This window comes from Kitasatospora sp. NPDC032757 (assembly GCF_055579305.1).
In genome coordinates this window covers 1-56,440 of sequence record NZ_JBVINN010000042.1, presented here as the reverse complement: position 1 = coordinate 56,440, position 56,440 = coordinate 1, and the positions used below count along the sequence as shown (strand labels likewise).

Sequence of the window (56,440 nt, the reverse complement as noted above, 5' to 3'; positions counted from 1 at the left end):
CGCGGCACGCCGCCGACGTCCGCCGTCTCCGGCCGCCCCGCTCCCCCCAACGGCAACGGGAGCCGGAGCCGGCGCAACCGCGGCCGGCTGCGTCGGCGCCGCAGTCGGGATCGTCTCGGTGGGCCGATGGGCCCGCTCCCCACCGGCGGAGGCCGCCGGAACCGCGGTCGGCGGGTGGGACGCGGTCGCAGGAACGGTCGTGTCCGCCACCGCCCCGGCCGCCACCGCCGCCAGCAGACGCCGTGCCTGGTCGTCGGTCGGGCGCGCGTCCGGGTCCTTCCGCAGCAGAGCGTCGAGGACCGGTCCGAGCGGGCCTGCCAGGCGCGGCTCGGGCAACGGGTCGGCAACCACCGCGTGCAGGGTGCCTCCGGCCGTCGGGCGGCCGAACGGTGCCCGGCCCTCCACGGCCGTGTACAGCGTGGCGCCCAACGACCACAGATCGGATACGGGCCCCGGCTGCCGGTCACCGGTGATCTGCTCCGGAGCCAGGTAGTCGGGCGAGCCCACCACGTCGCCGACCCGGGTGACCCGCGTGGAGCCCTCGAACGCCGCGATGCCGAAGTCGGTGAGCACGACGCGGCCGCCCTGCTCCAGCAGCACATTGGCGGGCTTGACGTCCCGGTGGACCACCCCCGCCTCGTGCGCCCGTTCCAGGGCCGCGAGGACCTGCGCCCCGACCCGGGCGGCCTCACGCGGAGACAGCGGGCCGTCCACGGCGATCGCGTCGGCGAGCGACCGTCCGTCGACCAGCTCCATGACGATCCAGGGCCGGCCGTCCTCTTCCAGCACGTCGTGGACGGTGACGATGCCCGGATGCTTGACGCGGGCCGCCGCCCTCGCCTCCCGCTGCATCCGGGCGTGCAGAACGGTGACCTCCTCCCCCGGCAGGCCCGCGACGCTCACCTCCTTCACCGCCACCTCGCGGTCCAGCACCTGGTCGTGGGCCCGCCACACCGTGCCCATCCCGCCCCTGCCGAGCAGAGCGCCGAGTACGTACCGCCCGCCCAGAAGCCGTGACGCCTGCGGGCCCTCGCTGCCTGAAGCCGGTCCGGGGCCGTCCTGCGTGCTCACTGCGTACCCCTCACCTCGGGCGCGGACGCTGCGGTCGGGATCCCTTCCAGTCTCCCGCCTCCCGGCAAGGGTGACTACCGCCGAGATCGGACACGCCCGTGGCCCCCGACCGCGCCGTGACCCTGGCCGCGGCGATGCGCCACCTGATGCGCCTCGACACCTGGGCCCTCACCCGTGACACCACCCCGCTCGCCCACCACGGCGGCCGGGTCCACGCCTTCGAGCAGGCCGGGCAGGACCTCGCCCGCCTCGCCCGCGACGGCCGCCTCACCCGCGGGCAGCGCGCGGTCCTCGCGCACCACCTCCTCTTCCACGCCAACCGCGCCGGCCTGCCGGTCGACCACCAAGCCGCCATGGCCGCAAGGGCGTTGGATGCCGTCTTCCACTCCGACGAGGGCCCCGCGCCCTCGATGCCCACCATCCGCACCACTACTAGGGTCACCGACATGACTACTCTCAGCAGCGACAGCGCCACCCCGACCGCCGAGGAGCTGCGCGCCGCCCTCACCGACCGGCTGCTCGAACAGGGCGCCATCCGCACCACCGCGGTCGAGAACGCCTTCCGCACCGTCGCCCGCGAGCACTTCCTGCCCGGCCTCCCCCTGGAGACCGCGTACGCGGACAACCCCACCTACATCAAGGCCGACGGCTCCGGCACACAGATCAGCGCCGCCTCCCAGCCCGCGATCGTCGCCCTGATGCTGGAGCAGCTCGACCCGCAGCCCGGCGAAAGGATCTTCGAGCCGCGTCTTCACCACCCGCCTGGCGCTGTCCGCCCTCGACACGGCCGACCCCGACACCCCCGAGGCCCGAAACCTCCTCGGCCGGCTGACCAGCCGAACGGGTGAATCCGGCGACGGCTACGCGCTGCGCGACCTCCTCACTCACGAGGGCGTCCGACGCCGCCTCGACCAGGTCCAGGACGTGGCACTCGAACGGGCTCTCGCCGCCTGCGCACTGGGCTCCGCCACCCTGCCGGACGCCCTTCGCAGCCGCTTGGAGGAGGCGCTGGAGCACGCCCGTGAGGTGCTCGAAAAGTCCCCGTTCGACCCGGGCTCGCCCGGAGGGAATCCGCTTGAACGCCGCGCTCGAACAGCACCATCATCAGTCGCCTCCACTCCCGTCCATCCGCCCAACTCAGCTGTCTGAAAGCGTACTTGCCGCGCGCCGATGCCGATGTCCGGCTCCGCGCGCTCGAACACACCCGTGCTTGGAGGTCTTCGTGGAAAGTCCCATCGGCCCGGCCGCCGGCATCACGCCCCCCGGCCGACCGGCCGTGCCCGCCCGCGACACCGAGGAGCCCGCTCAGTGATCGACTTCGACCAGCTCACCGACCTCGCCGCGCGCGAAGGCATCGAACGGATCGGCGTCGGCGTCGTGGTGCGCGACGCCTCGGGCCGGATCCTGATGATCCGCAGGTCCCCGCACGACGTCCTGCCGGGCCTGTGGGAGTACCCCGGCGGCGCCGGGGAAGACGGCGAGACGGTGCCCGCCGGCGCGGCCCGCGAACTGACCGAGGAGACCGGGCTCACCGGCCTGCCGCTGGAGTACGCACGGCATCTCGACTTCACCAACCAGCGCGGGCGGCGCGTGCGCCAGTTCGTCTTCACCACCGTCGTGCCGGACGGCACAGAAGTCGGCCTCTCCTCGGACCACGACGGCCACCGGTGGGCGCCCCCGGACGCCCTGCCGCCGACCGGCGACGGGCAGCGCACCGTGATCGAGTGGCTCACCCGGCGCCTGGGCATCCCAGGATGGCGGCCGGTCGGCGGCTACGTCACCACCATCGCCCGCCCCAGCTCCTACGGCTGCCTCCTGGTCACCGACCCGCAGGGCCGCGTCCTCGGCATGCGCTCGACCATCAACCCGGACGTGTGGAACTTCCCCGGCGGCAACGTCGAGCACGGCGAGACACCGTTCACCACCGCCCTGCGCGAGGCAGAGGAGGAACTGGGCCTCGACCTCGCCGCCGAGAATCCCGAGGTGATCGCCCGGCGGCGCCTGGTCGCGGTCATCCACGAACGGGCCGGCACCGAGTACCCCGTGCCGGTCTGCGGCTACGTCTTCGACGGTGGCGTCCTGACATCCGAGCAGCAGGCTCGGATCCGCCTCGACCCCTCCGAGCACACCGAGTTCCGGTTCGAGAGCGCCCACAGGTGGCGGCAGCTCATGGAACCCGCCCGCTACCAGCGGCTCCGGCAGGTGCTGCGCGCCCACCGCTGCGGCGTCCCCCTCTACCTGGAGCGCCCCGCCCCGGCCGACGACGACTTCGAGGGCGTCCTCGTCTTCGTCACCGACCCCGCGGGCAGGCTGCTGATGCACCAGCGCGAAGACCGGCCGGACATGCCCTGGCCCGGCTACTGGACGCCGATCGGCGGCTGGCGCGAGGCCGACGAGAACCCGCGGGAGAGCGCGGTGCGCGAGGTCCGCGAGGAGGCCGGCATCGAGATCACCGGGCTGCTGCCCCTCCCCGACCCGCACGACGACCTCGGCCTCCCGCTCACCCGCGTCCTGCACGCGGTCTGGGACGGAGACGAGAGCGACCTGCGGCTCGGCGACGAGGGACTGGCCGTGCGCATGGTCCCCCTCGACGAACTGCTCGACCTCAAGGTCCCGCCCTACATGCGGCACTACCTGCCGATGCTCGCCGACACGGCCGGCCTGCCCTCCGGGAGGCCCGCGTGAATCCGCTCGACGGCACCCGCCCCCCGGCCACCATCGTGCCCCGCCCGGCCGGGACGGATCCGCTGGCCCTGGTCGTCGGCGTCCACCTCGTCCTGCTCGACGACAACGCCGTGCTCCTCGGCCGACGCCACAACACCGCCTACGCGAACGGCCTGTGGCACCTGCCCGCCGGCCACATGGAGCCCGGGGAGACGGTCACCCGCTCGATGACGCGCGAGGCCGAGGAGGAACTCGGCATCCTCATCGCCGAGGACGACCTCGCGCTCGTCCACACCCTGCACCACCTCGACGCCGACGACGGCCGCAGCCGCCTCCAGCTGTTCTTCCGCCCCACCCGCCACGACGGCCAGGTCCGCAACGCCGAACCGCACAAGTGCGACGCGCTGCGCTGGTGGCCGCTCCACGAACTCCCGACTGACACCGTGCCCTACACCGTCCACGCGCTCGGCGAGATCACCCGTGGCAGCGCCCTGTCCACCGTCGGCTGGCCGACGTGAGTGCCCCCACCGTCCCCAACGACGTGGACCGGCTGCTGCGCGAGACGGCAGGACGCTATGAGCTGCTGGGCGTGCGCTCCCACGACCGCGCCGGACACCCGAGCGTCTGGGAGGTCGTCGACGAAGGCGGGCGCCGCCTGTCCGCCAAGCGCCACAAGAACGCGCTCATGCACGAACGGGAAACCGCCGCGTACCAGTTGCTCGCACCGGCCCTCGGTGAAGGCCGGACGCCGTCCCTGCAGGCCGCCGACGCCTCCTCACTGCTCGTCGTCACCACCGCCCTGCCCGGAACGCCGTTCATCAGCACCGACCTCACCGCGGCCGAAGAGCAGGAGGTGTACCGGCAGGCCGGGCACCTCGCCGCCGCCATCCACGCGCAGTCGACGGCAGGCGCTCCCGTCGGCGAGTACCTGCCCTGGGCCCAGGAGCGCGAACGCGCGCTCGCCCGTGCCCGCGAGGCGCGCCTCTCGGAGGAGGACGTCGAGGTAGTGGCCGAGGCGACCCGCCACGAACCCCCGCGCACCGCGCTCGCCTACTGCCACGGCGACTTCGGCCCGCGGAACTGGCTCGTGCACCGTGAGGGCGACCGGCTGATGCTCGGGGTCATCGACTTCGAGCGCAGCCACGTCGAAGCCCCGGCGCGCCGCGACCTGATGCGCGTCACGCTCCAGCTCACGCCTCACCGACCCGATCTCCGGGCCGCGTTCACCGCCGGGTACGGGCGCGACCTCACCCCGCAGGAGCAGGCGGCGTGCCGGGCATGGGCCGCGATCGACTGCCCCGCCGCCCTGCGCTGGGCCCTGGACCACCACCGGGACGAGGAGGTCATCGGCTACGCCCGGACCGTCCTCGACGGGCTGCGCGACCCGAACCCCGTTTCGTGAACACCTCTTCTCCCTCTACCGGTTGGAGTATCCATGCAGTCCCTGCGTCAGGCTGTCTGCGTCATCGTCCACGACGAGAAGGCGGGCAAGGTCGCCTGCGTCCACTACGCCAACGACTCCTGGTCCACGGTCCCCGCCTGGACGATTCCCGGCGGCAAAGCCGAGGAGGGCGAGCGACTCGACGAGGCCGCCGCCCGCGAACTGCGCGAGGAGGCGGGCCTGGTCGTCGCCGCGGAGGAGCTGCGGCTGGTCCACACCATCCAGGTCAGGGCCGACTGGGACGGCAAGGGCCCGTTCCTGCTCTCGGTGTTCGCCGCGACGTCCTGGCAGGGCGAGTTGACGAACACCGAACCGGACAAGCACCTCGCCGTCCTGTGGGTCAACGCCGACGCGCTGCCCACCCCGATGTTCCCCACCTCCCACGCCGCGCTTACCGCCTACCTCTCCGGCGACGGCCGGGGCTTCTCCACCTACGGCTGGGACACCCCCGCGGACCTGCGCGCCTTCGTCGGAGCCTGAGATGGCCGGCCGCCACCACCGTCCGCCCACCGGCGAGCAGTTGGCCCTGCCCGCCGACGTCGACCTGCGGCTGCTCGCCATCACCCAGGGCCGTACCGTCACCGACGAAGGCGTCACCACGCTGCCCGGCGGACGGCACCCGTACGCCTACCGCACGCTCTATCGGCCCGACGGCACGGTGGACCGGCTGCTGGAGCGCCTGGCTCCCGGACCGCTGCACCCGCCTGGCCTGCCGCCCGGCGTCCCTCCCGCGGGCTGACTTGCCCGCCGAGCGCCCCCGACCGAGAGGAGCGGCCGTGTCCGCCGCCGACCACTGGAACGACCACTACCAGCAGGGAAAGGGCTTCCGGCCCGTCGCCGAAAAGGAGGTCGCGCTGCTCGCCGAGCGCCTCGGCCCGGGTGCCGGCCGCCGGGCGCTCGACCTGGGCTGCGGCACCGGCGAGTACGCCGCCGCCCTCCACGGCCTGGGCTTCACCACCATGGGGATCGACTTCTCCCAGGCCGCCGTCGCCACCGCCCAGGACCGCCACCGAGGCCGTGACGGCCTTGACTTCCGGCTCCTCGACACCGACCGCGGCGGCCTGGGCCTGCTCCCGCCCGGTGCCTTCGACCTCGTCACCTGCCGGCTCTTCCTCCCGTTCGTGGACCTCGTGCCGACCGTCGCCTGCGCACGCCGCCTCCTCGCCCCCGGCGGCCAACTCCTCGTCACCACCCCGCTCGCCGATCGCCAACGCGCCGGCGTGGAGTCGATCGGCCTCCGCTCGGCCACCCTCGCCCTGCTGCGCTACTTCGGCTGGGCCGCCGTGGCCGAGTACCCGCTCGACGACCTGCTCTGCCTCCTGCTGACCACCCACCCCGACCCGGAGAGGACCAGCCGATGACCCCCACCACCGCCGCCCGGCCCGCCGTCCCCGAGGACGCCGACGAACTCCTGCGCCTGCGCGTCGCCGTCCTGGACGGCGGCCCGCTCACCGGCGAATGGCGCACCACCTTCCGCGACGACATGCGTGAACGCCTGGGCACCGACCCGAACCTGCTCGCCCACGTCGTCCCCACCGAGGGCGGCCTCGCCGCGTGCGCCATCGGCATCGTCTACCGCGGCTACCTCGGCCCCGCCTTCCCCACCGGCCTGTGGGGGCGCATCCACACCGTGGTCACCGACCCGGCCCACCAGCGCCGCGGGCACGGCCGCGCCGTCACCACCGCGCTCGTCGAAGCCCTCCAGGACCGCGGCTGCGGATCGGTCGAACTGCGCGCCACCGCCGCCGGCGCACCCCTCTACAGCTCCCTCGGCTTCGAGCCCCTCAACGGCTTCATGACGCTGCGCCCGGGCCCCGGCGGGTGGGTGCGGTGACCGCCTTCGTCCCGCCCGAGCAGTTCGTCCCCACCCTGCCGCACGGCATCTCCTACGCCGGCGTGTTCTTCACCGACCACCACGACCGACCGCTGCTGCTCACCTCCGTCCACCACCCCGGGGAGCACCAGTACCCCGGCGGCCTCCTCGACCCGGGCGAGGACCCGTGGAGCTGCGCGCTGCGGGAGACCGCCGAGGAGACCGGCTTCGTCCCCGCCTGCCTCGACGACGCGCCGCGCCTGCTGCTGCTCTCCTTCACCCCGCCCGAACCGCCGTGGCCCTGGAAGATCGGCGTCACCTTCGACGGCGGCCGGCCCACCGACCGGGAGATCGAGAGGATCACCCTCGACCCCGCCGAACACAGCGGCCACGCCGTACGCACCGTCGAGGTGAACAGGTCGCGCAGTGGCTTGTCCATCGGCAGGCGCTCCGCGTTGAAGAGCCCGATCATCTCGCCGTCGTGCGACGCGGCGACGTCCGCGAGGCGGTGCGACCAGTCCTGTCCGATTCGCACGATCAGTCTGCGTCACGCGGCGGACGGCCTCGGGTTCGGGCTTCTGGGGGGAGCGCTGCGGCCGGTCAGTTGACAGTGGGCTGACATCAGGAATCCGTTCAGGAAGACGCGCAGGGCCAGCCGGCGGGACGGGCGCGACCGCCCCACCGAGCAGCATGCACACTACTTCTATATGAAAACGGATTTCATTTTGCTACAGCCTCCTCAGCACCGACCCAGGAGGACGTCACGGCCCGCAACGAGCTGCGCCCGATCATCAAGCTCCGCTCCACCGCCGGCACCGGCTACACGTACGTGACCCGCAAGAATCGCCGCAACGACCCCGACCGGCTGGTCCTGCGCAAGTACGACCCGGTCGCCGGGCAACGCGTCGACTTCCGCAAAGGGCGCTGACCACCACCGAAGGGACTCCGATCATGGTGGCCTGGCCCGGTACGCGCCGCCGCTGCCCCCACGACCGGCGACCCGCCCGGCCACCTCCCGCCGCCTGGGATCAGCACGCCGTGGTCAGCGTGGTGCACCGCTCAGCATGGCTCGCTTAACATGACTGTTCAAGTGATAAGCTCGCAGAATGACGAGCCAGGACGAGATACCCCAGGCACCGGCGGACGAGTATGCGGACCTATGGCTCACGTCGACCGAGCTGGCCTCCTGGATGTCGGTGGTCCGCCTGATCACCCGGCTCCCCTGGGCGATCGACGCCCAGCTCCAGCGCGACGCCGAGCTGAGCATGGTCGAGTACATGACCCTCGCCATGCTGTCCGAGGCCTCCGAGTGGACCTTGCGCATGAGCGTTCTGGCCGAGCACACGAGTACGTCACTGTCCCGCCTGTCGCACATGGTGAAGCGGCTGGAGAGCCGCGGCTACGTGCGGCGGGAGCCGGATCCGAGCGACGGGCGGTTCACCAATGCCATCCTCCTGCCGGCCGGCATGAGCAAACTGGAGGCGGCCGCCCCCGGGCATGTCGCCCATGTCCGCCGCCTCGTCGTGGACAACCTGTCCGGCGAGCGCCTGCGCAGGCTCGGGCAGGACGCGGAACGCATCCTGCAACGCATCGACTCCCCCGCACGCTGATTCCCGTCACTTGACGACGCAAGTCACCCGGATGCCGCAAGGCATTCCAGCCCGGCACGGAGGCCGAAACCGCGAGTCCTTCCCCGAGATTGACTTGAAAGTTAAAGTTAGTACATGAAGGTGCCAATCCTGGCGCCGCCTCGTCACCCACGCGTGGCACGGATCAGGGAGCTGAGATGTCACTGGAAAACGAGAAGATCATTCGCAACGCCTACCAGGTCGCCGAGGAGCAGGATGTCGCCGGCTGGGTCGCGGCGTTCACCGAGGACGGGACCTTCACGGACATGTCGATCCCGTTCACCTACCGCGGTGCGGACGAGCTGGGCGGGACGGTCGAGGTCTACGCGAAGGCGTTCCCCGACATGCACCGGGAACTCGAGCGGTTCTACGTCACCGGCGACGTGGTGATCGTGCAGCTGCGCCTGCAGGGCACCCACCTTGGCCCGCTGGAACTGCCCTCCGGCACCGTCCCGCCGACAGGCAAGCGCATGGACGCCCCGTGCTGCGACGTCTTCGAGCTGGTCGACGGCAAGATCAAGCGCTTCGACTGCTACGCGGAGGGCTCCGTCATCGCCGCCCAGCTCGGCCTGACCTGAGCCTCCATACAACTTGAGCCTTCAAGTCGACGGGTCTAGACTTCGACTTGAAGGTTCACGTCAGAGGAGGTCGCCATGACCACCGTCACACCGGAGCCGGGCCAGTACACGATCGACGTCCCACGCTCCCGGATCGCCTTCACCACCAAGCACCTCTTCGGCCTGGGCACGGTTCGCGGCAGCTTCAAGCTGCGCGGCGGAACCGTCTCCGTTGCCGAGCCGCTGACCGGTAGCCGTGTGGACGCCGTCGCGGACGCGGCCAGCTTCGATACGGGGAACCGTAACCGCGACCGCCAGGTCCTCTCCAGGCCCCTGCTGGACGTCGCCACCTACCCGGACATCGTCTTCACCTCGACCGGAGCCGAGCAGGACCAGGCCGGCAGCTGGGCTCTCCAGGGCCAGTTGACCGCCCACGGCGTCCGCGCGCCCGTCACCTTCACTGTCGCAGGCGCCCAGATCGACGGGGACGAGATCGCCGTGGAGGCCACCGCGACCGTCGACCGCTACGCCCACGGGGTCACCAGACTCAAGGGCATGGCCGGACGCCGGCTGCAGCTGACCGCGACCGTCCGGGCCCGTCGCGCGGACGACAGCCGCGCCTGACCGGGCAGTCGAGGAAGGAGTGAACGTCATGACCACTCTCAAGATCGCAGTGATCCTCGGCAGCACCCGCCCCGCCCGCAACGGCAAGGCGGTCGCCGACTGGATCGTCGACCGCGCGGGCGCCCGCACGGGCGCCGAGTACGAGCTCGTCGACCTCGCCGACTGGCCCCTGCCCTTCATGGACGAGCCCCTGCCACCCTCCATGGGCCAGTACCAGGGCGAGCACACCAAGGCCTGGGCCGCCAAGGTCGCCGAGTTCGACGGCTACGTATTCGTCACCCCCGAGTACAACCACTCCATCCCCGCCGTGCTCAAGAACGCGATCGACTTCGCCTACGCCGAGTGGAACAACAAAGCCGCCGCCTTCGTCTCCTACGGCACCGTCGGCGGCATCCGCGCCGCCGAACACCTGCGCACCATCGCCAGCGAGGTCCAACTCGCGCACGTCCGCCAGCAGCTGGCCTTCTCCCAGTTCACCGACTTCGAGAACCTCTCCCTCTTCAAACCCGCAGCGCACCACGACGGCGGCGTCACCAATCTGTTCGAGGAGCTGGAGGCCTGGTCGACGGCCATGAAGTCGCTGCGCAGCTGAACCTCCCCGCAACCGGCCTACGGCATTCCCCTGCTGGAGAGACCATGTCCGAGCCCAACAAGCCCCTCGCGTCCGCAGGGTCTTACGCACTCGGCCCTCGCCAGGTGCACCGCATCGGATACGGCGCGATGCAACTGGCCGGCGACAACGTCTTCGGCCCGCCCCGCGACCGCGACGAAGCCCTGTACGTGCTGCGCGCAGCGGTCGCGGGCGGCGTCAACCACATCGACACCGCCCAGTACTACGGCCCGGGCGTCGTCAACGAGCTCATCCGCGAGGCCCTGTACCCCTACCCGGACGACCTGGCCATCGTCAGCAAGGTCGCCGCCCGCCGCAACGACACCGGCGCGGTCCTCCCCTTCGACGAACCGCACCAGCTGCGCCAGGGCATCGAGGAGAACCTCACCACCCTCGGCATCGACCGGCTGGCCGCGGTGAACCTCCGTATGGTCGACCGGGCGGCCGCCCCCGGCAAACGGTTCGACGCCCAGCTGGCCGCTCTGATCCAAGCCCGCGACGAGGGCCTGATCGACGGCATCGGCCTCAGCAACATCTCGCGGGAACAACTGCTGCGGGCAGTCGGCCAGACCGAGATCGCCTGCGTGCAGAACCTCTTCAACCTCGCCGACCAGTCCTCCCACGACGTGCTCCAAGAGTGCACGCGCAGAGGGATCGCGTTCGCCCCCTTCTGCCCCCTCGGCTGGCCGCGCGGCGCCCAGAACCGGATCCTCTCCAACCCCGTCCTCGCCGACCTCGGCAAGCGCCTGGGGGCCACACCGGCGCAGCTCGCCCTCGCCTGGCTGCTCCACCTCGCGCCCAACATCCTGCTCATCCCCGGCACCCGCACCCGCACACACCTGGCTGAGAACCTCAACACCGCGTCGGTGCGGCTCGACGAGGCGTCACGACAGGAACTGGCCCGGGAGTTCCCGGCCCGGAACCGACCCGCCTGAACGCCTACCCCCGCCACGGCACGACCCGGAGGACCCTCATGAACAACACCGTCGCCGACCTGATGCGCCGCAACCTCCTCGACGTCTTCAACGAACCCGACCCCGACCGACGGGCCAAGGCCATCGCGGAGACCTACGCCGAGGACGTCGTCTGGCACGAACCCGACCGTGTCGTCCGCGGGCGCGAGGCTCTCGCGCTCCGCGCCGAGGAGCTGCGTGCGCGGGCCCCTGACTGGGTCTTTCACCCGGACGGGCCTGTCTCGGTCAACGACGACCTCGGCCACCTCGGCTTCCGCTACGGCCCCTCGGGCCAATCGCCCGTCGTGAGCGGAATGGACATCGCCCACTGCAAGGACGGCGTCATCGTCGAGCTCTACACCCTCGCCACCGAGGTCCCCCCACCGTCCTGACCGCCCGGCCGGTTCTCTGCCTCCCAGCCGGAGGGGTCGGCGCGCTCCACGGAGACCGTCCACCAAACAGGCGCGCACGCCGTGGCCGCGGCGACCAGATCGTCCTTCGAGACCGACGGATTCCCGAGCCAAGCCCTGATCGCCCCAGCGAAGCCGTGCGCAAGGAACTGCGCGACCACCCGGTGCTCCACGACGGGAAGCATCGTGTCGTCGGTCCGAGCGAGGACCGTACGGGCGTAGCCGTCGAAATGGCTGACCAGCGCGTCGTAGACGCCCTGGTCAGCCGGATCGCCCAGGGCTTGCCGGTAGACATCCGCGAACCGCTCGACGTGGTCGGCCACGTCGGCCGTGGCCAGCCGCAGTAGTTCCGGTCCGGGGCATCCCGCGGCACGACGCCTGTCCTCAAGCCGGTGCCCAGCCTCCAGGTCCGCGTGGAGCGCCTCGATGAGCGGGTCAAGCGGGCTGCTGTAGCGGTGGTAGAACGTCGCCCGGGTCACCCCGGCGCGTTCGGCCGGCTCGGCGACGGTTATCCGGGAGACCGGCCGTTGCGAGGCGAGCTCGACGACGGCCTCCCGCAGCGCACCGGTGGTCCGGGCCACGCGCGGGTCGATTCCCTTGGTCATCGTGCCGCCCTCCCGGTCGATCCGTGCGATTGCGGTGCTCCGGGACCAGTGTTGTTATGCAGATGTCAAATAGTTTCACGAGGGAGCTGCCATGTCCTCCCACACCTCGATCCCACCCCAGGAAGCCGCCGACCGGCTGGCCATCCGCGAGCTCATCGACGCCTACGCGCACTGCGCCGACCGGCGCGACGCCAAGGGCCAGATGGCGCTGTTCACCGAGGACACCCGCTTCCTCGTGTACATGGACGCCCTCGCCGCGGAGCCGACCCAGGAGCTGCACGGGCGCGAGGCCCTCGCGCCGGTCTTCGACAACCTGAACACGTACCGGGCCACTACCCACTTCAACGGCCAGAGCACCGTCTCCCTGGACGGCGACCGGGCGAGCGGCGAGAGCTACTGCCTGGCCCACCACATTTCGTTGGGCACCGATGCCGAGCGCACGATCATGGTCGCCTCCATCCGCTATCTCGACGAATTCGTCAAGCAGGGCGGCGATTGGTTCTTCGCCGAGCGCCGCCTGATGGTCGACTGGACCGAGACCCGACCCTGCGCGCCCTGAGCCTGCGAGGCGGTCGAGAAGTGGTCGCCGGCGGGAGTTGACAGCGGACGAAGGAATTCCGGAACAGGGGCCGAACTCTGTCATCAGAGGGGGATCTGGTCAGGATGCGCCCAGGGACGGCGTGCCGACCTGTTCGGCGATCCAGGATTCCGCGAACTTCGTCCACGTGGCGGTATCGCCGGCACCCTGGGCGAGACCGAGACTGTGCGGGCCGTGGGCGAAGACGTGCACGGCGTGCGGTACCTCGTGCGCGGCCAGTGCAGAGGCGAGCCGGTAGGTGTGCTCCGGCGGGACGTAGCTGTCTTCGGCGGTGTGCCAGAGAAAGAAGGGCGGAGACGCCGTGGTCACCAGCGCGTCGAGGGATGCCTGGCGGCGCAGGTGCGGTGAGGCGTTCTCCCCGAGCAGGATCAACCGCGCGGGTCGGTAGGTCTCGGTCTCCATCGATGTGATCGCGTAGCCGAGGACGGCGAACTGGACGGACTCACGTTGATCGTCGCCGGGTGCGAGTGCGGCCAGGCCTGCAAGATGCCCGCCGGCCGAGAAGCCGATCACCCCGATGCGATCCGCCCCCTGTGCGCGCCTGCGGAGGATCTCGGCCCTCAGAGCCAGGAGGGGTTCGGGATGCCGCATGTGGAGCGGGTACCGGAAGACGCTCGCCGACAGGCCCAGTACGGAGAGCCACGCAACGATCGGCTCCGCCTCGTGTGGGGCATGCGACGCGTAGCCCCCGCCCGGCAGGACGATCAGATGTGTCGTCGTCGGGTGCACCCGCTCGGCGCGTCCGCGAGACGCTGGTGCCGTCTCGAATCGATTGCTCATGCCAACCTCCGCACTTGCTCACGGAGCACGCCGTACGCGGCCCTCTCCACAAGGCTGTACCAACGTCATCGCCACACCGAGTCCATCACGCGAACAGGTGTGGGATGCAGTCGTGTGGCAGCTCCGGGCCCGGCACCCCGGATGGAACCGCCGACCTGCCGCGTGGTACGGGACGATCGCTGCTAGAACCAGCCGCCCACAGCGGCGGCGATGGGGTCGGCCCCGGGCTCGCGCAGGGCGTAGATCGTCTTCGCACCGACCCACAGGAGAGTCCTGCCGTAGGGGAGGTCGGAGTGGCGGTCGACCATCGTGTTGAAGAACTCGGTCGCGGAGGAGCACTCCTCCAGCGCCGCCTCGGCGTCGTCGAGATACCGGCGGGTCTCGGCGATGACGCGGGTGGCATCGTCGTCGAGGTCCTTGTTCTTGTGGCCGGCGACGATGTACCGAGGCGCGAGGGCCTCGACGGTCCTGATGGCGTTGCGCCAGGCGTCTAGGCCGCCTCCGGCCGACTCGCCGATGTACACGTGGGCGCCGTTGTAGAGCGCGTCGCCGGCGACCACGAGTCCGAGGTCGGGGACGTGCAGGACGCTGGTCTGCTCGGTGTCGGTGTGGCCGACCTCGACGAGGTTCAGATCGTGCCCTTCGAGGGTGAGGGTGTTGTCCGGGACGGTCACCGCGGTCACCGGGGCGTCGGGGATCTGCCCTGGCCAGAGCTTGTCCCAGGCGAACGGCCGGGCCTCCACGTTGCCGTGCATGACGGCGATGGTGCCTGCGGTGGCCACGACCGGCGCGACGAACCGCTTCGCGAACTCGTTGTCGCCGAACCAATGGTCGCCGTGACCGTGGGTGGCGATGACGGCGATGACGTTCTTCCCACTGGCAGCCACCCATGCGGCGACTTCCTCAATCTGTCCCCTGGTGAACGGCGGGTCAACGAGGACGGCGTCCCGCTCGCCGTGGACGAGGGTGGTCGAGATCGGCTGGAACGTGCGCGTTTCGCCGTTGGGCAGGGGCTCGGCGACGCTGATCGGGATCGGGTCGCAGACGTATACGGCGTAGCCGAGAGAATCCGTGGCCATGGGTGCTGACCCTTCTGATGGGTTGGAGCGGTGCGGGCGGACGGGCCCGGACTGTCACGGGGCCGTCGCGGGCGGGCGCCCAGTGGGTGCTCAGGCGAAGGTGGTGTCGCTGAGGTCGATGGTGACGAGCAGCGGCTCGGCCAACGCCTGACCTTCAGGTGTGCGCGGGAGGATGCGGTGCTCGGTGGGGAGGGTGATCCCGGCGACCTGCGTGTAGCCCGAGAAGTGGTGGGCTCCGCTGCTACCGGCCATGACGTCGATGTCGTAGTCCTCGCGCCGGATCAGGCCGTCGTCGCCAACGTAGACGGTCTGGACGCTGTTGTGGGTAGCGAGGCGGCTCGGCCAGACCATTCGTCGAACAGATCCGTCATCCTTCTTCTCTCTTCGGCGCCGGTCGCCGAATCTGGGGGCCCGGGCGCGGGAATCCTCTCGACCTCGACCGTGATCATCGGGCACGGCGTGACGGCCGACCCGCCAAACGCACCCGATTGCGCCGAAGGCGGGCTTGTGACACACCATCACAGCTACTGGCGCCCGAACTCACGGAAAGCCGCTGATGCCCGATCCCGCTGGAGTGGTACCCGACCAACCCGAAGAAGTCAATGGCCCTGACTTGTGCTGACGGGAACTTGAGAGACGGGGCCTGTCAAGGCGCGCAAGGAACATCACGCTGGTTCGGTGACGGCTCTATGCCTCGAGGGTCTTCGCGGCGTCGCGGATGACGTCGAGGACGAAGTCGGGGTGCGAGAGCATGGGCACGTGGCTGCTGTCCACGGCATAGGTCTTCGCGCCCATGCGCTCGGCGGCGGCCCGCTCCAGGTCCGGGTTCACGGTGCGGTCGTTGTTCGCGACGATGTACCAACTCGGCTTCGCGCGCCAGGCGGTGCCGGGAACCTGCTGGTTGAACAGGTCCGGGACCGGCACGGCGCCCGTCGCAAGGACGAGCTTCTGCTCGGCTGCCGGCAGATCGCCGCGGGCCACCCGCATGTGCAGGCGGCCGAGGTGCACGCCGCCCTCCACCTGATCACACCGGCTCTTTGGTCGGATGCCGCAGACTCCGACCTGCCGGAGGCGGTCCGCAGGATCGAGACCCAGTTCTGGGTGCGTGAGAAGCTGTTGTCGTACCGATCAAGCGGCTTGCCGATCGAACGGGGGTCTCGATCGAGTGATCGAGGGCTCAGGGACCGTCCAAGACCACACCGGCAAGCTCCGGCATCGCCCGGAGGAAGTCCGCAACACTTGCGAGTTCGTCCAGGCGCAGTTCATATGCCGAGATCCTGCACGCATAGTCGGCAGCCAGGTCATCGACCCGGTGCCGCAGATCGGCGCGCGACGCCACCATGACCGAGTCGTAGTAGTCGAAATCCGAACCGATCGTCAGGTCCACGAACACCCCTTCTTCCTCAAGGACGTCGGCCAGAGTAGGGGGAGTTGGGCCGCTCAACGCGCTCACCAGACGCTGGAGACGCTCCGGTCCGGGGGCGACTGCGAACACCGTGGTCTCCGACGATGCGTCGAAGATCACCGCGTGCAGCGCGGATACCAGGTCGCGAGGCGTGGACAACCGAAACAAGCCCGCACGACCGGAGTTGTCCAGCTCCGCGGCGGTCGGCTCCGTCCGAAGGGGCTTTGCCGTACGACTAGGTACGAAGCCCTTGTCCCGTGTGGTGGTGGTCGGCGCTTTGGCGTCGACCTCGTACTCCCAGCTCACCAGCATCGGCGTTTGCTTCAGGAAACGCTCGGCGTCGTCGCAGTAGTACGTCGGAATCACATAGCGTTCCAGGCCGGCCGTCAGACGCCACACCAGGCCCACATAGACGGCGACTTCCTCCATGTTGTTGTTGTTCACGGCCCACTCGGTGTACGGCGTCCCCTCCTCAGGCCATTCCTGCCGCAGGCCAGGCCAGTGCCGAGTCACCGCCAGGTCATTGCCGGGGAGGTAGTGGAAGAGATGGACGCCGTCTGTCGTGGCGGCCTCGAAACGGATCGGATGCACCGCGCCAACCTAGCCTTGGGCAGCTCGGCGACGCTCCACAATTTCGTGCCCGAGAGGCCAGGCGGCCGGAATCAGCGATCCCGTGACCACGTCACTCCCCACTTGTCTCGATCGGGTGATCGTGGTCGGTGCCAGGTATGGAAGCAGGACCTCTTGGTAGCTCGAAGGGTGTCGAAGCCAACGTGCGGTCCGGGTCTGGGCGCCCCCAACCCCGTGAACAGCTGACTTCAATACGCGTGAATAAAGCCAGGCGCCCAACACACGTACGGCAGCACCAGCTGCTCGTGCACCGCGCTCAGCCGGCCGGCGAACTCCTCGACCGTCAGCCCGAGGTAGGTGAACGACTCGGCGTACCGGTCCAGCTCCACCGTCCCGCTGCGCCACTGCGCCCGGTGCGGATCCCCCGCCAGGCACAGGCCCGGCACCACCCGACAGCACCCGGCACCACGCGGCGCCGGGCCGGCCGCCCGCCTGGTGGTCGGCTGGTAATCGGCTCCGGAAGTCCTTCGGGGGGCTCCGGGACCGGTGTTGTACCTGCCGGCCGGCCAGGCGCGGGCGTCCCCTGCCCGCTCCTTACGGAGGGCCTCAGCGCCGCTGGTGGTCGGTGTCCGCAGTCGTGCACAGGGCGTCGTCGACCAGCTTGTTCTCGGCCTGTGCCACGCGCAGGACGTCGTCCTCGGAATCGGCCCGGACGCCCGACAGCGAGACCGTGACGCTGCGCCGGCCGTCGGCGGTGACGCCGGTGGCGGTGATCCAGCCGGAGTCGCCGCCCTCGTGGCCCCAGTACTCCCCGCCGCAGGACAGCGGGCGTGAGAAGAGTCCCAGGCCGTCACGGGCGCCCGGCATGAAGCGCTCGAACTTCTCGCTGACCTGGACGGTCCGTGTCATCTGCGCCAGCTGCGCCGGTGGCAGGAGCCGGCCGCCGAGCAGGGCGCGGAAGAACCGGTTGAGGTCGGCGGTGGTGGAGACGAGCCCGGCCTCTCCGTTGGTGCCCGAGCCGACCTGCTCGGTGACGTCCACGAGAGGCTCGCCGGCCTTGAACCGCTGGTAGGTCTCGGCGTGTGGCTGGGGCAGCGTGGGTGAGGTACCCGGCCAGAAGGTGTGGTCAAGGCCGAGCGGCCGGACGATCCGGTCCCTCACCTCCTCGTGCCAGGGGTGTCCGGTGACCCGCTCGATGATCATGCCGAGCAGGACGTACCCGGTGTTGCCGTAACTCCAGTCCTCGTCGGGCCCGAAGTCCGGGCTGTGGCGCATCGCCCGGGCGACGGTCTGCTCGGCCGTGTAGCTGTCGTACCGGTGCTGGCGGAAGTCCTGCGCCGAGGTGTAGTCCGGGTAGTCGTCGTGGATGCCGTTGGTGTGCCGGAGCAGTTGGCGAATGGTGATCGTTCTCCCGTCGTTGCCGTTGCCGGACACCACGCCGGGCAGCCACCGCTCGACCGGGTCGTCCAGGGAGAGCCTGCGGTCGCCGGCGAGTTGCAGGGCCACGGTGGCCACGAACGTCTTGGTGACGCTGGCCATCCGGAAGTATCCGTCCCTGGGAACCGGCTGGCGGGACGTCAGGTCGGCGACGCCGCCGGCGGCGGTCAGGTTCCGGCCGTCGGAGGTGACCAGGCGGGCCTGCACTCCCGTCACACCGAGCGCGGTGATCGCATCGGCGTCGCGCTGGAGCCGGAGCCGGCTTCGGTCGTCGTGCTGCCCGGCGGCCGTCGCGCCGGGCACGCAGGTGGAGAGGGTGGCGGTCACGACGGCGGCCAGCGCCAGGTTCCGTCGGACGGACCGGCCGCGCCGCCGGGGCGGACGCATCGGTGAAGTCGTCATGGGCGTTGACACTAGGTCCGGCCGGCATGAGCAGTCGGTACCCCTCACTGGTAGGAAAAAGGGGTGGCTGGCTGTAGTGCCGGGCTCGGTCGCCATGGCCCAGACTTGTGCGGATGAACCACCTCGAGGACAGCCGGCTTTCGGCGACGTGGCGCGGTCTGGGTTACCTGACGGGGAGCCTGGTCACCGCTGCGGTCGCCCTGTTCGCGCTGCCCGTACTCGTCGTCCCGGCGACAGCCCGCGCCTGGGCGTCCTGGCATCGCCGCCGCGCCGGCCGGCTGCTGCGGTCTCCGTGTTCCGGTCCCGTCCGCGTCGGTACGCGGCGTGTTCTCGGGTGGCTGTGCGCAGACATCGTGACCGCTCTGGCGTTCGGGCTCGTCGTGGTGCTGTGCGCAGGCAACGCGGTGGCCACGGCCGTCACGGTGCCGTTGTGGTGGGCGTTGCCCGCCGGCACCCGCGCGGGCGGCTTCGCCGCCGGTGTCCCGCTGTCCGGGTGGGGCACGGCGCTGACCCTGGGGACCGCGCAGTTCGTCGTCTTCGCGGCCCTGACCTACTGGCTGGTTCCACCGCTGGCGCGCCTGCACGCCCGGGTCTGCGTGGCGCTGCTGTCCCCCTCGGCCGCCGAGAGGCTGGCGCAGCGGGTGGAGACGCTGACCGAGACGCGGGCCGGCGCGATGAACGCGCACGGCGCGGAACTGCGCCGGATCGAACGTGACCTGCACGACGGCACCCAGGCCCGGCTGGTGGCCGTCGCGATGCGGCTGGGCGTGGCCCGTGAGTTGCTGGGCGAGGACCCCGGGGCGGTGGCCGGGCTCCTGGAGGAGGCGCATGTGGGGACCGAGGAGGCCATGGCGGAGCTTCGTGCGGTGATCCGGACGATCTACCCGCCGATCCTCGCCGATCGCGGCCTCGCCGGAGCGCTGGCCGCTCTGGGGGCCCGGTCGGCGATCGACACCGCCCTCGACGTCGGCGGCCTCGGCACGGTCCCCGCCGCGGTCGAGGCCGTGGCGTACTTCACGATCGCCGAGGCACTCACCAACGCCGCCAAGCACAGCCGGGCCACCCGGGCCACCGTCCGCGTCGCACGCGCCGGTGACCGGCTGTCGATCGAGGTCGGCGACGACGGGGTCGGCGGCGCCGACGAGACGCGGGGTACCGGCATCGCCGGAATCCGCCACCGTGTCCTGGCGCTCGACGGCACCGTCCGCGTCCACAGCCCGGTCGGCGGCCCGACCACGATCGCTGTGAGCCTGGCATGCGGGTCGTGATCGCCGAGGACAACGTCCTGCTGTCCAGCGGGCTGGAACTCCTGCTGACCGCCAAGGGCTTTCACGTCGCCGCGATCACCCAGGACGCCCCGGGCTTCGCCGCCGCCGTCGCCGAACACCGGCCGGACATCACCATCGTCGACGTGCGGCTGCCGCCGACCTTCCGCGACGAGGGCATCCACGCCGCCATCGACGCCCGACGCCGGCACCCCGGCCTGCCCGTGCTCGTCCTCTCCCAGTACGTCGAGCAGCAGTACGCCGGAGAACTGGTTTCCGACGGGCGCGGCGGCGTCGGCTACCTCCTCAAGGACCGGGTGAGCCGGGTCAGCGAGTTCGTCGACGCGCTGCGGCGGGTCGCCGCCGGCGCCACCGTCATGGACCCCGAGGTGATCGGGCAGCTCCTCACCCGTCCCGCCCACGACCCGATCGCCGCTCTCACGCCACGCGAACGCGAGGTCATGGCGCTGATGGCCGAGGGAAAGGACAACGCCACGATCGCGGCCCGGCTCGTCATCACCGAGAACGCCGTTCACAAGCACATCGGCAACATCTTCGCCAAGCTCGGTCTCTCGCCGGCCGACAGCGGCCACCGCCGCGTCCTCGCGGTCCTCACCTATCTCAGCCGCCACCGACCGAGCGGTCCGCCGGGCGCGGAACCCGGCCCGGGGGTGCGCGGGACCTCGGCCGGCAGTGCCGGGGCGTAGCGGGCAGGCGCGGCGGGCCGGATGGCCTGACCTCGGCGGCCGGGATGCGGACCGTGTGCAGCGCGGCGATGGCCGGGCTTCCTTCCCTCTGTGGCGCACGCACGTGAAACCCGGCGCGACCCGACGCACTGGCCAGGCCGCCAGACGACCAACCGAAACGGCCCGCCGGATGAACCGGCAGGCCGTCATGAAGTCGAGGTTATCGGTCAGCCCTGGACTTGGCCGCTTGCATGACGGTAATCCGCCGGACGTAGAGAGCGGTGACGACCGCCGCCGGGATGACCAGTACGTGCAGGGCCAGGTTGATCCAGGTGTCCAGCTGGAACTCATACCTGTAGGCAACCCAAAGGGGGAAACGGTCGGGGTCCCATAGTCCGGCCTCCTTCTCCCTGAGGAATACGGTCCATGGAGTCAGCATGAACGGCCAGGTCATGAGGATGACAAGGCACGTGGCCCACCAGGCGTGAAGCAAGCGGGCCGGGTCTGTGCCGTTGCCCTGGCCGGGCGGGCTGGAGGCATGCCAGACATCGTTGGCGACCTGCTTGGGAAGAAAGAGGTTCCCGACCGGGATGAACCATCCCACCACCGCGATGAACGGGCGGTATCGCAGGCGGCCGGGAGTGAACTGCTCGGCTGCGGTGCGTGCGCGGGCGAACCAGATGAGCCAGCTCACTGCCAGCGCCGCGCCGAAGAGAAGCTGCCCACCCCACAGGAGACCGACGACGACGTTGTCCCAAACACCCCAATCCCTGAGGAAGTCCCGGAAGTCATCCCAGTCCGGGTAGAAGCCCCGTTCGTACCGATGGCCTGCGTCGGTGGCGACGGTGTACTGATGGACAACGGTGAGTGCGGAGACCAGGGCAGAAAGGGCGAGGAACCAGTAGACAGCGGCCCGGTAGCCGTCGGCCGGGCCCGTGCGGCCGCGTGCGCGGCGGCGTTCGTCGACCAGCCGGGACGGCGGCTCCTGCGCCTGCCCGGCCTGGTCGCCCTGGGATGCCCGGTGCACCCGGTCGACGGCCGTGGGCGAGTACGGCGGTTCGGCCGCGCCTGCAGCCATCGCCTCGGCCGCCGGGTCCCCGTCGACCGGAGTCATCCGGGTGTGCGGGTCCTCCTGGCCGAGGAGCTGGACGGCGTCCTGGCCGAGCCGGGCCAGCACCTCCAGCGGCAGCCAGGGGCCCAGCGACCGGTACTGGATGTCCTGCCGTTCCCGCAGTTCGGTCAGAGTGGGCCGGTCGGCCGGATCCTTGGCGAGGCAGGTCTCGGTCAGTTCCCGCAGCGGCTCGGGAACGCCGGTGAGGTCCGGCGGCTCGTGCACCACCTTGTACATCAGGGCGTGTGCCTGTCCTCCCGCCGCCTCGAACGGGAGCCGACCGGAGGCGGCGAAGGCGAGCACCGCGCCGAGCGAGAAGATGTCGCTCGCCTCGGTCAGGCTCTCACCCCGGATCTGCTCCGGTGACATGAAGCCGGGCGAGCCGACCACCACCCCGGTGCTGGTCAGGCCGCCGGTGGTGGAGTCCAGAGCGCGGGCGATGCCGAAGTCGATCACCTTCGGGCCGTCGATGGTCACCATGACGTTCGACGGCTTGAGGTCACGGTGGACCAGCCCGGCGGCGTGGATGTCACCCAGCGCCCGGCACAAGCCGGAGGCCAGAGCGCGCACCGAGTGCTCCGGCAGCGGCCCGTACTGCTCGGCCACCACCTGCTGCAGCGTCGGCCCGGCGACGTACGCCGTCGCCACCCAGGGCAGTGCCGCGTCCGGGTCCGCGGCCAGCACGGCGGCCGTCCACTCCCCGCCGACCTGCCGGGCCACCGCGGTCTCCTTGGCGAACCGGCGCCGGAAATCCGGGGCCGCCGCCAGCTCGGCACGGATGGTCTTCACCGCCACCATCCGCCCCCGCGGGGACCGGGCCAGGTAGACCACCCCCATGCCGCCCTCCCCCAGCCGGCCAAGAAGCCGGTAGTCAGCGACCCGCTCGGGGTCATGCTCTCGCAAAGGCTGCACGGTAGGTGGCTCCCCCCTGGAACATCACTGCGGCGCACCAAGACTAGTGCCGCATGGCGACACTCGAGCCGTCATCGACGTCACCGCAGCTCCGACACCATCCAGTGCCGGGCAGCGCGCGGTAGCGGTGGGTGCGCAGGCCGGGGTGACGCGGGTCGGCGGCGAGTCGGTCGAGCGCGAGGACACCGGCCGCCACGCCGGGGGCCGGCGCCTTCGTGTCCGGTCGGGTCAGCCGTGGAGACCGGCCCCGAGTCCGACCGGCTGCCGGCCGACACCGGGAAGCCGCGGAGCCGATATGCACTCAGGTATTCACACCAGAAAATACATTGAATGCGACCTATCCGGCACGTTCGACGACCGAGCAGAACACCCGAGGAGTGATCATGACGGAAGACCTGAGCGCGCTGCCGCCCGGTGTGACCATGACCCTGGCCGCGATCGCGGCGACCGGGGCGGCCCCGCGTCCGTCCGGGGAGACCCTGGCGGTGCAGAAGCAGCGCATCTCCAACGGCATCATCCAGCAGCTCTCCGACAAGACTCTGGCGACGCAGGGCAACTGGGAGCTGGCCTGGCTCGGGCTGAGCCCGGACAACGCCAACATGGCGTACATCGCGCAGGGTCCGTCGAGCCAGTTCGCCGTGGTCGTCCGCGGGACGGTCGGCAACGCGATCGACACGATCGAGGACCTCGACGTCGGCACGGTGGTCCCGTTCACAGTCGGCGGGCCGTCGCCGGTCTCCGTCTCGAAGGGGGCCATGACGGCGTTCACCCAGGTCGTCGCCATGACCGACGAGTCCTCGGCGGCCGGTGCCGGCCTCGTGGAGGCGCTCACCTCCCTGCTCAAGCCCGCCCCGGGGGCGACGGTCTACGTGGTCGGTCACAGCCTGGGCGGCTGCATCGCGACCATGCTCGCGCTGTACCTGCAGGCCCAGACCTGGAACGACTCACCGCAGTTCGCCGTGAGCACCTTCGCCGCCCCCACCGCCGGTCTGAAGGACTTCGCCGACCACTTCAACTCCGTGAAGTGGGCCCTGTACCAGGGCTACGTCAACAAGTACGACCTCGTGCCGCTGGCCTGGGCCAGTCTCGACACCGCCAAACAGTGGTACCCCTCCCCCGGTCCGGTCGCGCCCCCGGCCGTCAAGGATCTCCTCACGGTGGTCAAGGGCCTCAGCGGGACCAACGCGTACATCCAGCCGGCCACCACCTCCTCCCCGCTGAACGCGGACTACAAGGCCTACGACCCCAAGGTGCTCAAGAGCACGACCCAGGACTTCCTGGCCCAGGTCGCCTTCCAGCACTCCAACCCGACCTACCTGAAGCTGCTGAATTCCCCCGTACCGGCTCCCGCGCCGGTGGTGGACAGCATCAGCCCCCGCGTCGGTGCCCCGGGCACCCTGATCACCATCACCGGCAGCGGCTTCGACTCGGAGAGCATGGTCGACTTCGGCACCGTCCCGTGCGTGCCGCCCAACGTCGTCAGTGACACCCAGATCACCGCGATCGCGCCCGACGGGGTCGGTGTCGTCGATGTCCGGGTCACCAACGACCTGGGCACCTCCCCTGCCGTGCCGTTCGGGCAGTTCGCCTACGGCGGCCCGGAGCCCGTGGTGGTCACCGGCATCGTCCCGGACAGCGGGAAGCTCGGAAACACCGTCACCATCAACGGCGTGGGTTTCGGCACCACGCCCACCGTGTACTTCGGCAGCCGCACCGCAACCGTCACGGGGGTCTCGCCGACCCAGATCAGGGCGACGGTGCCGGTGCCGGATCCCCTCCAGCCCAAGACCATCGACGTCCGGGTACGGGTGAACGGCTACCTGTCTCCCGCCGTTCCGGTCGACGAGTTCACCCACACCGGCTGACCCGGAAATCGATCCGAGGTCCGGTGCCGGGCGGCATGGACCGTCGAGCAGCGGCCGACGGCCCCGACCCGGAACCGGACCTCGGACCAATGCCTCAAGCCCGCCACTTCGGGCACCGTTCCACCGGCTCACAGTGGTCGCCGTCACCGCCCGCTCGAACAGGCAGAAATCCGATAAGGACATCGCCGAATGGCGCCGTCGAGGACGGCGCACCGGCAGCCGGTCAGGACATCCGTCGGTCTCCGGACATCCGTGCGGGGTCGACCTCGGCCGCGGCCGTCGCGCGATCCAGCCCCCAGCCTTCTTCGTACGCCGCGGCGAAGGAGTCCGCGCCCAGCGCGTCCCGCCCGTTGCGGGTGAGGTCGCGCACCTGCGGGTCGGTGCGGTCGTGCGTGCCGCGCAGCCGGGAGGCGGCGCCGAGGCGGACCGCGGCTTGGTGGTGCAGTGCCCCCGCGTCGGCGAGCACGGCCGTGTGCACCGCCACCACGGCCAGGATGGGCAGGTCCCGGGTCCGCAGCGCCGCCGTGTAGGCCGTCGCCAGCGCCTTCCGCGCACCGGGCTGGTCGCCGGTCCGTAGACAGAACGAGGCGCGTGCGGTGCCGATCAGCGTCCGCGCGTGGTCCCCGGGGAAGGGGATGCCGTCGGGCAGATCCCGTTCGGCCGTGTCGAGGAGTTCCCGCGCCCGGTCCAGGTCGCCGAGCCCCACCCGGAAGCCGGCTTCCCACGCGTCGACCAGCAACAGGATCTCCGGGGATTGCGAGCGCAGCGCCCGCTCCCTCGCGGAGTCCATCATCCCGATCACCAGGTCGGTGTCGCCGCTGCGCATGTGCAGATCGATCCAGCGCAGGTCGCCGAAGACTTCGTCCGCGAGGCTGAGCGAGCCGAACCCGGCTGCCAGCGACCGGGCTTCACGCAGGTCGGCCAGCGCGCCGTCGAGGTCACCGTCGTACTGCCGCAACCGGGCGCGCATCGGCAGCGCCTCGGCCTGGCCCCAGCGGTCGCCGACCTGCCGGAAACAGGCCAGCGCGGCCTCCACGTCGGCGCGCGTCCGGTCGAGTTCGCCCGCGTTCTCGGCGAACTGGGCGCCGAACATACGGGCCAGCCCGGCGAGCCACACGTCGTCGCCGTCGGCCAGCCGCTCGGTGATCGCGGGCGTGGTCTTCTCACCCTGCGTCCTTTCCGCCTGCAGGAAGGCGAGCGGGAGCGCGGCGAGCGCGCCGTAGGGGCCGGGCAGCTCCGGATAGGCGATCAGCCGGTCGGCCAGTTCGAGGATGCCGGCCCGGTCGTCCGCGGCCTCCACGGCCGCCGTGACCGGCCGGGTGGCGCCCCGGTTGAGCAGGTAGATCGCGTGGGCGCACTCGCGCTCGGGCGTAGGTCCGCCGCCGGGCACCGCAAGCGCCTCGCCGAGCCAGTGGGCCGCCTCGGAAGTGCGGCCCAGCATCTGCCAGTACCAGGTGAGGTCCAGGGCGAGCGCGAGGGCGCCGGGCGCGTCGCCGGTGTCGCAGCGTCGGCGCAGGGCGACGAGCGTGTTGTCGTACTCGGCGCTGATCACGCGCAGGGCCGCCGGCTGGCCGGGGCCGCGCAGCTGTGGATCGTGGCGGGCCATCAGTGCGGCGAAGTGGTCGGCGGCCAGGTCGCGGACGGTGCCGAGAGCGTCCGCGCCGGCCAGCCGGTCGGTGCCGTACTCCCGGAGCGTCTCCAGCATCCGGTAGCGGCCAGGGGCGGGCGCGAGCTGGAGCAGCGACCGGTCGACCAGGCCGGCGAGCAGCTCGGGGACGTCCGCGGCCGGCACCGCGGTACCGGCACAGAGGGCGGTGGCCGAGGCGGCCGTGACACCACCGGGCAGGACCGAGACACGTTCGGCGACCGTGCGCTCGTGCTCGCCGAGCAGGTCCCAGCTCCAGGCGATGACCGCGCGCAGTGTGCGATGGCGGGGCAGCGCGGTCCGGCTGCCGGTGGTGAGCAGCCGGAACCGGTCGGACAAGCCGTCGGCGAGCTCGGGCAGGGACAGCGTCCGCAGCCGCGCCGCGGCCAGTTCGAGAGCCAGCGGCATCCCGTCCAGGGCGCGCACCACCCGTCGGACCTCGGGCAGCGTCGCCTCATCGACTTCGAAGCCGGGGCGCACGGCAGCGGCCCGCCCGGTGAACAGGCGTACGGCCTCTGTCCGCCGGGCCTGCTCGACGTCGTCGTCCGGGCCGGGCAGTGTGAGGGGGCCGAGCGGCACCAGCGCCTCGCCGTCGACCGCGAGTGGTTCGCGGCTGGTGGCGAGCACGCTCAGCCCGGGGCAGCGGGGCAGCAGCGCCGCGACCAGGTGGGCCACGGCGTCGATCAGGTGCTCGCAGTTGTCGACGAGCAGCAGGCTCTCCCGTCCACGGAGCCGGTCGACGAGTACGTGCAGTTCGTTGCTCTCGCCCCGGGGCCGGGCCTCGGATACCGCGCCGCCGCGCAGCCCGGTTGCGGCGAGCAGGGCTGCGCCCACCTTGGCCGGCTCGGTGACCGAGGCGAGATCGACCAGCCAGGTGCCGTCGCGGTATACCTGGTGCCGGCGGCGGGCCGCCTCGACGGCGAGCCGGGTCTTGCCGGCGCCACCGGGACCGAGCACGGTGACCAGGCGGCCCGAGGTGAGCAGGGTGTCGATCCGGGCGAGGTCGTCGTCGCGCCCGACGAAGCCGGTCAGCGGCGTGGGCAGATTGCTCGCCGCGGTCCCCGCGGGGTCGGCGGCCGGGGCGCTCTGTTCGGCGCGCAGCAGGCGCAGATGGCGTTCGCGCAGGGCGGCGCCCGGTTCGGTGCCGAGTTCGGCGGCCAGGGTTTCGCGGACCTGCGCGTACCGGGCCAAGGCCTCGGACTGGCGGCCCTGGGCAGCGAGCGCGTCCAACAGCACCCCGGCCGCCCGCTCGTGGACCGGCTGCCCGGCGAGCAGCGCGGTCAGCCGGGCGGCGGAGGTGTCGGCACGGCCCAGGGACAGCTCGGCGTCGGCGAGGTCGACCACCGCCTCGACCGAAGCATGGGCCAGCCGGACCGCGGCGGCGGGCGCCACCGCGGCGACGGCCGCCGGCTCGGCGCCCGGGCGGTCGCCCCAGAGCGTCAGGGCCTCGCCGAGCACGGCCGCCGCGGCAGCACTGTCGCCGGTGTGCAAGCGGTCCCGGCCGGTGGCGGTGAGCTGCTCGAACCGCAGCGCGTCCACGCCGGCCGCATCCACGTCCAGCCGGTAGCCGCCCGTGCTCTGCCCGACCGCGCCGGCCGAGCCGAGGGTCCGGCGCAGTCGTGAGACGAGGGCATGCAGGGCGTGGGCGGGGTCGGACGGCGGCGCCTGCGCCCAGATCGCGTCGACCAGGGCGCCCGGTGCCACCGGGCGACCGCCGGCCAGAGCCAGCCGTACGAGAAGTGCCTGCAACCGCGCACCCGGCACGGGCAGGGCGGCACCCCCGCGAGAGGCGTCGAAACCGCCGAGCAGCGTGATGCGAAGCCGCGTATCGCCGTCCATCCTCCGATCCTCCCGTGCGTCGCCCTGAGTTCCCAAATCGGTGCGCTGCCACGACATCTGGCCGGTCACGCGGCCGTGTGAGCGCTGCGGGAGCCGCTGTCGGCGCTGTGTGAGCCCCGTGTGAGCGGCCCGCGTCAGTCTTCGGATGCCTGCCTGTCCGCAGGCGGCCGACCGGGGGTTCGCCGGGCGGCCCGACCCATGGGAGTCACCATCATGAACAGCCCTGTCACGATCATCGGCGCCGGACTCGGCGGACTCGTTCTGGCCCCGGTACTGCGCCCGCACTACACCCTGCCGACCGGGCTCCGGTGGGACAGGGTGGCGGGGGTGACCCTGCTCGGCGACGCCGCCCACCTCACGGCCCCGAACGGCGAGGGCGCCAACTCGGCCATGCTCGACGGCGCCGAACTCGGCAAGGCCCTCGCCGCGCACCCCGATGACGTCGAGGCCGCACTCGCCGAGTACGAGGAGGCGATGTTCCTGCGCCCCACCGGGGAGGTCATGTTCGAAGGCGGCGAGGTCCAGGCGACGGACTCCGAGGGCAACACGGCCCGGGGTCTGGTCGACATGATCAACGAGCAGGGCCGGTGAGCCCCGTGCACGACGTCGTGATCGTGGGCGCCGGCCCGGTCGGCATGTTCCTCGCCTGCGAACTCGGCCTGGCGGGCTGCTCCGTCCTGGTCTTGGAGCGGGAGCCGGTGCTCCGCTCCGCATGGAAAGCGGACCCGCTCGGGATGCGGGGGCTGTCCGCCGCATCCCTGGCCGCGTTCCACCGCCGTGGGATGCTGTACCGGCTGCTGACAGCCTCGGGCATCGACGACCGACCCGGTGCGGACCGCGGCACGGACGAGCCGTCACCCCCTCGGAGCGCGGGCCATTTCGCCGGTGTGGTGCTCGATCCGGCCGACATCGACGTCACCGCCCTGCCGTTGCGGCTCCCCGGTCCGGCGTCCGAGGGCGTGATGACGACCCTCGAAGCGATCGAGACGACGCTGTCCGAGCGGGCGGCCGAGCTCGGCGTGGAGGTCAGACACGGTGTCACGGTCTCCGGCGTTGTCCAGGGCGAGGAGAGCGTGGTCGTGCAGGGCGGCGGGCACGCGTACACGGCGCGCTGGCTTGTCGGCTGTGACGGCGGACGCAGCACCGTACGAGGGCTCGCGGGCTTCGACTTCGTCGGCAGCGAACCGCAGTTCACCGGCTACGTCATGCTCGCCACCGTCACCGACCCCGACACGCTCCGCCCCGGGTTCAACCTGACGCCCACCGGCATGTACCTGCGCATGCCGGCGAAGGACTACATCGGCGTGCTGGACTGCGACGGCGGCACGTTCGACCGCTCACAGCGGCCGACCCGCGAACATCTCCAGACGGTTCTGCGCCGGGTGTCCGGAACCGACGTGACGCTGAGCGACGTCCGGCTCGTGTCGACCTTCACCGACCGGGCGATGCAGACGACCACCTACCGGCAAGGGCGGGTCCTGCTCGCGGGAGACGCCGCGCACATCCACTCCCCTCTCGGAGCGCAGGGCCTCAACCTCGGCATCGGCGACGCGATGAACCTCGGCTGGAAACTCGCGGCGACCGTGCACGGCCACGCCCCGGACGGGCTGCTCGACACCTACACCCGTGAACGCCATCCGGTCGGCGCGTCGGCCCTCGACTGGACACGAGCACAGGCCGCGGCCATGAAGCCGGACCCGCACGGCCAGGCCGTCCAACAAGTGATCCGCGACCTGATCGGGACACGTGACGGAACGACCTACGTGTTCACGAGGACATCGGGAGCGACGAACCGCTACGACCTGGGCGGCGCACACCCGCTGGTCGGCAGCGACGCGCCCGACCTCCGCCTCGAGGACGGCACCCGCCTCTCGGACCTGATGCACGACGGACGGGGCGTCGTCCTCGACTTCACCGCCGACCAAAGCCTGCACGGTCCGGCCACACGCCGGGACAGCCGGCTCCGGTATGAGGCCGGGCCGGCGCACAACGACCTCGGACTGGAGGCCGCACTCATCCGGCCCGACGGCACGCTCGCCTGGGCAACCACCGGCCGCCCCGACCACACAGACTTCGAGCAGACCGCCGACCGCTGGTTCGGTACCGCCGACCACGGAAAACACACATGACCACCACCCCCAGGCCCGACAGCACCCTCACGCCCACCGACGATCCGAGAGCCGCTCGGGCACCACACCGTCCGCCACCCGACGGATTCGACCGATCAGCCTTCGCCCGCACCCGCGGCCGACCAACATCACATCAGGCAGTGAGCACCCGCTGACCGGTTCTCAACACCGGCTGGCTACACGGTGGATCCCAACTCTGCGGGTGAAGGCGATGGGGGACGTCACCTCGGTGTTCAACGGTCCGCCCGGCGAGCACCTCAACCGACTCCCGCCGGCGATCGAGCCTCCGGCCACAGCGGAGAGCGATCCCGAACGGCGGGAGTTCCTGGAAGCATTCCCCTACGACTGCGGGCCGGTCAAGGAGGCACGAAGCCCAAGCCACGTGGCCCCTTCCAAGGAAAGGGGCCACGGCCTGGGGTCCGGGGCGAGCAGCACCACCCGGCCCCGAGCGAACCACCCAGATCTTGAAGCAGGCGGCCTGACGACAGCGGTGAGGGGTGCCGCCCGGCGGCCTGGCCCGGTGGATGGCTGAGGGCACTGCGGCCTGGCGGCACGGGAGGCCGGCGGGACGTGCTCCGGGGCCGGGGGCGGCAGTGGTAGCGGCCAGGGGCGCGACCGGACGAGCCGGAGCTGGGGCGGGGCGATGGTGGTGGCCTGCGGCCCCCAGAGAGCCCCGCAGACAGGAAGGCGCGGAGGAGCGGGGATCGAAAGCGGCAGCAGGGCGGAGACGGGCACGGAGGCCGGCGGGCGGGGTTGTTGCCGACTAATCGTCAGGATACTGGTTCTTCCAGGAAACACAGGTCGGACGCTGTCCTCCCGCTGTCAGGAATTCCTTCACGGCGGCCCGGACGAGGTCGATGGAGATCTCCGTCCGGTCAGGAAATTGCGTCCGGTGTCCGGCCAGGTAGTACTCGGGGGCACTCCTGGATTCGGCCGGGCCAGCCGTTACGAAGTTCCCGCTGCGGTCTATGAAGAGCAGAACCCCGACCTGCAGTTTCTTGTCCACTCCGACCTGGAAATCATGATCCGGAATTTCCGCCTCAAGAGTTTCACAACCTCGAATTTGAGGCTTTATCCGTTCCCGGTCCAGATGGATGATCTGGGCCATATTCTCATTCGCCGACCCCTCGAGGAGTTCGTCGATCAGGGTGTCGACTTCCTCAAGGGAGTTGAGATAGTCGGGCCTGCGGATCCGGTCCCGCCTGTATCGGAGTTCAGCACGTAGCGTCATTCCCGTCACCATAGAGCAGACCGCGACAACGGCCACCGCCGGGCGGGAGCACAACACGGGCCAGGCCACGGCGCAGGAGGCGGGACGCAGCAGGCCACGGCGCAGGAGGCGGGACGCAGCAGGCCACGGCGCAGGAGGCGGGACGCAGCAGGCCCCGGCGGTGTGGTACGGACACCTCAGCCCCGCGTCCGGGCAGGAGCTGGCGGCCTGACGGCCGTGGTGCCTCAGACCAAACCGGTGATCAGTCGCGTTGCGGCCATAGCGACCAGGAGGACCGCGCCGCCAAGCAGTCATTGCGTCGCACGCTGCATCCTTCTCGCCCTGAGCTGATGAACACTGATGCACCGCCATAGTTCGAGAACGGCGGCATCGGCCGCCGCCTCGACGAGAGGGAACCTTCACGAGGAGTGCGGCCATGAAACGTATGGCAGCTGCCATGGGAGTACTGCTGGCAGTGTCTGCGGCGGCGTACTCCGGCACGACCTCGGCGCCGAGTCCCAGTATTGACACGTCATCTGTCCCGGCGAGTCGGACGCCCAGCAGTTCTGCGGCTGGCGACAGTTCCGGCGCCCCAACAGGGGCCCGAGTGCTGGGGCAGCCTCGCGTCGGCGAGCCGTTCACGCTGACCATCCCCCAAAGCGACGGCGCCCCGCCCACTCTGCTGCGGGTGACTGTCGACAGTGTCACGTGCAACGGTCTCGACCCACAGGTACTGGCTTACGCCGCCAACTCCACCGGCGCCTCCACCACCCCCACACCGACGCCCGAGTCCGGCAAGAAGTACTGCGTCCTCGCCATGACCGCCACCAATGTCGGCACCGAGAAGGCAACCTGGAGCGCGAACGACACCGTCGCCCTCGACGTCGACGGTGTCCACTACCAACAGACCCAGGACGACGCCACGCACGCCCTGGACTACGAGCAGTACTGGTACAGCAAGGGCCACACCGGCCCGACGTTCGGCATCAACCCCAACAGCACCGGCCCCGTCCACGGCGTCTTCCAGATCCCCACCAGCGACACCCCGACCAGCATCTGGATCTTCTCCGGCAGCGCCATTCGCAACATCAACGGCGTCCACCCCGGATACCTCGTCAACCTGGCCTCCAATTGATAGACCGACCTCACCGAGGTCATTGCCGCGCCCACCTGTCGCGCCCCGCAGGGAAACCGGGGTATCCGCCCATGTCACAGGGCAGGACGGCGTTCCCGGACAGCACCCGCCCGGGCGACGGCCACCACGAACGCGACCAGCCACAGGCCGGCCCGACACCCGGGCCCAGGCGGCCACCAGAAAGCAGGCCCTCACCCACCGCCCCGGCCCCGGCCACCAGGGCGTAGCGGACCGGGACCAGGGCGGGGCGTCTTGGGCCGGCGGGGCCCGAACGGCGACAGGGCTGGGACAGCGACCAGGCGGGTGGAGGGGCGGGCGCGGAGCGCGAGGCGAATCGGATCGTCGTTGAGGAGGACGTCGAGCACGTCGGGCAGAAGGCCCTCGGCCATGCCCGGACCGTGCCTGACCTGCGACGTCAAAGTCCGATGAGACGAATCCCGGACGGTCAGACTCCGCTGAGACGGGTCACGGGCGGCCAGCGGGGCCATCCGGCTGTCCCAGCCCGTACGGCGCAGCACCGCACCACCCCCTTTCGGGTGCCGGCGGCGCCTGGCGTCCAAAATGGGGGTGGTGCCGGCCCGACGGCCGAACCTGGACTCCCGAGCCCCTTGTCTCCGGCGCGGTCGAGTCCCCGCCGATCCGGACGATCGGGCGCCGCGTCGAAGCGGCGGGGGCCTGGAAGCCGGGGATCCGCCGCCCCCGCTACTGCGGCCGGGCCGCACCAAGCGGCCTCCGCGAGGAGCCGGAGCTATGCCGCGAGCGGGCGCAGCACCACTTCCCAGGCACGGAACTTCAGCCGGAGCGTGGAGGCAACGACCTCGAACACCGGCGGCAGGTCGGCTCCGTACTCGTAGTACGTGATCGTGTCGATCCCGTCCGGCTCGTCGTCGGGGACACCGTGCCACCCGTCCGAGCTCACCGCGCTCTGGTGCACGACCAGCTCGCCGACGTCGTGGAACTCAAGCGCGAGGCGTCCACGGCGCGGGTGTCCGAACTCCAGCCGCAACGTCGCCTTCGGATGGCCCGCCAGGGCGACTCCCAGCAGTCCGAAGTCGTTGTGGAGGTCGAGGAAGCCCCCGCCCGGCAGATCGACGTCGGAGTAGTCGCCCGGGGCGTCCCACGCCCTCAGGCCGTCGAATCGCGCCTTCATTTCTTCCCCGTTCTTCGGGATTCCTGCCGTCCGGTACCTCGGAGTGAGGCTAGCTCGTGATCTTCTGCGCCCGTAGTCCGGGCTCCGGACCACAGCCGGGCCAGAACCGGCAGACCGTCGAGGAGAGCGGCCTGCTGAAAGGTGAGCCCACCATCGGTGCGCGCCCTGTGACAACAGCCGGCCAGACTTCCCGGTCGACGGCCAGTCATGACGCCCCACCCGCAGCCCTGGGCCGTTCCCCACGCGTGGCCGGTTGTGCATTGCGTCACCAGCGACAGGCTTTCGACTTGGCGGACGACGCGGCGGGACATGAGAGCACTGCCGCCAGGTGGTGCGGCTGTCGGCTCCCATGCCGACCACGGAAGCGGCCGACAGCACCGACGGTCAGAACCAATTGGCCAACTTGGTACTGCCCACGCTGTTCCAGCCGTCGAGCCGATCGGGCTTCACCGCCTCACCATCTGCGCCCGCCCGGGAGGAATCCGGCGCAGAACCTGTCGGCGAACCCGACCACACAGCGGGCAACCAAACGACGTCGCCGGGGACCCCTCCCATCAGCTGATGCGGTCAACCGCGCCTTCGGCACAGCGCTCGCCGACACGCCCCACTACACGAAGCCGCCTCCTCCTCTCCCGGGGTGGGCGAGCGGTCGCGGCCCCGGAGCAGGCTCTCGCGGAGGACCCAAGTCCCCTTGGTGAAGCCCGAGGTGTGGACCTCCGACACCAAGAGCCGCCGGTCCAGGGCCGGCGGCGAACAGCCCGACCAACTCACCCGCACGCAGACCCCGACCGGCTCTGACCCCGACTTCGCGAAAGGCTCCCCCCGGCACGGCCCGGGGGGAGCCTTCACTGCTTCTCGCTAGTGCCCTTGGTTCTGCCTGTCCGTCACCGAATGCACAGACATGGCAGTACCGACGGGTTCATGGTCTCCGTAGGCGGCGGACACCAGCACCGGCGGCTCGGCGGCGTGCGACGGCGTCGCGAGGCCGAACGCGGCGCCCGCCACAACGACGCTCGTGACAGCCATCTTCGCGAGCCCTCCAGTCCACTCCGGCATGTAATACCTCCCCCGTTCATCACCCGCCCCGCTGACGGGAGTTGATACGGGCAGCAAACCACCGACCACAGGCGGGGACAACCCTTCGAGGAATCGCCTCAAAACTCCACGATCATCCCCCCGCCCGTCCGAGAGGGTGTTCTGTGAGCGCCGGTGGTTCTCGTAGTACTTGAAGGCGGGTTGTCAAGTTCTGGGGCTTCACCGTCGGCCGGAAATGCGGCGCCGATCCGGCCGGTCATCGTGTCCTGGAAGGGCCGGCACATCTCGGTCAGTGGGCACGTGGGCGGCTACGACATGCGGGAGATCGTTAACGCGATCCTCTACCAGGCCCGCACCGGCTGCCAGTGGCGCTACCTGCCCCACGACCTGCCGCCGAAGAGCGCGGTGTATTACTACTACTTCGCGCTGTGGCGCGACGACGGCACCGCCGAGGCCATCCACGACCTGCTGCGCTGGCAGGTCCGTGAGATGCGCAGACGGCACGAGGACCCCACCGCCGTAGTCCCGGACTCACAGACCGTACGGGCCTCGACGAACGCACCCAAGGACACCACCGGACTGGACCCCGACAAGAAGAGCCCTGGTCGCAAGCGCGGCATCGCCACCGACGTCCTCGGCCTGGTCATCGCCGTGGTGGTGGTCGCCGCCAGCGTGCACGACAACGCCATCGGCATCGCGCCACCAAACAAGGTCGCCGCGAGCGCACCCACCGTGACCAAGGCGTGGGTCGACGCCGGCTTCAAGAACGCCGTGGTCGAGCACGGCGCCCGGCTGGGCATCGACGTCGAGGTCGTCCAGCGCGAGCCCGTCACTCTCGCCATCGGGCTGGAGCCGCGGCACACCGAGGGCACCCGCGCCAAGCTGAAGCGACTGGTGAACCGCGGCATCCTCACCGAACCCGAACCCGGCCTGTTCACCCTGCCCCAGCCGGCGTCGGCGGCACCCGTCATCAGCTCGAACTGAAACTGATGACCCATCACAGAACACCCTGCTAAAAACACATATCGTTGCCGCAGAACGCTGATCACCACTACGGTCGCCGTCGAAGGTTGAGTCGCTAACGCGGAACGGCGGGGGTGCAGTGCTCGATACGCTGGTGACAACTGCGGCCGGGGCTCTCTCCGCCACGATCGGCGTCGTGGTCGGGGGCATCGTCACGCGGCGCGCGCAGGACCGGCAGTGGCTCCGCGACCAACAGTTGGCCGCCTACCAGGAGCTGTTCAGCCACTACGCCAAGTTCACGATGGAGATTGGGCGGGCGCATGCCAACCGTCGAGGCTGGGATTACGACTGGGGAGAGTGGAGTGCGGTCCTGGTACGCGTGAGCCTTGTAGCCCCCAACGATGTGGCGACAGCGATTGACGAGTTCGGCCACGCCGTCGATAGCTTCCTGGAGCAAGTAGCGAGGCGGACCGATCCACTGAGGAATCCGTTGAGCCCGGAGGAGTTCCACGCGGCCAAACAAGAACCGGCCCAGGCACAGATACGACTCGTCAACGCCATACGACGGTCGCTGGGCAACGATCGCGGACTGCCCTTCCAAATCGGCGGGTGAACCATGAGCCAAGGTGCCCTGCCCGGCTGACGCAATCTGCTGGCCGAAACGGCCATAAGCTCACAGACCGCCCTCTCAGGGTGTGGGCGACAGCGTTCGCCAGGACATCAGGGCGGCGATGGCCGAGGCCGCGCCGGCCAGTGTGACGACCAGCGCCGGGGCCGCGGCTTCGCCCAGCGCGCCTCCGGCTGCGGCGGCCACGCCCTGCGGCGTCATCGTTCCGGTCACCAGCAGGCCGAAAGCCTGGCCGCGCTGCGTCTCGGGTACCGCGTCGAGAAACCTGCGGGCCAGTGCGAGCTGGTAGGCGACGCCGAAACCGGACACTGCCAGCAGGATGGCGGCGTATCCCGGTGCGGGGTGCAGCGCGAACCCCAGCAGCGGCAATCCGAGCGCGAGCGCCAGGGGGCGGGCCAGCCGCTCCCGGCCCGCAGGGCGTACCAGACGGCCGACGATCAGGTTGCCGGCGAACATCCCGGCGGCGACCGCTGCGAACAGCAGACCGGCTGCGTCAGGCGCGCCGACCTGCGCGGCGTATGGGACCAGCACACCCTCGGCGCCGACCATCAGCGCCGGTGCCAGCCATTGGGCCAGCAGCAGCGCCAGGACCGCGGGCCGGCGCAGCAGTGCCCGGTTCACCTGCCAGGTCTCGCTGACACCGGTCGAACCGTTGGTGCGGCGGCGTGGGTGGTCGGCCAGGCGCAGTTGCAGCAGGCCTGCCGAGGCCAGGCAGGTCGCGGCGGTGATCCAGAGCGCGCCTGGCGCGCCGACAGCGGCGATCAGTATGCCGCCGGCGGCGAAGCCGAGCACTTGGGTGCCGCCGGCTGTCATGGAGAAGACGGCACGGCCGAGCACGTAGCGGTCGCCTTCCAGCAGGTCGGGCAGAAGGGCGGTGCGCGAAGCGGAGGCAACGGCGCTGGGCACACCCGTGACGAAGACAAGCACCAGCATGGCCGGTACCGGCAGTAGACCGGCGGCGAGCACGGTGCTGACCGCGGCGCGCAACACCTCATAGCCGATCATGACGGTGCGCGGGGGCCAGCGGTCGGCGAAAGCCAGCAGCAGCGTGCCGCCCAGGGCATAGGGCAGGAAGCCTGCCGCATACGCCAGCGCCGACATCAGCGGCGACCCGGTTGCCGCGTAGACGGTCACGGACAGGGCGAGCATCCGCACCGTCTCGCCGATCAGGAAGAGCGTGTAGCTGCCGAACAGCACGCGGAACTGGCCTACGGCGAACACCTCGCGGTAGGTGGCCGGGCGTGCCGCGACGGGCGTGGTGGTCATGGCCGACAGCATCACGGCAGCCCGGCCATGGTGGCTATGCTTTCGTGTGGAGGCAAAACATGCTGGCCATCGAGGTGGGACCCGTCGACGTGGCGTGTACCCGCTATGCGATCTCGCCGCTGGGCGAGGCGATGCAGGCGCTGCGAGTCGCAGCCGGCGTGCAGGCTGCCGGCCCACTCCGGCCGTGGGCCGAGCGCATCGCGCCCCGGTACGAGCAACTGCGCCGGCAGGTGCCCGCAGTCGGGGCGCTGACGGCGCTGTTCCGCCGCAACAACTACAACGCCGACTTCATCCATCCGCCGCCGTCGGGCCCCGGCGGCGACTTCGCCGCCGAGCTGGCCGCCGTGCGCGCCACGCCGCTGGGCCGTGCACGCCTGGAACTGGCCCGCAACCTGGAGGGGCTGCGGACACCGCCACGCCACGTGCAGCGCATTCTCGACGCGCCGGACGTGGTCACCCGGCTCGCCGATGCGCTCGAGGCGAGCTGGCAGGCACTGGTCGAGCCGGACTGGCCGCGGCTGCGGTCGGTACTGGAGCGCGACCTCGTCCGCCGCGCCGGGCACCTGGCGATGTACGGCTGGGCGGCAGCGCTGTCCGATCTCGATCCCCGGGTGAGCTGGCGCTCCGAGGGGCAGGCCGGGACCATCGAGGTGCGCACGGGCTCGCGTACCGAATGGGACCGGCACCGGCTGGCCGGCAAGGGCCTGCTGCTGATGCCGACGGTGTTCGGCACTCTCATCAGCTACGTCGAGCCGCCATGGCCCTACGCCCTGGTCTATCCCGCCCGGGGCATCGCGGACCTGTTCGGCCCAGTGGCGCGTACACCGGGCGGCGAGGCCCTGAGCCGACTGGTCGGCCCGCACCGCGCGGACGTGCTGCGCGCGCTGGACGTGCCAGCAACGACGACGCAGCTGGTCGCCCAACTCGGCCTGAGCCTAGGCACCGTCGGCAGCCATCTGGCGGTGCTGCGCGATGCCGGTCTGATCACCCGCACCCGCACCGGCCGGGCCGTCCGCTACGAGCACACGCCGCTGGGCGCAGCCCTGGCGGCCGGCTGAACGCCGCCGGGCTGGCCCACCTGGCCGCCCGGAGGCGGGGTGCCATTGACGAACGGCGATCCAATCGGCAGGTAGCTGAGCGTGACGCTCCGGGGGTTGGAGTGCGTGGCGGACTGTGGGCAGAGCTGCGGTCGGTGTTTCATCAGGCGGTCGCTCGTGAAACACCTGCCCGCCCGGCGGTCCACCTGCGGCGATCATGTTTCATGAGCTGTTGCAAATGACTGGGCGTTTGCATACTCATGACACATTCTGAGGTCGTGAGCGACGGCTTCAAGCGCGTGGAATCGCACGACTGCCCGATGTCCACCTGCGCCGCCCCGGCTGGCTCCCCGTGCCGGACCGGCACGCCGTTCTTCTGCTGCTCGGGCTGTTGGTCCGGCTTCCCCTGCTGACCGGGGCCTGTATCGGATGGCTCATCGGCTCGCTGAGGGAGGGCTGAGCACGCCGCCGAGGCCGTCATCGCCGGCATGAGCGAGGTCCTGGACGCCGGGTCCGCCTCCCCGGACCTGGTGGCAATCGAGGCCCGCAAAGGCGGCCGGGCCGCCGGCGGCCCGGCCGACGCCACCGGACGGGAGGCGAACAAGAAGGTGCCGGGGCGCAGGCGGGGACTGGCCGTCGACGCGCTGGGCCCGGTGATCGCGGTGGTGGTGCCGACCGCCTCCGTCCACGACAACGCCGTCGGCACCGCACTGCCGGCCAGGGTGCTCACCGCCACCGAGCCGGCGCCGCGAAGAAGGCCCTGGCGGACCAGGGGTTCAAGACCACCGTCAAGGACCGCGGGGCCCAGGCGGAGATCGCGCCCAACAACGTCGACAACGTCCGCCTGAAGCTCGAGCGGCTGGCCGAGCGCGGGATCCTGGCCGAGACCGAGCAGAGGGGTGTCCACCCGGCCCCGGCCGTAGCCGCCCCGCAAGCCCGCGACCAGGCCGCTCGCCCCAACCGCAATGGCACGCACGTCAACTCACCTACCGCTTCGTCCTCGGGGATGCGAAAACGCGTCAGCCCGTGGGCATTCCGATCCGGTCGCGTTCCAGGACGGAACGCAGCTCCGAGAGGGCCTGCGCAGCGGCCGTCATGGGGGACGCCTTCAGTGCACCTGCGATCAGCTCGGCCAACCGCTCGGTGAAGGTCCCCTCTGCCACGTCGACCAACTGCAGGCCGTCGTCGGTCAGTTCCAGCAGCGACGACCGGCGGTCCGACGGGTTCGGCACGCGGGCGACCCATCCCTGCCGCTCCAGACGGTCGACGCCCTTACTGGTGGCCCCGATGCCGACGGCGAACTCGGCCGCCAGATCCGCCACCCGGGCCCCGGGGTGGTCCCGGAGGTGGCGCAGGAACTCGAACTGCGACGTGACGATCCCGTGCCGCTCGCGAAGACGGTCGTTGAGGGCGTTGTACAGACGCGTCTCGCATCGGACGAGGTCGGCGAAGAAGCTCGGGAGGTCGACCGTCTCACCGCTCACTTTAGATGCCATGGCATATAGTCTACGTTAGATGCTGCGGCATATAGTGCGGAAGAAGCTACTTACGGCAGGAGCACACACCATGAGCAAGGAACAGCGCACGCAGGTCAGCGCGATGCTGCGGCAGCCCCGGCCCGATGGCCCCCGGTCCGTCGGGGCGATCCGAGCCGGATTCAAGGCGATGATGGCCCAGATGGTCGTCCCGGACGGCCTCCGCATCACCAAGACGACGCTCGGCGACCGACCGGCGCTGCACGTCGAGCCGGGCACCGGGACGCGCACCGGGACGATCCTGTACTTCCACGGCGGCGGCTGGGTGTTCGGCTCCCCCGAGACCGCACTGTCGCTCACGGGGAACCTCGTGGCCAGGACCGGGTTCACGGCGTACTCGCCGGACTACCGGCTCGCCCCCGAGCACCCGTTCCCGGCCGCGATCGAGGACACGCTGAGCGCCTACCGCGCCCTCCTCGACAGCGGCGAAGACCCTTCGACCATCGTGTTCGCGGGGGACTCCGCCGGCGGCGGCCTCAGCGTCACCACCTGCCTCGCCGCCCGCGACGCCGGCCTCCCGATGCCCGCCGCGATCGTGGCCTTCTCCCCCGGCCTCGACGCCACCCGGACGGGCGAGAGCATGGACACCAAGGCGGGCATCGACCCGTTCTTCACCCGCGAGAGCCTGGGACACACCGGGGCCATGTACCTGGCGGGAGCCGACCCGCACCAGCCCATGCTCAGCCCCGCCGTCCTCGCCGACCTGACAGGCTTCCCGCCGATGCTCCTCCAGGCCGGCACCGACGAAGTACTCCTGGACGACTCCACCCGCATGGCCGCCCGCGCCCGCGCAGCCGGAGTGGACGTGATCCTCGACATCACCGCCGACGTACCCCACGTGTTCCAGTCCTTCGCCGGCGTGCTCGACGAGGCCGACCGGGCACTGGACCGCGCAGCCCTCTTCCTCACGCAGCATGTCCGCACTCCCGACACCGCGGCCACGTCAGCCCGGTAAAGCCCGGAACCCCCGGCCAAACAACAGCCCGTCAGGGCGACACCGTCCGTACCGAGGATTCAGCCCTGATTTCTCACGCCTCGGGACTGTCCGCGAGGCTCAGCTCTCCTGGACGCCGACCAACCGCACCAGCGGATCGGTCTCACCTTGCACGATGGGGTTCCCCAGCGCCTGAACCTTGCCATCGACCCGCAGATAGCGTTGCGCGAGAAGAACGCTCTTGGCCAGGCCGATCTCATGGGCCTCGACGAACACCGCCTCGGTCCGCCGGCCTTCGTACGTCGCATAGCCGTCCCAGACCAGGGTGACCGCCACCGTCCCCTCCGGCACGGTCTCAAGCGCCTTCCGGCCTGCCTGCACGCTCTCAGGCAGGTCTTCAGCGACGAAACGAGTCAGCTCTCCACGGCCATCGCTCCTTCCCCGCATGGAGAACGGAATGAACCCCTCTTCGCTGCTCTCCGCATTGTCCATCCCGTGATCCAGCGACATGAACAGCAGATCCTTGGCCAACTTGGACATCTCTTCCCATGCAGTCATGGCGACCTGCCACACCCTTCCGTCTTCGCGACAACCTGGCGCTACCGCACCGCACCCTACCGAGCGGCAGAACACGCCCGAGTCTGCAGGGGTCCATCGCCACCGACGGCATCGGCAACGCCTCGACCTGGGCAGATGCCTGCATTGACCCAAGCAACACCAGAGAACTGGACAACTTCGACTTCGACGCCAACCCCAGCATCGACCCCGCGATGGTCCACACCCTCGCCACCTGCGGGTGGATCAACAGGAGCCTGCCGCTCTGCCTCATCCGCGACTCCGGGACCGCCAAGTCCCACCTGCTGATTGCGCTGGGCACCGAGGCCGCGATGGCCGGCTTCCGGGTCGAGTACGCGCTCGCCACCAAGCTCGTCAACTCGTCAACGAGCTCGTCGAGGCCGCAGACGAGAAGCAGCCCGCCAAGACCACCGGCCGCTGCGTTCGGGAGGTAATCGCCGCCGCGGCCGACGGAGGCCGGATCCGAGGACGATCCGGCCCCGACCGGGACTGCGGTGACGGAAACAGGACGCCCCGGTGGAGAGCCACCGGCCGTGGCACCGCCCGCCTCTGACAGGGCGACGCGGGAACCGCCTGCGCCCCGGCTCGATGACGGCGGGCGGCCTCCGTGAGGACGTCCTCGCGGGTCAGCTCACGATTGAGCCCTCGGAGCGCGCAGAACCCGACGAGTGTTCACGCCTCGGCGCGCACCCTAGGACAGGGTCCAGGCCCGAAGGAAGGCGATCACCCCGAGGATCGCCGGCGGTACGAACCACCAGGGGCCCATCGCGCGCCGCACCGACGGGATCGCCGTGACGGCCAGGCCCGACAAGCTCAGTGCGATCGCGCACCCGCAAGCCACGGTGAGGCCGGCGTAGCCCTGATCGTCCCAGTCGCCCGCCGGGCCGAACCGGACAGCCGAGAACACGACGATCGCGTTCAACGCATGGATCAGTACCAGCGGCACGCCCAGCACCCAGCGCAGGCACCCCCTGTCCTCCGGGAGGTCGATACTTTCGCGGCCGTACGTCACTTCAGGGCATTCCTCACATCGTCCAGGCTTCCTTCGAGCTCGTTACCGTAGCGCCGAGCCTGACGGCTCCACCACCGCCTACCGACCGACTGCGCCTGCGCCTGCGCCTGCGACGAGGAGGCAAGGCCTACACCGCCCGGCCACCACGACACCCAATGCCAGGAGCCGCCGCGCAGACCGGCCGGAGCCGGCTTGCGGGACCGCGGCCGGACGGCACCGACGCGTGCGGCAGGGCGATGAAGCCCTCCACCGCCCGTCCTGGAGTTGCCACTTGGTCGCGGCAGGCGCCTCGGTGTCCGCGGTCAGCGGCGCGGTTCCGGGACGACGGGCGGCGGACGGCGGACGACGGGCGGCGGACGACGGACGGGTTTCTGCGAGCGGCCACCGGCGCGGGCCGCTACCGAGGTCGTTTGCCCGACGACGGTCAGGGAGTCCGGTGGTGTGTCGGTGCGGGCGGACGCGGCGTACTGCAACTGCCCGCCCACCTCGCCGCCCGGGTGGCAGTCTCGCCGCGAACCCTCGCTCGCAGGTTCGCCGAACAACTCGGCACCTCCCCAGGTCGATGGCTCTCCACCAACGCGTCATGGCGGCCCGAACCCTCCTGGAGGACACCGACCTGGCCGTGGAGGCGATCGCCGCCAAGGTCGGGCTCTCCACGGCCACGAACCTCCGAAGGCGTTTCCACGCGGCGGTGCGCACCACCCCAGGCGCCTACCGCCGCGCCTTCGGCCGCCCGCCCCAGCCGCCCGCCGGGTGATCCAGCCCCACGGCCGCGGGAGGACTCGGAAAGCCCGTCTTCCTGATCCTGCCCGGATCAGCCGAACCAGACCACCAGGCGGACGTTCTCGCCCCCGTACACGACCGCCAGTTCGCGCATTGCCGCCCATACCGGCCCCCAGCTCCCGTCCGGCGGGGCGAACATCCGGGGCGTCAGAATCGCCGGGCGGTAGACGGCCCCGTCCAGACGGACCTCACCACCGGGTGGCCATTCCGACGGCATCAGGTCCTCCCCGAAGAGCTCCTCCGCCGCGTCGAGGACCTCGATGGACGCCGGGACCACGTCGTCCAGGGTGAGCTCACAGTCAGGGCCCGGTCGCCACACCCCGACGCGGGTGTAGTCGGGACCGTTGCACACAGGTCCGTCCCAGTCGACCGCCGCCACCTCGGCCCACAGGGCGTACGAATGACTGTGCTGCCACTCTTCCCTACCCGTTTCGGCAACCGGCTTTGAGACATCGTCCGGAAGCCCCCGCCGGTCGAACAGCGGCCGCTCCACACCGACACCCCCGCCGAAGCCGAAGAGGAACTCCCAGGCATCGCGCTCCCGTCCGAGCCCGAAGTCCAAGAGATCAACCTCGGTCTCCCAGCCACCGCCGGACCCACGCGTCTCGATCACGCCGTCGATGTCAGCCCCCATGACAACGATCCTAGTGTCCTGAGTCCTTGATCCCGCCGGCAGTAACCGGCGAGGGATTCGGGGATCCGACCGGCGGTCTTGGTCCAGACACACGGGCGGGGGGTTGTCGTTCCAGTCGGCTGCCCAGGCGCGGATGTCGCCTGAACGCAGCCGTCGCCCTGCTGCTGATCCTCAAGGTCACCACCCCGCTCTGACCGACCGACAGGGGGCTCGACCAGTGGCGGTGAGCCCGGACGGGTGCAATTCGGCGTGGGCCCGCGGGGAGCATCCGTCATGATCGGGCCGCCAGCACGTTGTATGAGCCTGCGTCTCCGCCCCGGGGCGTACCGGCCCTCCCCCGGAGCTGCCGGCCTCGACAAACGACGGGGGCCACATGGCACACCGAAACTCCCCCAAGTCCACCGGCCACCGGGCACTGCTCCGCGGGCTCGCCGGCGGCGTGCTCGGAGCGATCGTGGCGGCAACCGCGATCGTGCCCGGGCACGGAGCCGCACTGACCGCTCTGCCGCCCGGCACACAGTTCACCCCGCTCACCGCAGCGGTGCTGACCGAGCCCGCGCCGTTCGATGCCACTGACGGCAAGGTGCACCTCTCGTACGAGCTGCTCACCACCAGTGCTCTGCCCAGCAGTGCTCAGGTGCGACTCGACCGGGTGGACGTCCAGGACGCGAACACCCAGCAGGTCATCGGCTCGCTGAGCGGACAGGCACTGGGCGGGGCCGCCAACCCGGTGGGCGACCCCCTGCCCGGGGCGGACGCGTACACACCGCCGCCACCGCCTCCGGCAGAGACCGTCATCCAGGGTTCCCAGCAGTGGATCATCTGGATCGATCTGACCCTCGACCACGGGCAGCCCGTGCCCCACGTGCTCGAACACCACCTGGTGGGCGCTGTCCTGACCGCATCGGGCGTGTCGCCGTTCGAGGAGACGGTGCAGTCCACCCCGACCGCCCGCACATCTCCGCTCGACCTGCGCCCGCCGGTCCTCCCGGGCACCTGGTACGCCAGCGAGTCGTGCTGCGGCAACACCCACCACCGGCGCGGTTTCGCGCCGATCAACGGCCGCTTCTACGTGCCGCAGCGCTTCGCGATCGACTGGTACCGGGTCGGAGGGCAGGGACAGACCTGGGAGGGCGACCCCACGCAGCTCACCAGCTACCTGAGCTACCGCCAGCCGGTCGTGGCATCGGCCGGCGGCCGGGTGGTGGAGGTCCAGGACGGTCTCCCGGACAACCCGCCGCCCGTGTCACCCCCCGTCCCGCCGATCGCGGACACCGTGGGCAACCACATCACGCTTGAGGTCGCACCCGGCCGGTACCTCCTCTACGGCCACTTGCATCCCGGTTCGCTGAACCTTCGGGAGGGGGACTGCGTCGAACCCGGCCAGCCCCTCGGGCTGATCGGCAACAGCGGCAATTCCACCACCCCTCACCTGCACTTCCAGGTGCTGACGACGACCGAGTTCTTCCCGACCGACAGCCCTCCCTTCACCTTCCGGAAGTTCCGGGTCGCCGGACACGTCGCGCCCCGGCTCTGGGACGACAATCTCGGCCTGCAACCGACCGGCGTCCTGCCGATCCAACCCTCGCCGTACGACGGCGTGCACCGGTCGGAGTACCCACTGGACCGCGAGGTGATCGACTTCTGACAGTGAGGATGTTCATGAACGCCTTCCGGCGGGGTCTGACCCACCTTCTGACTGACCCTGGTCCTCAACCGGACCTGTCGGCACTGCCCGGGAGGCGTTCGTGTGCAGCCACCGGCCCGGCTTGCGTGACTTCATGAGAGCCTGGCCAGAGGCCCCATCACTGTCCTGTCCGCCCGCCGGACCGTGGCTGCCGCCCTGACCGGTTCCATGGAGAGGGCGGCGATGTCCACCATGGCACAGCAAACCCGCGAGATCACCGGCGGCCTCGACACCCACAAGGACACCCACACCGCGGCGGCCGTCGACTCGGCCGGCCGGCCGCTGGGCGCCGAGCAGTTCGAGGCCACCGCGGCCGGCTACCACGAGCTCCCGACGTGGCTCCGCTCGTTCGACACCGGCACCCCCGATCTCCGGCGCCTGGAGCACCGCATCCAGGCGCACCTTGCGCTTGCCGTGGACCTGTGTCTTGCCGCCCAAGCTGATCACGAGCTCCAGCTACCCATGCCGCATATCTATACGAACCGTGGCAGACTGGGCGAAAGTGATAATGCTCTACAGAGGAAAATCACCCATGACTCATGGAGCCCACCCCCACGCTCCTACCGTCCGTGCAAACATCGACCGTGCCCGCGGCTGCGAAGAATGCCGTAGCTGGGGCACCGTGATCACACCCGAGGGCCGCCACGAGCTGTGCCCCAGGTGTCAGCGCCCTGATTAAGCACGCGACCTCCGATCCCTGGCCGGCGGCCTCCAGGCCGCCTTCGACGAATTCGGCCAGTAGCCAACCCCGCCCCCACACCCCCCGGCCCAGGAACCCCTATACAGGCGCCCTGGCTTGGAAGCAGATCACGCTGGGCGCTTCCAGGCGGGCCAGAGCTTGCCGTGGAACAGCCGGCCCGGCCGTCCACGGCGAGATCACCGCGCCCCGGATGTTCAAGCGCCCGGCCCAGGCCCCTGCCACCACCGAAGACCGAAGCGCAGACGCCCCGGGCTCCCGACCGCGGGTGACGGCGGTCAGGCGTCCGGGGCCGGGGCGCGGGCCGCGGCCAAGGCCTCGGTGATGTACGAGGCGACCAGGGCGGGCACCTCGGCTGGGGTGAAGAAGCTCTCGCCGGGGACGGTGATGACCCGGATCCCCGGGCGGGACAGCAGTATCCGGCGTTCGTCGTCGGTGATGCCGCCGTCGCCGCTCTCGCCGTGCACCACCCAGGCCGGGCCCTGTGCGGCCCGCAGCCGGGGCGCGAGGGACCCGTACCGGTCCAGGTACTCCAGGTAGCCACGCATGACGCGGCGCATCACCCGGGGATCATTGCGGCGCAGATCCGCGATCAGTTCGGCGCGGCGCTCCGGGGGCAGCGGACTGTCTTTGCCCGCGCCGTCGAGGAGCTTCAACATCGCGACGTACGGCAGATGGCCCAGCACCGGCGTGAGCCGGTCCAGGGTGCGCAGGAACCGGGACTCGTCCTGCCGCGAGAAACTGGGCGCGAGCAGGACCACCGGCCCCCGGAAACGGCCCGTGGCGACCATCTCGATCGCCACGTTGGCGCCCATGCTGTGCCCCACCACGACATCGGCGCCCAGGCCGGCCGCGCACTCGGCGGCGAGCCGCGCGAAGTTCTCCAGATCGAAGTCCCTGGGCGGGGCAGTGCCGCCGTGGCCGGGGAGGGTGACGGCGGTCAGACGGACGGCGGCGAGCGCCGGTTCGGCCAGCAGCTCGCGGTACTCATCCGCGGTGCACAATCCGCCGGGCAGCAGCAGCACACGGTGCTCGGCGTCGTCCGGGCCGGACTGGCTCCGGTCCCAGCTCAGCCACGACCATCCGTGGCCCCTCGGTTCGGCCATGTCTCCACGGTAGGTCGGCCGTCCAGGGCCCGCCCGGTCAAGCGACCAGGACGGGGCGGGAGCACGTGGGCGGAGTCCACGAACCGCGCCGGGTGGGCGACGGTCGGCGTAGACCAGCAACCTCCACCGGAACCAGACCACCGGGAAACTCCGCCGCCGGCTCGGCCGGGGATCCGGCGAGGAGACCACCCACCTTGACGCGGCGCGGGAACACCCGGATCGACACGCCGCCCCAGGCCACCGACAGGCGCTCTACCCACACCCGTCAACGAGCAACCCGCGCCCGCACCCGCGCACACGGCATGGCCGGCCAGACGCCGAGGCGTTGCTGCCGATGTCCTGGCCGCGATCGTGCGCGAGGAGATCGAGGCCCGCCGCGACATAGGCCTCATCCAGGAGGTGATCGCAGGAGCCGGCCGGTCGACGCCGGCCTGCACCGGCCGCTGCCCGACGACTCCGACCTGGTCAGAGCGGTCGCGGTCCTCGCCCGGGCCCAGCAGGACGCGGTCCAGGGACCGCGCCCGCGCCCACAACCGGCTCCGCTCTCACCTGCGCGAGTACTACCCGGCGATTCTCGAGGCGTTCGCCGACAAGCGGGAGCGGCTGCTCGCGCGGGAGGCCCGCGCGATCCTGGCCGTCGCCCCCACCCTGACAGAGGCCTCCGCCCTGAGTCGCAGCCGGCTCAGGGCCGCCGTCGTTCGAGCGGGTCGGCAGCCGCGGATCGACTCCGAGACCGATCGGCTCCTGGAGGCGTTCCGCCGCACCAGGCTCCGCCAACCGACGCTGGTGGAAGCGGCGATGGGACGCCAGACCCTTGCGCTTCTCGCCCAGCCGGACGCGGCCTGCCGGGCCTGCGACGACCTGGCCCAGGCCACCGAGAAGCTCTTCCTGCAACACCCCGATGCAGAGATCATCACCGGCTTCCCCGGCCTCGCCGTACTCACCGGTGCCCGAATCCTGGCGGAGATCGGCGACGACCGCACCCGGTTCGACACCGCCCGCGACCTGAAGGCCTACGCGGGAAGCGCCCCGGTCACGCACGAATCCGGCCGCAGCCGCCGGGTCAGCCACCGCCCAATCCCATCTGCCCGCAGGGAGAGTTGCGCACCTTCATGGAGCAGCTGAGCCGGACTGCCAGTCGTGGATGATCGAGGATGCCGCGCGCCGTCGATCGTGCCGCTAGGCAAGCAGCACCGCGTTCCACACGTCCCAGATCAGGACCAGTGGGAGGAAGACAGGGAGGAAGACCGCGCCGACGCTTCGATAGGGCGGCTTGCCAGGGCCCTTCCATCGGTAGAGCGTCGCCGTCAGCCCGAAGAGCACCGCGACCAGAGCGGCGGCGATGAGGGACGCACCGAAGAACTGTCCGCTACTTCGTCCCCGAACGAGCAGGCTGGAGCCGAATGCCACGACGCCGAGTCCGATCACGAGAAGGCAGCTGCCCGTGATCAGTCGCCCTGTACGCGCCATCCGGGACACCGGCGCCGTCGTTTCGGTCGATACAGCGGGTACGGTCGACGGCCGGGGTGCGTGCGGGGGCATGGGTGCCACTGCTGTGAGCATGGACGCACCGGCGCGCAGGACGGCCAGGGTGCTGTCCACGGTCGGGCGGTCTTCGGGGTTCTTGGCGAGGAGGGCGGTGATGAGGGAGGCGAGGACGGGGCCGGCGTGCCGCATCGGCGGCGGATCGTGGAGGGCGATCGCGGCGATGGTGGCCGTGGGGGTCTCGCGCCGGAACGGCGAGATGCCCTCCACCGCCTCGTACAGGGTCGCCCCCAGCGAGAACAGGTCACCGGCGGCCTGGTCCTGGGCGCCCTGGAGACGTTCGGGGGCCATGTACTCGACGGAGCCGATGACGCCTCCGGTGGTGGTGAGTCTGGTGTCGGTCTCGTGGACGGCGATTCCGAAGTCGGTGAGCAGCACCTGGCCGTCGTCGGTGAGCATCACGTTGGCCGGTTTGAGGTCGCGGTGCACGATCCCTGCGGCGTGGGCGGCCTTCAGCGCCTTGAGCAGCGCGGCCGCGACCTTGGCTGCGCGTGGGGCGGGCAGCGGCCCGTCCGTGCGCAGGCGCTCTGCCAGGGATTGCCCCTCGACCAGGCGCATCACGATCCAGGGGGTGCTGTCTTCAACGACCACGTCATGGACCGCGACGATGTGCGGGTGATCGCGCAGCTTGGCGGCGTTGCGGGCCTCACGCGCGGCCCGCGCCACCCGCTCACGATGCTCGGCACCGGATGAGGAGGCCTGCTGCGGCAGCCTCACCTCCTTGACTGCCACGTCGACGTCCAGCATTTCGTCGTACGCCTTCCATACCCGCCCGAACCCGCCCGAGTCGAGTTCTCCGACAAGCCGGTACCGCCCGCCGACGACCCGCTCCGACCCCTCGCGAGCTCCCAACGCCCCACCTCTCACCGAGTTCACCACCCCTGGCGATCCTGGCCAGAGGGCACATGTCGCGTACCAGACTCCCACCGACGCAGGTATTCCATGAGCCCTTTGGGTCGGTTGGAGAGCCCAGTGCCGACCATGCCCCACAGACCCCGGGTATCAGTGAGGCATGGTCAGCGGCAACCTACATGCCTCACGTGCCTACGCATTCTCGCGACACAAGATCCCGTTGTGCGTCCAGTCCATGTCTTCGCTGGCGCCACACCGGCGGGTGTACCCCGTCCGGTGCGTTCCGGGCCCGGCCCGACCGGGCACGGCGCCGCTCTGGCACCCCAGCACCGGATCACCGGGGATCGGGTGGCCCACGGCTCTGCGCTGCCGCCTCGCCTCCCGCTCTGCCGAACGATCTTGCCCGCAGGCCCGATCTCATCCGGCCGGGGCGTCTGCTTCGCCGCGCCCGGTCGCCGGGCCTTCGGTCTCGCCGAACCTTGTCGGTGCGGTGACCGTCGGGTCGTTGCCGGTCAAGTCGCAGCTGGCCGCCCAGAGACGTGCCGCGGTCGTGGTGTCGGCGAGGTGGTTCCAGAGGGGTTCGGTCCTGGGTGCACCGCGCAGTCCGAACGCTCGGGGGCTCAACATCTGGCCGCCGCGGACGCTCGGGTCGAGGACGGCCCGGACTGCGGGCCATGCGGCAGCGTCCTTGCCCTGGACGACAAGGCCGAGCGGTAGATGGCTCAGCCGCTCGCCGGCGGTTCGGACGTGCAATGGCGGGCGCGAAGGGGTGAGGGAGTCGAGCGCGCCGCCGGGATGAACGAGCACGCTCAGCGTTGTGCTGCCGGCGGCACGCAGGCGGCGGTCGAGTTCGAGAGCGAAGAGCATCTGGGCCAGTTTGGAGCGCGCATAGGCGCGTTTGGGCTGGTAGTCGCGCGTGCTCTGGAGATCGTCGAGGTCCAGGCGTTCCGACTTGGCAGCGAAGCTGCCGGTGGTGACGATCCGGCTCGCCGGGGTCGCCATGAGCAGGGGGGCCAGGTGGTGGGTCAGCGCGAAGTGCCCCAGGTGGTTGGTCGCGAACATCAGCTCGTGGCCGTCCGCGGTTTCGCGGCGCGGTGGATGGTCGAGCGCCACCCCGGCGTTGTGAACGACCGCGTCGAGGCGGTCCAGTCCGAGCGCGTCCACGGATGCCTTGAGCGAAGCGAGGTCGGCCAGGTCCAGGGGCATGTGCTCCACCTTGGCGCCGGGGACGCGCGAGCCTATGGAAGCGATCGCGTCGTCGGCCTTCGCCCTGTCTCGGCTGCCGAGAACGACCGTGGCCCCGGTGCCGGCCAGCTGCTCGGCGACGAAATACCCGATGCCCGCGTTGCCGCCGGTGACCAGGAAGCTCTTTCCCCGCGCATGAGGCAGTCGGCGAACGTCCCATCGCGGGGCCTGGGGTACGGAGGGCATGGCGGGCTCCCGGAAGCTCGGAGTGGTCTCAAGGAGAGCGGGCCCGCACATTCACAGCCGGCCACGCCCAGTCCCTACGGTCCCGGGGGCCACTCACATCCCACCGGCAGGTCCCTGTCCCCGCTGACAGCCGACCGACAGCGCGCGGGCCCGGCGCGGCAAGGGCTGCAGCTTCCCCCGCCGATCAAGAACAAGTGACAGAACCCACCGGCCGTCGAGATCATTTGGCAAATGGTCAAGATCACTTGTCGCGGGACACTGCTGCCCTGCGCCTGCTTCCATGGCAAATGATCTCTACGTCAGATGATCTTGATGGTCAGCAGGTATCTGCCACTTGATCTCGACCGGCCGGGGAAGGCGAAGCGGGTGAACGTCACCGCACCGTCGGCGCTGACGACCCGTCTCCAAAATGGCGGGTCGCGACCTGTCGCGCATGTCCGACCGCTCGCGCTGGGCAGAAATGACTCAGAGGTGCCAGTCGGGCGTGCGGCTGGCCGGAGGGGAGCGAACGGTGCGCGACATTGCCCTGTACCACCCATACATCCACTTTCGCGAAGAGCGGTGGCTCAAAGCCGCGGCGCTGTACTGGCCCCGAATGGCACGCGTGGTCCCGAACGGGTATCCGATGGCTGACACGGATACCGCCCGCGTGCTCAGCGATGAGCTCGGGTTCATCGTCCGGGTGCCTCCGGACGCTGCCGCCCGGGCTGTGGCGCCGGTCTTCATGGAGATCCTGAACGCACACCAGGATCTCCTGGTGACTGCGCTGGGAGGCCCCGTGGCCCGGGCCCGGACCGGTGACGCCGCAGACGTTCCCTACACCGGTGGCCGGCACGACGCGAACGTCGGGTTGGCGGCAGTTCACTGGGACGAGATGGAGGCTGGTCTGCGCGAGGCACTGATCAGTGCTCAGCTGGCCATCGAAGCCGTCAGGTACCCGCCCGGAGGGGGGCCGCTGCTTCACTGGGTGGCCATGCATCCACGCCTGGTCTGGATCTATAAATGCGTTCTGAGCGCACAGGTGGCCGAGATGGGGCAGTTCACGCCTACCACGGACCAGGATGATGCCCACCTCTCGCCCCACACGTGGTCCCGTGGTCGCCTCCTCGCGGCGCTGACGGGTACGCAACAGGACGACGATGCACTGCCCGACTTGGCGGACGCCGTGGGATTGCTTGCGGTCCGTACGGTGCTACCCCGCGATCTGGACGCGGTTGATGCCCGCAGGATCGCAGCCCTACGCCGTCGTCACCAGGCGGAGTTCGAGGCCTTTCATGCCGCCGTCGGTGAAGCTGTCGAGCTGCTGCGCGACCGACTGGCTGATATCGCACTGCCCGCCGCACAGATGCAGCACACCGCACTCGAAGTCGAACGCCGCTTCGAGGCGCCACTCGCGGAGCTACGCAACGCGCTGAAGGGCGCACGAATCGACACCACGTTCAGCGCAGCCAGCCTCAAGTTCGACCTGCCGGCAGGACTTGCCGCGGCTGGTGGCGGCGCACTGGCCGGGCAGCCGCTCATCGGCACCACCGTGGGCGCCGCCTTCGGACTGTCAGCCCTTCGCCGGACGGCCGGCCGAGAACGCAGCAACCTCCGCAGCACCTCCCCTGTCGCGAGCTACCTTCTCAGCATTCAGCAGGCCCTCGCCCCCCGTTCGCTCTTGCAGCGCCTCACCGCGCGTGGCTGAGCCCCGCCGGCGCTACAGGGGCGAAGGCCCGGGTCCGACCCGCGCGAGCCGGTGACAAAACTGCCGGACGTTGGTCACACATGGGTCTCCGACCATGACGGAGATCTGCCATGCCCCTTCGCCGCTGCAGCAGCAGGACCGCCATGCCCAGCGGCGCCTGGCGGTCCTGAGACACGCCGAGGAAGGGACCCACAGGCCCTACCGGCAGAGGCCCCGGTCGATCGCCGGTCCACGGGACCGAGCCGACCGACCGGGGCGGCCGTGCACCCGCAGCCCCACCCAGGGCCCGCTCTCACCCGTGGTGCACACCGTCGTTGCAGCCCGGCGCGCTGTCCCAGCACGGGTCCTCCGACGCGGGGCCGGACGGCGACGCCCCGCCGGTGGAGAACTGGGTCGGCCAGCCACCCGACGTGGACCGCGGCAACGTCGCCGGCGATGTCGCGGTCGGCAGGGGCGGTGGCGCGACCGCCGACGGCGGCGGCGACGTCCTTACCGGCGCCGGTGGTGGAACCGCGGAGGCGGCCGGCGCGGATCTGCCCGTCGACCCGCTACCCGCAGCCCCCGGAACACTTGCGGTGCCTGCTGTGCTTGCGGTCCGACGCGCAGTCGGGCTCGCGGTTGCCACAGGAACAGCAGCCCCGGCATCCCCCGTCGAGGTCGCCGATTCCGGCCCCGGCGCAGGGCCGGCCCCCTCCCCCACAGACGGACTCGCCGCCGTCACCGGGCCGGTCACCGTGGGGGCCGTGGACGGCTCCGCGGCTCCTGGTCCTCCCCCGTCGGCCAGGCCCTCGATGCCGAGCACGACAGCAGTCACCACCACCACCGCCACCGCGAGCGTGACCGCCACCACCGTGCGCCGCGCCGGCGCAGCCGCCCGCAACACCACACGCGGCACACCCCGCCCCGGACGCGACGCCTCCGCCCCGACCGGTTCAGCCGCAGCGGCCGACCGCGCGCCATCGCCCGGCACGCCGGTTGCCCACTCGTCCGCGCCCGCCGCCGACGGTTTCTCCTGCCCGCCCTTGGTCCCGGCCGGCTCCGACCCGGTGGCGGCACTCGCCGCCGCATCCCCGCTCACACCGGACCGGACCGCGGGCTGGGGCAGCGTCAGAACGGCCGTCTCCGCCGGGCCCGCCGAACCCGGCTCAACCGACTCCGGCTTCACCGGTTCCGTCGGCTCCGACGCCGCCACCGGCTCCGATGCCTCCGGCGGCACCGGTTGGGACGTCCGGGCCCACTGGACGGCAACGGCTTTGCGGGCCGTGACCCAGACCACGACATCGTCCGCATCGCCCCCGCAGGCCTTGACGAACGCGGCCACAAGCTCCTCGCGCGGAAGGTCGGCACGGCCCAGGGCCCCCGCCAGCGTGGCACGGGGAAGCACCTCACCGGCCTGCCCGGCCCGCCGCTCAAGCTGCCGAAAGCTCAGGCCCGACCACTGGCGGAGCTCACGCATCACCCCGACAAACTGCTCCGGCGTCACCACGCCCAGCGGACGTGGCGCAAGGGCCACAGACGAAGCGTCACGGGAATCGGATAAGGAAGACGGATTCACACCCGGCAGCCTAGGCAACGACCACTCACCGACCGGAGCTTCTCACCGCTTTCACCCGACCCCGTGCCCTACTCGTTACCTCTCGATCCCGGCCAGTAGGCCAGGGTGAGCACGTGGCCGGTGTCGGCGACCAACCGCTGCGGCATCGCGGTCCACACCCGTCCGGCGTGGACGTCGCGGCGCACTGCCGTGGTGCCGGGCTGGAACAGGCTCGTCGTCGTGGTCACGGCGGCAGTCTTCCCGGTCCCGGGCCGGACGGTCCGCTCGATGGTGTGACGATTGGCCAGGACAGGGAAACGGTAGCGGGCGACTCCAGGTCCGGCACGCGGGCTCGTGCCAGGTCGTGCGGACGACCAGGCCCGGCGAAACGGCCCGGGGGGCGGCGGCGCACAGCGCGTCGGCCGGGGACCAGCTCGATGCCCGCGCGGGCGGCGGCGGTCATCTCCAGGGCGTCGGCGGTGTCCTCGGCGAGGAGAGCGCGCCGGGGCCGGGCCGGCGGGCCGAGCACGCCGAGGTCGGTCAGCAGGGCATCGGCCTGCTGGTGGGCGCCGGCCCGGGCCGGGGTGGTGACGCGCTCGCCGACCGCGGGTTCGGGCAGGAACGCCCCGCTCAGCCAGTTGTCCACCTGGGAACCGGGCTCAGAGACGAGCCAGGCGAGGGTGGTTCATACGCGGCCGCCGGAACTGCCGCGACTACGGACGCATGCCCGCCCACGCCGTAGCCCACCTTGCCCGGAGCGCCATCGCCCTGATGCTCCGGCGCCTCGGCCGCACCGCAGGGACGGCAGCCGAGACGGGCGTCGCCCTCGCCGTGTGAGACTGCCCTTCCCGTTGCTCCAGAGGTCATGACACCCTCGCCGGCGACGATGTGAGGCTCAGCCGCGTGGGCGAGAAGGAGAACGGTCTTCATCCTTCCCTTTCCCCGCCCGTCTTCGGTGGTGCCTGGCGGGCAGGGTGGGCGTGTGCGCCGAGAAGATCAGCGACGTGCTCCGCGCCTCTCACCTGGTCTTCTTCGGGATCCATGTAGCGCTGGGTGAGGAAGTGGTAGTCGTGGTCACCGCGGACGAGTTCTCGGTAGGACGCCAGGCAGCGCCGGGCGTCGGACAGCAGACGGTCCGCGCCGAGAGCCGCGACCTGCCGGAGGGCCTGTTCTTCGACGGCGATCATCGTCTTGACCTTGGCAGTGACCAGAGCATTGACGTGATCGACAGCTTCCCTCGTGGTGCGTTCCCCGTTGTTCTCCAGGAGGAACACGGCGTTGTGGGAGTAGCCGGACAGGCGTTCCTTGCGGGCCGACAGGAGATCATTGTACAGACCAATGCGCTGGCAGGCCGCGACGCGGAACCTTTTCCAGGTGGGTAGCTGTCGCACTGGTTCGGGCACATCGATGCCCTGGGCGATCTCACACATGTCGAGGTACATCGGCATGCCGACAGAGTCGGTCCGGTGCAACTGGTAGTCGTCGATGGACGGGAGGCAACCGCTCGCCCGGTCGACGGTTTCGGCGTAGTAGGTCCACAACCACCGCACGATGTCGGCGCGGAACGTTCTGCGCCAACTCACCGACCTTCCAGCGGTCAGCCGCGTCCAGAGGTCGAGCAGCGCTTCACCGAGGGGGTTGGTGGGCGGTGCCCCATGCATGACCGCCGTCACCTTGTCGATGGCGTCGGCGCTGAAGGCAGGTTGAGATCCGGCCGCTCCGTCGTCGAACTCATCGTCGAGGATGAACGCAAACGCCGTCCATTGGGCAATGAGCGTGAGGACGGCCGGCGTGGCGCGCGGGTAGTACGTGACTCCTCCCCCGGATGAATCCGGGGGCTTCTCGCTAAGCCGGGTTGGCCTCGCGACGGACCAGCCCGGCCCGTAGGACGTTGATGGCTCCCA

General features: G+C 70.7%; 56 protein-coding genes and 3 pseudogenes (1 of these 59 cut by a window edge). 35 read left to right on the top strand and 24 right to left on the bottom strand.

Annotated elements, in window-relative coordinates; genetic code table 11:
- Positions 1–1,071, bottom strand: partial view of a serine/threonine-protein kinase gene (locus tag ACZ5WK_RS32855; RefSeq protein WP_465552981.1) — the 5' portion only. The gene continues 681 nt to the left of window position 1, outside the view; only the first 1,071 of its 1,752 coding nucleotides appear in the window; the start codon lies at positions 1,069–1,071; its stop codon lies off the left edge, out of view.
- Between the two features lie 98 nt (positions 1,072–1,169).
- On the opposite strand from ACZ5WK_RS32855, the gene ACZ5WK_RS32850 reads away from it, so the two are divergent.
- The 16 genes from ACZ5WK_RS32850 to ACZ5WK_RS32775 all read left to right on the top strand — a co-directional run bounded on the left by ACZ5WK_RS32850 (position 1,170) and on the right by ACZ5WK_RS32775 (position 11,753).
- Positions 1,170–1,919, top strand: a complete 750-nt coding sequence (locus ACZ5WK_RS32850; RefSeq protein ID WP_465552979.1) for a hypothetical protein — start codon at positions 1,170–1,172, stop codon at positions 1,917–1,919.
- A 460-nt stretch (positions 1,920–2,379) separates the two neighbouring features.
- Positions 2,380–3,756, top strand: a complete 1,377-nt coding sequence (locus ACZ5WK_RS32845; protein WP_465552977.1) for an NUDIX hydrolase — start codon at positions 2,380–2,382, stop codon at positions 3,754–3,756.
- Entirely contained in the window at positions 3,753–4,253 is a 501-nt protein-coding gene (locus ACZ5WK_RS32840) for an NUDIX hydrolase (RefSeq protein WP_465552975.1), read from the top strand. Before ACZ5WK_RS32845 ends, ACZ5WK_RS32840 begins: the two co-directional genes overlap by 4 nt.
- Positions 4,250–5,137: a phosphotransferase family protein gene (locus ACZ5WK_RS32835; protein ID WP_465552973.1), complete on the top strand. Its 888-nt coding sequence runs from the start codon at positions 4,250–4,252 to the stop codon at positions 5,135–5,137. The genes ACZ5WK_RS32840 and ACZ5WK_RS32835 overlap by 4 nt, the downstream gene beginning before the upstream one ends.
- Before the next feature lie 33 nt (positions 5,138–5,170).
- Complete coding sequence (locus tag ACZ5WK_RS32830) at positions 5,171–5,656, top strand: NUDIX domain-containing protein (protein ID WP_465552971.1); 486 nt, start codon at positions 5,171–5,173, stop codon at positions 5,654–5,656.
- A 1-nt stretch (position 5,657) separates the two neighbouring features.
- A complete protein-coding gene (locus ACZ5WK_RS32825) occupies positions 5,658–5,915 on the top strand; it encodes a hypothetical protein (protein WP_465552969.1) in 258 nt (85 codons plus the stop codon).
- A gap of 37 nt (positions 5,916–5,952) precedes the next feature.
- On the top strand, positions 5,953–6,537 hold the full coding sequence (locus ACZ5WK_RS32820; protein ID WP_465552967.1) for a class I SAM-dependent methyltransferase: 585 nt from the start codon (positions 5,953–5,955) through the stop codon (positions 6,535–6,537).
- The gene (locus tag ACZ5WK_RS32815) at positions 6,534–7,010 is read left to right on the top strand and encodes a GNAT family N-acetyltransferase (RefSeq protein ID WP_465552965.1); all 477 of its coding nucleotides are present in this window, start codon (positions 6,534–6,536) and stop codon (positions 7,008–7,010) included. The genes ACZ5WK_RS32820 and ACZ5WK_RS32815 overlap by 4 nt, the downstream gene beginning before the upstream one ends.
- Complete coding sequence (locus ACZ5WK_RS32810; protein WP_465552963.1) at positions 7,007–7,597, top strand: NUDIX domain-containing protein; 591 nt, start codon at positions 7,007–7,009, stop codon at positions 7,595–7,597. Before ACZ5WK_RS32815 ends, ACZ5WK_RS32810 begins: the two co-directional genes overlap by 4 nt.
- Before the next feature lie 170 nt (positions 7,598–7,767).
- Entirely contained in the window at positions 7,768–7,917 is a 150-nt protein-coding gene (gene rpmG, locus ACZ5WK_RS32805) for a 50S ribosomal protein L33 (protein WP_465553010.1), read from the top strand.
- Positions 7,918–8,095: 178 nt separating this feature from the next.
- Positions 8,096–8,599 (top strand): MarR family winged helix-turn-helix transcriptional regulator, encoded by a 504-nt coding sequence (locus tag ACZ5WK_RS32800; RefSeq protein WP_465552961.1) that lies wholly within the window; start codon positions 8,096–8,098, stop codon positions 8,597–8,599.
- A gap of 176 nt (positions 8,600–8,775) precedes the next feature.
- Positions 8,776–9,195, top strand: a complete 420-nt coding sequence (locus tag ACZ5WK_RS32795; RefSeq protein ID WP_465552959.1) for a nuclear transport factor 2 family protein — start codon at positions 8,776–8,778, stop codon at positions 9,193–9,195.
- 75 nt (positions 9,196–9,270) lie between these two features.
- The gene (locus ACZ5WK_RS32790) at positions 9,271–9,798 is read left to right on the top strand and encodes a YceI family protein (protein ID WP_465552957.1); all 528 of its coding nucleotides are present in this window, start codon (positions 9,271–9,273) and stop codon (positions 9,796–9,798) included.
- A 28-nt stretch (positions 9,799–9,826) separates the two neighbouring features.
- Positions 9,827–10,390 carry an NADPH-dependent FMN reductase gene (locus ACZ5WK_RS32785; RefSeq protein WP_465552955.1) on the top strand — a complete coding sequence of 188 codons (564 nt, stop codon included), beginning with the start codon at positions 9,827–9,829 and terminating at the stop codon, positions 10,388–10,390.
- A 44-nt stretch (positions 10,391–10,434) separates the two neighbouring features.
- A complete protein-coding gene (locus ACZ5WK_RS32780) occupies positions 10,435–11,343 on the top strand; it encodes an oxidoreductase (protein ID WP_465552953.1) in 909 nt (302 codons plus the stop codon).
- Between the two features lie 38 nt (positions 11,344–11,381).
- Complete coding sequence (locus tag ACZ5WK_RS32775; protein WP_465552951.1) at positions 11,382–11,753, top strand: nuclear transport factor 2 family protein; 372 nt, start codon at positions 11,382–11,384, stop codon at positions 11,751–11,753.
- Here ACZ5WK_RS32775 and ACZ5WK_RS32770 read toward each other — a convergent pair.
- Positions 11,717–12,376 carry a TetR/AcrR family transcriptional regulator gene (locus ACZ5WK_RS32770; protein ID WP_465552949.1) on the bottom strand — a complete coding sequence of 220 codons (660 nt, stop codon included), beginning with the start codon at positions 12,374–12,376 and terminating at the stop codon, positions 11,717–11,719. The genes ACZ5WK_RS32775 and ACZ5WK_RS32770 overlap by 37 nt on opposite strands.
- Before the next feature lie 91 nt (positions 12,377–12,467).
- Here ACZ5WK_RS32770 and ACZ5WK_RS32765 point away from each other — a divergent pair, with 91 nt between their 5' ends.
- On the top strand, positions 12,468–12,935 hold the full coding sequence (locus ACZ5WK_RS32765; RefSeq protein ID WP_465552947.1) for a nuclear transport factor 2 family protein: 468 nt from the start codon (positions 12,468–12,470) through the stop codon (positions 12,933–12,935).
- Positions 12,936–13,034: 99 nt separating this feature from the next.
- Here ACZ5WK_RS32765 and ACZ5WK_RS32760 read toward each other — a convergent pair whose 3' ends face one another.
- The 7 genes from ACZ5WK_RS32760 to ACZ5WK_RS32730 form a co-directional block, all read right to left on the bottom strand.
- Positions 13,035–13,754, bottom strand: a complete 720-nt coding sequence (locus tag ACZ5WK_RS32760) for an alpha/beta hydrolase (RefSeq protein WP_465552945.1) — start codon at positions 13,752–13,754, stop codon at positions 13,035–13,037.
- Positions 13,755–13,936: 182 nt separating this feature from the next.
- Positions 13,937–14,833 carry an MBL fold metallo-hydrolase gene (locus tag ACZ5WK_RS32755; protein ID WP_465552943.1) on the bottom strand — a complete coding sequence of 299 codons (897 nt, stop codon included), beginning with the start codon at positions 14,831–14,833 and terminating at the stop codon, positions 13,937–13,939.
- A gap of 90 nt (positions 14,834–14,923) precedes the next feature.
- Entirely contained in the window at positions 14,924–15,184 is a 261-nt protein-coding gene (locus tag ACZ5WK_RS32750) for a hypothetical protein (RefSeq protein WP_465552941.1), read from the bottom strand.
- Between the two features lie 336 nt (positions 15,185–15,520).
- Complete coding sequence (locus tag ACZ5WK_RS32745) at positions 15,521–15,841, bottom strand: alpha/beta fold hydrolase (RefSeq protein ID WP_465552939.1); 321 nt, start codon at positions 15,839–15,841, stop codon at positions 15,521–15,523.
- Positions 15,842–16,010: 169 nt separating this feature from the next.
- Positions 16,011–16,829 (bottom strand): hypothetical protein, encoded by an 819-nt coding sequence (locus tag ACZ5WK_RS32740; protein WP_465552937.1) that lies wholly within the window; start codon positions 16,827–16,829, stop codon positions 16,011–16,013.
- A gap of 227 nt (positions 16,830–17,056) precedes the next feature.
- On the bottom strand, positions 17,057–17,257 hold the full coding sequence (locus ACZ5WK_RS32735) for a hypothetical protein (RefSeq protein WP_465552935.1): 201 nt from the start codon (positions 17,255–17,257) through the stop codon (positions 17,057–17,059).
- 157 nt (positions 17,258–17,414) lie between these two features.
- A complete protein-coding gene (locus tag ACZ5WK_RS32730; RefSeq protein WP_465552933.1) occupies positions 17,415–18,647 on the bottom strand; it encodes a serine hydrolase domain-containing protein in 1,233 nt (410 codons plus the stop codon).
- A gap of 113 nt (positions 18,648–18,760) precedes the next feature.
- On the opposite strand from ACZ5WK_RS32730, the gene ACZ5WK_RS32725 reads away from it, so the two are divergent.
- Positions 18,761–19,915 (top strand): sensor histidine kinase, encoded by a 1,155-nt coding sequence (locus tag ACZ5WK_RS32725; protein WP_465552931.1) that lies wholly within the window; start codon positions 18,761–18,763, stop codon positions 19,913–19,915.
- Entirely contained in the window at positions 19,903–20,619 is a 717-nt protein-coding gene (locus ACZ5WK_RS32720; protein WP_465552929.1) for a LuxR C-terminal-related transcriptional regulator, read from the top strand. Before ACZ5WK_RS32725 ends, ACZ5WK_RS32720 begins: the two co-directional genes overlap by 13 nt.
- 199 nt (positions 20,620–20,818) lie before the next feature.
- Here the strand turns inward: ACZ5WK_RS32720 and ACZ5WK_RS32715 are convergent, their stop codons facing one another.
- Positions 20,819–22,612: a protein kinase domain-containing protein gene (locus tag ACZ5WK_RS32715; protein ID WP_465552927.1), complete on the bottom strand. Its 1,794-nt coding sequence runs from the start codon at positions 22,610–22,612 to the stop codon at positions 20,819–20,821.
- 392 nt (positions 22,613–23,004) lie between these two features.
- Between ACZ5WK_RS32715 and ACZ5WK_RS32710 the strand changes: the two genes are divergently transcribed.
- Entirely contained in the window at positions 23,005–24,486 is a 1,482-nt protein-coding gene (locus ACZ5WK_RS32710; RefSeq protein WP_465552925.1) for an IPT/TIG domain-containing protein, read from the top strand.
- A gap of 223 nt (positions 24,487–24,709) precedes the next feature.
- Here ACZ5WK_RS32710 and ACZ5WK_RS32705 read toward each other — a convergent pair whose 3' ends face one another.
- Positions 24,710–27,970, bottom strand: coding sequence for an AfsR/SARP family transcriptional regulator (locus ACZ5WK_RS32705; RefSeq protein ID WP_465552923.1), 3,261 nt, complete (start codon positions 27,968–27,970; stop codon positions 24,710–24,712).
- Between the two features lie 264 nt (positions 27,971–28,234).
- On the opposite strand from ACZ5WK_RS32705, the pseudogene ACZ5WK_RS32700 reads away from it, so the two are divergent.
- Together ACZ5WK_RS32700 and ACZ5WK_RS32695 are read left to right on the top strand one after the other, a co-directional pair.
- Positions 28,235–28,561 (top strand): annotated as a pseudogene (locus tag ACZ5WK_RS32700) (FAD-dependent monooxygenase); the annotation flags it as partial.
- A gap of 5 nt (positions 28,562–28,566) precedes the next feature.
- Positions 28,567–30,099, top strand: a complete 1,533-nt coding sequence (locus tag ACZ5WK_RS32695; protein WP_465553008.1) for an FAD-dependent monooxygenase — start codon at positions 28,567–28,569, stop codon at positions 30,097–30,099.
- A 763-nt stretch (positions 30,100–30,862) separates the two neighbouring features.
- On the opposite strand, the gene ACZ5WK_RS32690 is transcribed toward ACZ5WK_RS32695, so the two are convergent.
- Complete coding sequence (locus ACZ5WK_RS32690; protein ID WP_465552921.1) at positions 30,863–31,330, bottom strand: Imm1 family immunity protein; 468 nt, start codon at positions 31,328–31,330, stop codon at positions 30,863–30,865.
- A 667-nt stretch (positions 31,331–31,997) separates the two neighbouring features.
- On the opposite strand from ACZ5WK_RS32690, the gene ACZ5WK_RS32685 reads away from it, so the two are divergent.
- Complete coding sequence (locus tag ACZ5WK_RS32685; RefSeq protein WP_465552919.1) at positions 31,998–32,444, top strand: DUF4352 domain-containing protein; 447 nt, start codon at positions 31,998–32,000, stop codon at positions 32,442–32,444.
- Between the two features lie 748 nt (positions 32,445–33,192).
- On the opposite strand, the gene ACZ5WK_RS32680 is transcribed toward ACZ5WK_RS32685, so the two are convergent.
- On the bottom strand, positions 33,193–33,594 hold the full coding sequence (locus ACZ5WK_RS32680) for a hypothetical protein (RefSeq protein WP_465552917.1): 402 nt from the start codon (positions 33,592–33,594) through the stop codon (positions 33,193–33,195).
- A 1,236-nt stretch (positions 33,595–34,830) separates the two neighbouring features.
- On the opposite strand from ACZ5WK_RS32680, the gene ACZ5WK_RS32675 reads away from it, so the two are divergent.
- A complete protein-coding gene (locus ACZ5WK_RS32675; protein ID WP_465552915.1) occupies positions 34,831–35,613 on the top strand; it encodes a transposase in 783 nt (260 codons plus the stop codon).
- Between the two features lie 118 nt (positions 35,614–35,731).
- Positions 35,732–36,205: a hypothetical protein gene (locus ACZ5WK_RS32670; protein ID WP_465552913.1), complete on the top strand. Its 474-nt coding sequence runs from the start codon at positions 35,732–35,734 to the stop codon at positions 36,203–36,205.
- 75 nt (positions 36,206–36,280) lie between these two features.
- On the opposite strand, the gene ACZ5WK_RS32665 is transcribed toward ACZ5WK_RS32670, so the two are convergent.
- Entirely contained in the window at positions 36,281–37,486 is a 1,206-nt protein-coding gene (locus tag ACZ5WK_RS32665; RefSeq protein ID WP_465552911.1) for an MFS transporter, read from the bottom strand.
- 59 nt (positions 37,487–37,545) lie between these two features.
- On the opposite strand from ACZ5WK_RS32665, the gene ACZ5WK_RS32660 reads away from it, so the two are divergent.
- The 3 genes from ACZ5WK_RS32660 to ACZ5WK_RS32650 all read left to right on the top strand — a co-directional run bounded on the left by ACZ5WK_RS32660 (position 37,546) and on the right by ACZ5WK_RS32650 (position 39,371).
- Positions 37,546–38,544 carry an ArsR/SmtB family transcription factor gene (locus ACZ5WK_RS32660; protein WP_465552909.1) on the top strand — a complete coding sequence of 333 codons (999 nt, stop codon included), beginning with the start codon at positions 37,546–37,548 and terminating at the stop codon, positions 38,542–38,544.
- A gap of 239 nt (positions 38,545–38,783) precedes the next feature.
- Positions 38,784–38,936, top strand: a complete 153-nt coding sequence (locus tag ACZ5WK_RS32655) for a zinc finger domain-containing protein (RefSeq protein WP_465552906.1) — start codon at positions 38,784–38,786, stop codon at positions 38,934–38,936.
- Between the two features lie 75 nt (positions 38,937–39,011).
- Positions 39,012–39,371: a hypothetical protein gene (locus ACZ5WK_RS32650; RefSeq protein WP_465552904.1), complete on the top strand. Its 360-nt coding sequence runs from the start codon at positions 39,012–39,014 to the stop codon at positions 39,369–39,371.
- Between the two features lie 171 nt (positions 39,372–39,542).
- On the opposite strand, the gene ACZ5WK_RS32645 is transcribed toward ACZ5WK_RS32650, so the two are convergent.
- Positions 39,543–40,019, bottom strand: a complete 477-nt coding sequence (locus tag ACZ5WK_RS32645; RefSeq protein WP_465552902.1) for a MarR family winged helix-turn-helix transcriptional regulator — start codon at positions 40,017–40,019, stop codon at positions 39,543–39,545.
- A 70-nt stretch (positions 40,020–40,089) separates the two neighbouring features.
- On the opposite strand from ACZ5WK_RS32645, the gene ACZ5WK_RS32640 reads away from it, so the two are divergent.
- Complete coding sequence (locus ACZ5WK_RS32640) at positions 40,090–41,013, top strand: alpha/beta hydrolase (protein ID WP_465552900.1); 924 nt, start codon at positions 40,090–40,092, stop codon at positions 41,011–41,013.
- Positions 41,014–41,112: 99 nt separating this feature from the next.
- Here ACZ5WK_RS32640 and ACZ5WK_RS32635 read toward each other — a convergent pair whose 3' ends face one another.
- Positions 41,113–41,523, bottom strand: a complete 411-nt coding sequence (locus ACZ5WK_RS32635; protein WP_465552898.1) for a hypothetical protein — start codon at positions 41,521–41,523, stop codon at positions 41,113–41,115.
- A 188-nt stretch (positions 41,524–41,711) separates the two neighbouring features.
- Between ACZ5WK_RS32635 and ACZ5WK_RS32630 the strand changes: the two are divergent.
- A pseudogene (locus tag ACZ5WK_RS32630) lies at positions 41,712–41,986 on the top strand (ATP-binding protein); the annotation flags it as partial.
- Between the two features lie 273 nt (positions 41,987–42,259).
- Here the strand turns inward: ACZ5WK_RS32630 and ACZ5WK_RS32625 are convergent.
- On the bottom strand, positions 42,260–42,580 hold the full coding sequence (locus ACZ5WK_RS32625; protein ID WP_465552896.1) for a hypothetical protein: 321 nt from the start codon (positions 42,578–42,580) through the stop codon (positions 42,260–42,262).
- A 485-nt stretch (positions 42,581–43,065) separates the two neighbouring features.
- Between ACZ5WK_RS32625 and ACZ5WK_RS32620 the strand changes: the two are divergent.
- Positions 43,066–43,337: pseudogene (locus tag ACZ5WK_RS32620) on the top strand (helix-turn-helix domain-containing protein); the annotation flags it as partial.
- 57 nt (positions 43,338–43,394) lie between these two features.
- On the opposite strand, the gene ACZ5WK_RS32615 reads toward ACZ5WK_RS32620, so the two are convergent.
- Entirely contained in the window at positions 43,395–43,997 is a 603-nt protein-coding gene (locus ACZ5WK_RS32615; protein WP_465552894.1) for a hypothetical protein, read from the bottom strand.
- Between the two features lie 373 nt (positions 43,998–44,370).
- Here ACZ5WK_RS32615 and ACZ5WK_RS32610 point away from each other — a divergent pair, with 373 nt between their 5' ends.
- Both ACZ5WK_RS32610 and ACZ5WK_RS32605 read left to right on the top strand, forming a co-directional pair.
- Positions 44,371–45,645: a M23 family metallopeptidase gene (locus tag ACZ5WK_RS32610; protein ID WP_465552892.1), complete on the top strand. Its 1,275-nt coding sequence runs from the start codon at positions 44,371–44,373 to the stop codon at positions 45,643–45,645.
- Between the two features lie 222 nt (positions 45,646–45,867).
- Positions 45,868–46,296 carry a hypothetical protein gene (locus tag ACZ5WK_RS32605; RefSeq protein WP_465552890.1) on the top strand — a complete coding sequence of 143 codons (429 nt, stop codon included), beginning with the start codon at positions 45,868–45,870 and terminating at the stop codon, positions 46,294–46,296.
- A 363-nt stretch (positions 46,297–46,659) separates the two neighbouring features.
- On the opposite strand, the gene ACZ5WK_RS32600 is transcribed toward ACZ5WK_RS32605, so the two are convergent.
- A complete protein-coding gene (locus ACZ5WK_RS32600) occupies positions 46,660–47,487 on the bottom strand; it encodes an alpha/beta fold hydrolase (protein ID WP_465552888.1) in 828 nt (275 codons plus the stop codon).
- Between the two features lie 351 nt (positions 47,488–47,838).
- Between ACZ5WK_RS32600 and ACZ5WK_RS32595 the strand changes: the two genes are divergently transcribed.
- Positions 47,839–48,612: a transposase gene (locus tag ACZ5WK_RS32595; protein WP_465552886.1), complete on the top strand. Its 774-nt coding sequence runs from the start codon at positions 47,839–47,841 to the stop codon at positions 48,610–48,612.
- 54 nt (positions 48,613–48,666) lie between these two features.
- On the opposite strand, the gene ACZ5WK_RS32590 is transcribed toward ACZ5WK_RS32595, so the two are convergent.
- Together ACZ5WK_RS32590 and ACZ5WK_RS32585 are read right to left on the bottom strand one after the other, a co-directional pair.
- Positions 48,667–49,884, bottom strand: a complete 1,218-nt coding sequence (locus ACZ5WK_RS32590; protein ID WP_465552884.1) for a serine/threonine-protein kinase — start codon at positions 49,882–49,884, stop codon at positions 48,667–48,669.
- 417 nt (positions 49,885–50,301) lie between these two features.
- Complete coding sequence (locus ACZ5WK_RS32585) at positions 50,302–51,315, bottom strand: SDR family NAD(P)-dependent oxidoreductase (RefSeq protein WP_465552882.1); 1,014 nt, start codon at positions 51,313–51,315, stop codon at positions 50,302–50,304.
- A 511-nt stretch (positions 51,316–51,826) separates the two neighbouring features.
- Between ACZ5WK_RS32585 and ACZ5WK_RS32580 the strand changes: the two genes are divergently transcribed.
- Positions 51,827–53,002: a DUF6236 family protein gene (locus ACZ5WK_RS32580; RefSeq protein WP_465552880.1), complete on the top strand. Its 1,176-nt coding sequence runs from the start codon at positions 51,827–51,829 to the stop codon at positions 53,000–53,002.
- Between the two features lie 1,623 nt (positions 53,003–54,625).
- Here the strand turns inward: ACZ5WK_RS32580 and ACZ5WK_RS32575 are convergent.
- The 3 genes from ACZ5WK_RS32575 to ACZ5WK_RS32565 form a co-directional block, all read right to left on the bottom strand.
- Positions 54,626–54,784, bottom strand: coding sequence for a hypothetical protein (locus tag ACZ5WK_RS32575; RefSeq protein ID WP_465552878.1), 159 nt, complete (start codon positions 54,782–54,784; stop codon positions 54,626–54,628).
- Entirely contained in the window at positions 54,781–55,182 is a 402-nt protein-coding gene (locus tag ACZ5WK_RS32570; RefSeq protein ID WP_465552876.1) for a hypothetical protein, read from the bottom strand. Before ACZ5WK_RS32570 ends, ACZ5WK_RS32575 begins: the two co-directional genes overlap by 4 nt.
- Positions 55,183–55,462: 280 nt before the next feature.
- Positions 55,463–56,440: terpene synthase family protein (locus ACZ5WK_RS32565; protein ID WP_465552874.1), on the bottom strand; the 978-nt coding region annotated here is incomplete at its 5' end.

Bases quoted from the DNA above. Each gene is read 5' to 3' on its own strand.
- ACZ5WK_RS32830 (WP_465552971.1), top strand. From the start codon at position 5,171: ATGCAGTCCCTGCGTCAGGCTGTCTGCGTCATCGTCCACGACGAGAAG.
- ACZ5WK_RS32825 (WP_465552969.1), top strand. From the start codon at position 5,658: ATGGCCGGCCGCCACCACCGTCCGCCCACCGGCGAGCAGTTGGCCCTG.
- ACZ5WK_RS32815 (WP_465552965.1), top strand. From the start codon at position 6,534: ATGACCCCCACCACCGCCGCCCGGCCCGCCGTCCCCGAGGACGCCGAC.
- ACZ5WK_RS32800 (WP_465552961.1), top strand. From the start codon at position 8,096: ATGACGAGCCAGGACGAGATACCCCAGGCACCGGCGGACGAGTATGCG.
- ACZ5WK_RS32795 (WP_465552959.1), top strand. From the start codon at position 8,776: ATGTCACTGGAAAACGAGAAGATCATTCGCAACGCCTACCAGGTCGCC.
- ACZ5WK_RS32790 (WP_465552957.1), top strand. From the start codon at position 9,271: ATGACCACCGTCACACCGGAGCCGGGCCAGTACACGATCGACGTCCCA.
- ACZ5WK_RS32785 (WP_465552955.1), top strand. From the start codon at position 9,827: ATGACCACTCTCAAGATCGCAGTGATCCTCGGCAGCACCCGCCCCGCC.
- ACZ5WK_RS32780 (WP_465552953.1), top strand. From the start codon at position 10,435: ATGTCCGAGCCCAACAAGCCCCTCGCGTCCGCAGGGTCTTACGCACTC.
- ACZ5WK_RS32775 (WP_465552951.1), top strand. From the start codon at position 11,382: ATGAACAACACCGTCGCCGACCTGATGCGCCGCAACCTCCTCGACGTC.
- ACZ5WK_RS32770 (WP_465552949.1), bottom strand. From the start codon at position 12,376: ATGACCAAGGGAATCGACCCGCGCGTGGCCCGGACCACCGGTGCGCTG.
- ACZ5WK_RS32765 (WP_465552947.1), top strand. From the start codon at position 12,468: ATGTCCTCCCACACCTCGATCCCACCCCAGGAAGCCGCCGACCGGCTG.
- ACZ5WK_RS32760 (WP_465552945.1), bottom strand. From the start codon at position 13,754: ATGAGCAATCGATTCGAGACGGCACCAGCGTCTCGCGGACGCGCCGAG.
- ACZ5WK_RS32755 (WP_465552943.1), bottom strand. From the start codon at position 14,833: ATGGCCACGGATTCTCTCGGCTACGCCGTATACGTCTGCGACCCGATC.
- ACZ5WK_RS32750 (WP_465552941.1), bottom strand. From the start codon at position 15,184: ATGGTCTGGCCGAGCCGCCTCGCTACCCACAACAGCGTCCAGACCGTC.
- ACZ5WK_RS32730 (WP_465552933.1), bottom strand. From the start codon at position 18,647: ATGACGACTTCACCGATGCGTCCGCCCCGGCGGCGCGGCCGGTCCGTC.
- ACZ5WK_RS32725 (WP_465552931.1), top strand. From the start codon at position 18,761: ATGAACCACCTCGAGGACAGCCGGCTTTCGGCGACGTGGCGCGGTCTG.
- ACZ5WK_RS32720 (WP_465552929.1), top strand. From the start codon at position 19,903: ATGCGGGTCGTGATCGCCGAGGACAACGTCCTGCTGTCCAGCGGGCTG.
- ACZ5WK_RS32710 (WP_465552925.1), top strand. From the start codon at position 23,005: ATGACGGAAGACCTGAGCGCGCTGCCGCCCGGTGTGACCATGACCCTG.
- ACZ5WK_RS32705 (WP_465552923.1), bottom strand. From the start codon at position 27,970: ATGGACGGCGATACGCGGCTTCGCATCACGCTGCTCGGCGGTTTCGAC.
- ACZ5WK_RS32690 (WP_465552921.1), bottom strand. From the start codon at position 31,330: ATGACGCTACGTGCTGAACTCCGATACAGGCGGGACCGGATCCGCAGG.
- ACZ5WK_RS32680 (WP_465552917.1), bottom strand. From the start codon at position 33,594: ATGAAGGCGCGATTCGACGGCCTGAGGGCGTGGGACGCCCCGGGCGAC.
- ACZ5WK_RS32665 (WP_465552911.1), bottom strand. From the start codon at position 37,486: ATGACCACCACGCCCGTCGCGGCACGCCCGGCCACCTACCGCGAGGTG.
- ACZ5WK_RS32660 (WP_465552909.1), top strand. From the start codon at position 37,546: ATGCTGGCCATCGAGGTGGGACCCGTCGACGTGGCGTGTACCCGCTAT.
- ACZ5WK_RS32655 (WP_465552906.1), top strand. From the start codon at position 38,784: ATGACACATTCTGAGGTCGTGAGCGACGGCTTCAAGCGCGTGGAATCG.
- ACZ5WK_RS32650 (WP_465552904.1), top strand. From the start codon at position 39,012: ATGAGCGAGGTCCTGGACGCCGGGTCCGCCTCCCCGGACCTGGTGGCA.
- ACZ5WK_RS32645 (WP_465552902.1), bottom strand. From the start codon at position 40,019: ATGGCATCTAAAGTGAGCGGTGAGACGGTCGACCTCCCGAGCTTCTTC.
- ACZ5WK_RS32640 (WP_465552900.1), top strand. From the start codon at position 40,090: ATGAGCAAGGAACAGCGCACGCAGGTCAGCGCGATGCTGCGGCAGCCC.
- ACZ5WK_RS32615 (WP_465552894.1), bottom strand. From the start codon at position 43,997: ATGGGGGCTGACATCGACGGCGTGATCGAGACGCGTGGGTCCGGCGGT.
- ACZ5WK_RS32610 (WP_465552892.1), top strand. From the start codon at position 44,371: ATGGCACACCGAAACTCCCCCAAGTCCACCGGCCACCGGGCACTGCTC.
- ACZ5WK_RS32605 (WP_465552890.1), top strand. From the start codon at position 45,868: ATGTCCACCATGGCACAGCAAACCCGCGAGATCACCGGCGGCCTCGAC.
- ACZ5WK_RS32600 (WP_465552888.1), bottom strand. From the start codon at position 47,487: ATGGCCGAACCGAGGGGCCACGGATGGTCGTGGCTGAGCTGGGACCGG.
- ACZ5WK_RS32585 (WP_465552882.1), bottom strand. From the start codon at position 51,315: ATGCCCTCCGTACCCCAGGCCCCGCGATGGGACGTTCGCCGACTGCCT.